This window comes from Hyalangium sp., assembly GCF_045802625.1.
Taxonomy (GTDB): domain Bacteria; phylum Myxococcota; class Myxococcia; order Myxococcales; family Myxococcaceae; genus Hyalangium.
This window is the reverse complement of sequence record NZ_JBJMQP010000156.1, coordinates 1-57,671: the sequence shown is the minus strand read 5'-3', so window position 1 is coordinate 57,671 and position 57,671 is coordinate 1. Positions and strand designations below refer to the sequence as shown.

General features: G+C 69.2%; 40 protein-coding genes (1 of these 40 running past the window's edge). 27 read left to right on the top strand and 13 right to left on the bottom strand.

Features of this window, described 5'->3' with window-relative positions; translation table 11 throughout:
* A protein-coding gene (locus ACJ8AT_RS28320) for an amidohydrolase family protein (protein WP_407741008.1) crosses the window boundary here: on the bottom strand, positions 1–971 show its 5' portion. The gene continues 229 nt to the left of window position 1, outside the view; the window shows 971 of its 1,200 coding nt (coding positions 1–971); its start codon is at positions 969–971; its stop codon lies beyond the left edge, outside the window.
* 224 nt (positions 972–1,195) lie between these two features.
* On the opposite strand from ACJ8AT_RS28320, the gene ACJ8AT_RS28315 reads away from it, so the two are divergent.
* The 14 genes from ACJ8AT_RS28315 to ACJ8AT_RS28250 all read left to right on the top strand — a co-directional run bounded on the left by ACJ8AT_RS28315 (position 1,196) and on the right by ACJ8AT_RS28250 (position 19,807).
* Positions 1,196–2,137: an alpha/beta fold hydrolase gene (locus ACJ8AT_RS28315; protein WP_407741007.1), complete on the top strand. Its 942-nt coding sequence runs from the start codon at positions 1,196–1,198 to the stop codon at positions 2,135–2,137.
* Positions 2,134–3,321 carry a class I SAM-dependent methyltransferase gene (locus tag ACJ8AT_RS28310; RefSeq protein WP_407741006.1) on the top strand — a complete coding sequence of 396 codons (1,188 nt, stop codon included), beginning with the start codon at positions 2,134–2,136 and terminating at the stop codon, positions 3,319–3,321. Before ACJ8AT_RS28315 ends, ACJ8AT_RS28310 begins: the two co-directional genes overlap by 4 nt.
* A 43-nt stretch (positions 3,322–3,364) precedes the next feature.
* On the top strand, positions 3,365–4,492 hold the full coding sequence (locus ACJ8AT_RS28305) for a fatty acid desaturase family protein (RefSeq protein WP_407741005.1): 1,128 nt from the start codon (positions 3,365–3,367) through the stop codon (positions 4,490–4,492).
* A gap of 34 nt (positions 4,493–4,526) precedes the next feature.
* Positions 4,527–5,546 (top strand): alpha/beta fold hydrolase, encoded by a 1,020-nt coding sequence (locus tag ACJ8AT_RS28300; protein WP_407741004.1) that lies wholly within the window; start codon positions 4,527–4,529, stop codon positions 5,544–5,546.
* 8 nt (positions 5,547–5,554) lie between these two features.
* The gene (locus tag ACJ8AT_RS28295; protein ID WP_407741003.1) at positions 5,555–6,385 is read left to right on the top strand and encodes an alpha/beta fold hydrolase; all 831 of its coding nucleotides are present in this window, start codon (positions 5,555–5,557) and stop codon (positions 6,383–6,385) included.
* 46 nt (positions 6,386–6,431) lie between these two features.
* On the top strand, positions 6,432–6,938 hold the full coding sequence (locus ACJ8AT_RS28290) for a Tfp pilus assembly protein FimT/FimU (protein WP_407741002.1): 507 nt from the start codon (positions 6,432–6,434) through the stop codon (positions 6,936–6,938).
* A complete protein-coding gene (locus tag ACJ8AT_RS28285) occupies positions 6,935–7,333 on the top strand; it encodes a hypothetical protein (protein ID WP_407741001.1) in 399 nt (132 codons plus the stop codon). Before ACJ8AT_RS28290 ends, ACJ8AT_RS28285 begins: the two co-directional genes overlap by 4 nt.
* Positions 7,327–8,382: a PilW family protein gene (locus ACJ8AT_RS28280; RefSeq protein ID WP_407741000.1), complete on the top strand. Its 1,056-nt coding sequence runs from the start codon at positions 7,327–7,329 to the stop codon at positions 8,380–8,382. Before ACJ8AT_RS28285 ends, ACJ8AT_RS28280 begins: the two co-directional genes overlap by 7 nt.
* 7 nt (positions 8,383–8,389) lie before the next feature.
* Positions 8,390–10,207: a hypothetical protein gene (locus tag ACJ8AT_RS28275; RefSeq protein WP_407740999.1), complete on the top strand. Its 1,818-nt coding sequence runs from the start codon at positions 8,390–8,392 to the stop codon at positions 10,205–10,207.
* A gap of 216 nt (positions 10,208–10,423) precedes the next feature.
* Positions 10,424–15,838, top strand: coding sequence for a hypothetical protein (locus ACJ8AT_RS28270; protein ID WP_407740998.1), 5,415 nt, complete (start codon positions 10,424–10,426; stop codon positions 15,836–15,838).
* Positions 15,839–15,907: 69 nt separating this feature from the next.
* Complete coding sequence (locus tag ACJ8AT_RS28265) at positions 15,908–16,294, top strand: hypothetical protein (protein WP_407740997.1); 387 nt, start codon at positions 15,908–15,910, stop codon at positions 16,292–16,294.
* A gap of 177 nt (positions 16,295–16,471) precedes the next feature.
* Positions 16,472–17,911, top strand: a complete 1,440-nt coding sequence (locus tag ACJ8AT_RS28260) for a serine/threonine-protein kinase (protein ID WP_407740996.1) — start codon at positions 16,472–16,474, stop codon at positions 17,909–17,911.
* Positions 17,912–18,038: 127 nt separating this feature from the next.
* Positions 18,039–19,238 (top strand): glycosyltransferase, encoded by a 1,200-nt coding sequence (locus ACJ8AT_RS28255; RefSeq protein WP_407740995.1) that lies wholly within the window; start codon positions 18,039–18,041, stop codon positions 19,236–19,238.
* A 68-nt stretch (positions 19,239–19,306) separates the two neighbouring features.
* Positions 19,307–19,807: a Mov34/MPN/PAD-1 family protein gene (locus ACJ8AT_RS28250; protein WP_407740994.1), complete on the top strand. Its 501-nt coding sequence runs from the start codon at positions 19,307–19,309 to the stop codon at positions 19,805–19,807.
* Positions 19,808–19,817: 10 nt separating this feature from the next.
* Here ACJ8AT_RS28250 and ACJ8AT_RS28245 read toward each other — a convergent pair whose 3' ends face one another.
* The 3 genes from ACJ8AT_RS28245 to ACJ8AT_RS28235 form a co-directional block, all read right to left on the bottom strand.
* Positions 19,818–21,353 (bottom strand): E2 ligase fold family C protein, encoded by a 1,536-nt coding sequence (locus ACJ8AT_RS28245; protein ID WP_407740993.1) that lies wholly within the window; start codon positions 21,351–21,353, stop codon positions 19,818–19,820.
* Between the two features lie 3 nt (positions 21,354–21,356).
* Positions 21,357–21,788 (bottom strand): putative metal-binding protein, encoded by a 432-nt coding sequence (locus tag ACJ8AT_RS28240; protein ID WP_407740992.1) that lies wholly within the window; start codon positions 21,786–21,788, stop codon positions 21,357–21,359.
* Positions 21,789–22,119: 331 nt separating this feature from the next.
* Complete coding sequence (locus ACJ8AT_RS28235) at positions 22,120–22,395, bottom strand: DUF2604 domain-containing protein (protein ID WP_407740991.1); 276 nt, start codon at positions 22,393–22,395, stop codon at positions 22,120–22,122.
* A gap of 133 nt (positions 22,396–22,528) precedes the next feature.
* On the opposite strand from ACJ8AT_RS28235, the gene ACJ8AT_RS28230 reads away from it, so the two are divergent.
* Complete coding sequence (locus tag ACJ8AT_RS28230) at positions 22,529–23,599, top strand: helix-turn-helix transcriptional regulator (protein ID WP_407740990.1); 1,071 nt, start codon at positions 22,529–22,531, stop codon at positions 23,597–23,599.
* 102 nt (positions 23,600–23,701) lie between these two features.
* Here ACJ8AT_RS28230 and ACJ8AT_RS28225 read toward each other — a convergent pair whose 3' ends face one another.
* Complete coding sequence (locus ACJ8AT_RS28225) at positions 23,702–26,323, bottom strand: protein kinase domain-containing protein (protein WP_407740989.1); 2,622 nt, start codon at positions 26,321–26,323, stop codon at positions 23,702–23,704.
* Positions 26,324–26,454: 131 nt separating this feature from the next.
* Here ACJ8AT_RS28225 and ACJ8AT_RS28220 point away from each other — a divergent pair, with 131 nt between their 5' ends.
* The 7 genes from ACJ8AT_RS28220 to ACJ8AT_RS28190 all read left to right on the top strand — a co-directional run bounded on the left by ACJ8AT_RS28220 (position 26,455) and on the right by ACJ8AT_RS28190 (position 39,873).
* Positions 26,455–35,988, top strand: a complete 9,534-nt coding sequence (locus ACJ8AT_RS28220) for a flagellar hook-length control protein FliK (protein ID WP_407740988.1) — start codon at positions 26,455–26,457, stop codon at positions 35,986–35,988.
* A 13-nt stretch (positions 35,989–36,001) separates the two neighbouring features.
* A complete protein-coding gene (locus ACJ8AT_RS28215) occupies positions 36,002–36,619 on the top strand; it encodes a hypothetical protein (protein ID WP_407740987.1) in 618 nt (205 codons plus the stop codon).
* Positions 36,616–37,308, top strand: coding sequence for a 7-cyano-7-deazaguanine synthase QueC (queC, locus tag ACJ8AT_RS28210; protein ID WP_407741056.1), 693 nt, complete (start codon positions 36,616–36,618; stop codon positions 37,306–37,308). The genes ACJ8AT_RS28215 and queC overlap by 4 nt, the downstream gene beginning before the upstream one ends.
* A 1-nt stretch (position 37,309) precedes the next feature.
* Positions 37,310–37,918, top strand: a complete 609-nt coding sequence (gene ddpX, locus ACJ8AT_RS28205; protein WP_407740986.1) for a D-alanyl-D-alanine dipeptidase — start codon at positions 37,310–37,312, stop codon at positions 37,916–37,918.
* A 39-nt stretch (positions 37,919–37,957) separates the two neighbouring features.
* Complete coding sequence (locus tag ACJ8AT_RS28200; RefSeq protein ID WP_407741055.1) at positions 37,958–38,956, top strand: trypsin-like peptidase domain-containing protein; 999 nt, start codon at positions 37,958–37,960, stop codon at positions 38,954–38,956.
* A complete protein-coding gene (locus tag ACJ8AT_RS28195) occupies positions 38,907–39,341 on the top strand; it encodes a trypsin-like serine protease (RefSeq protein ID WP_407740985.1) in 435 nt (144 codons plus the stop codon). The genes ACJ8AT_RS28200 and ACJ8AT_RS28195 overlap by 50 nt, the downstream gene beginning before the upstream one ends.
* A gap of 292 nt (positions 39,342–39,633) precedes the next feature.
* The gene (locus tag ACJ8AT_RS28190; RefSeq protein WP_407740984.1) at positions 39,634–39,873 is read left to right on the top strand and encodes a YdeI/OmpD-associated family protein; all 240 of its coding nucleotides are present in this window, start codon (positions 39,634–39,636) and stop codon (positions 39,871–39,873) included.
* A 70-nt stretch (positions 39,874–39,943) separates the two neighbouring features.
* Here the strand turns inward: ACJ8AT_RS28190 and ACJ8AT_RS28185 are convergent, their stop codons facing one another.
* Positions 39,944–41,218: a S8 family peptidase gene (locus ACJ8AT_RS28185; protein WP_407740983.1), complete on the bottom strand. Its 1,275-nt coding sequence runs from the start codon at positions 41,216–41,218 to the stop codon at positions 39,944–39,946.
* 178 nt (positions 41,219–41,396) lie between these two features.
* On the opposite strand from ACJ8AT_RS28185, the gene ACJ8AT_RS28180 reads away from it, so the two are divergent.
* The gene (locus ACJ8AT_RS28180) at positions 41,397–43,910 is read left to right on the top strand and encodes a hypothetical protein (RefSeq protein ID WP_407740982.1); all 2,514 of its coding nucleotides are present in this window, start codon (positions 41,397–41,399) and stop codon (positions 43,908–43,910) included.
* 11 nt (positions 43,911–43,921) lie between these two features.
* On the opposite strand, the gene ACJ8AT_RS28175 is transcribed toward ACJ8AT_RS28180, so the two are convergent.
* Positions 43,922–46,531, bottom strand: a complete 2,610-nt coding sequence (locus tag ACJ8AT_RS28175; protein WP_407740981.1) for a carboxypeptidase regulatory-like domain-containing protein — start codon at positions 46,529–46,531, stop codon at positions 43,922–43,924.
* An 89-nt stretch (positions 46,532–46,620) separates the two neighbouring features.
* Between ACJ8AT_RS28175 and ACJ8AT_RS28170 the strand changes: the two genes are divergently transcribed.
* Entirely contained in the window at positions 46,621–47,199 is a 579-nt protein-coding gene (locus ACJ8AT_RS28170; protein WP_407740980.1) for a hypothetical protein, read from the top strand.
* Positions 47,200–47,286: 87 nt separating this feature from the next.
* The gene (locus ACJ8AT_RS28165) at positions 47,287–48,126 is read left to right on the top strand and encodes an endonuclease I family protein (RefSeq protein ID WP_407740979.1); all 840 of its coding nucleotides are present in this window, start codon (positions 47,287–47,289) and stop codon (positions 48,124–48,126) included.
* Positions 48,127–48,186: 60 nt separating this feature from the next.
* Here the strand turns inward: ACJ8AT_RS28165 and ACJ8AT_RS28160 are convergent, their stop codons facing one another.
* On the bottom strand, positions 48,187–50,223 hold the full coding sequence (locus ACJ8AT_RS28160; RefSeq protein WP_407740978.1) for a M13 family metallopeptidase: 2,037 nt from the start codon (positions 50,221–50,223) through the stop codon (positions 48,187–48,189).
* 90 nt (positions 50,224–50,313) lie between these two features.
* Here ACJ8AT_RS28160 and ACJ8AT_RS28155 point away from each other — a divergent pair, with 90 nt between their 5' ends.
* Together ACJ8AT_RS28155 and ACJ8AT_RS28150 are read left to right on the top strand one after the other, a co-directional pair.
* Positions 50,314–50,631 carry a putative quinol monooxygenase gene (locus tag ACJ8AT_RS28155; RefSeq protein ID WP_407740977.1) on the top strand — a complete coding sequence of 106 codons (318 nt, stop codon included), beginning with the start codon at positions 50,314–50,316 and terminating at the stop codon, positions 50,629–50,631.
* 1 nt (position 50,632) lies between these two features.
* Positions 50,633–51,802: an iron-containing alcohol dehydrogenase gene (locus ACJ8AT_RS28150; RefSeq protein ID WP_407740976.1), complete on the top strand. Its 1,170-nt coding sequence runs from the start codon at positions 50,633–50,635 to the stop codon at positions 51,800–51,802.
* A gap of 12 nt (positions 51,803–51,814) precedes the next feature.
* On the opposite strand, the gene ACJ8AT_RS28145 is transcribed toward ACJ8AT_RS28150, so the two are convergent.
* From ACJ8AT_RS28145 to ACJ8AT_RS28125, 5 genes are all read right to left on the bottom strand, one after another.
* Positions 51,815–53,314 carry a M20/M25/M40 family metallo-hydrolase gene (locus ACJ8AT_RS28145; protein WP_407740975.1) on the bottom strand — a complete coding sequence of 500 codons (1,500 nt, stop codon included), beginning with the start codon at positions 53,312–53,314 and terminating at the stop codon, positions 51,815–51,817.
* Positions 53,315–53,379: 65 nt separating this feature from the next.
* On the bottom strand, positions 53,380–54,996 hold the full coding sequence (locus ACJ8AT_RS28140) for an aromatic amino acid hydroxylase (protein ID WP_407740974.1): 1,617 nt from the start codon (positions 54,994–54,996) through the stop codon (positions 53,380–53,382).
* 71 nt (positions 54,997–55,067) lie between these two features.
* Positions 55,068–56,003 carry a LysR substrate-binding domain-containing protein gene (locus ACJ8AT_RS28135; protein ID WP_407740973.1) on the bottom strand — a complete coding sequence of 312 codons (936 nt, stop codon included), beginning with the start codon at positions 56,001–56,003 and terminating at the stop codon, positions 55,068–55,070.
* A gap of 16 nt (positions 56,004–56,019) precedes the next feature.
* On the bottom strand, positions 56,020–56,478 hold the full coding sequence (locus tag ACJ8AT_RS28130) for a toll/interleukin-1 receptor domain-containing protein (RefSeq protein ID WP_407740972.1): 459 nt from the start codon (positions 56,476–56,478) through the stop codon (positions 56,020–56,022).
* A gap of 113 nt (positions 56,479–56,591) precedes the next feature.
* On the bottom strand, positions 56,592–57,542 hold the full coding sequence (locus ACJ8AT_RS28125) for a hypothetical protein (RefSeq protein ID WP_407740971.1): 951 nt from the start codon (positions 57,540–57,542) through the stop codon (positions 56,592–56,594).
* Positions 57,543–57,671: the final 129 nt, after the last annotated feature.

The window sequence follows — 57,671 nt, the reverse complement described above, 5'->3', positions numbered from 1 at the left end:
TGGCTCGGCGGTTCGGGCAGTTGCTGGTGAGAGACTCCGAGCTCGATCTCCCAGTGCTCGTCCATCCGGTGCAGCAGCCACGGGACCCAGCTGCAGTTGCCCTCGAAGAAGCCCACCCGGAGCGCCGGGTGCTTTGCGAGCACGCCTCCGCCGCAGAAGGCCATGGCCGCGTACATCATCTCCATGGAGTGGCAGGCCACGTGGCGCAGGAAGATGTTGTTGCCGAACCGGCTCCCCGCCTGTGGCAGGTGCGAGCCCACGCCCTCATGGAACACCACGGGGATGTTCAGCTCCGTGCACGCCTTCCAGAGCGCGTCATAGGCAGGGTCGTACCACTGCCGGCCGTGCACGGGGTTCGGGCGGAGGAAGATGGCTTTGAAGCCGAGCTCCTTCACGGCCCGGTGGGTCTCCCGCACGGCGTCCTCCACCGAGTGGGGAGACACCATGGCCGCGCCGAACATCCGCCCGGGAGCGCCCTTCATGTAGTCGTAGAGCCAGTTGTTGTAGGCCCGCGCCACCGCGTTGGCGAAGCCCGGCTCCAGATCATCCACGGCGAGCGCGAGCAACCCCGAGGTCGGGAAGACCACCGTGACGTCGACACCCTCGGTCTCCATCGCCTCGAGCTGCGTGTCCACCGACCAGCCGCGCCGGGAGAAGTCAGCGAAGCGAGACTGCTGGAATCGCTCCAGCGAGCGGGACTCGGGCCGCTGTTCCATGGCCTGCCGTACAGCCGTGCGCACCTGCGCCGAGGGCAGCACCGAGGGCAGCGGGCGGCCGTCCGGCCCCACGGGATCGAACCAGGGCATGAGCCGCTGCTCGAGCTCCATGTAGACGACCGCATTGCGGAAGGCGAACTCGGAGCTGCGTGGCGCTCGCTCCCGGTACCGGGGATCGATGTAGCGCTCCCATAGATCCGGTGGCTCCACACAGTGCATGTCGCTGTCGAACACTTTGTAGCCTGCTCTGGCCATCTTCCATCTCCCCGTCATCACTGACCGTTCGAGACCGAGACCCCTCGCTCCAAACGTGACGCGCGGGGCTGCTCGCTCGCTCGGGAGTCCGGCCGGAGGAAGCCGCCAATCACATCAGCGCCAAGCGAACTCGACCCCCCAGGGTGACGGCAGCGGAGCCGTCACGCGCCCAACTTCAGGACAGGGCCTCAGCACCGAGGCCCGTTGCGCGAGGGCAGCGAGACATGGACATCCACTTCGAGAAGCTGACGATTCCCGCCACCGACGGTTTCCGGCTGGCCGCCACGCTCTACTCCTCCGAGGGGGAGCACGACCGGCCCCTGGTGCTGATCAACCCGGCCACGGGCGTGAAGCGGACGATCTACGACAAGTTCGCCCGGTTCCTCGCGGGACAGGGGATGCATGTCCTCACGTATGACTACCGGGGCATCGGAGGCTCCCGCACGGAGCCGCTGAGCGCGTTGAGCGCGCGCATGGTGGATTGGGGGACTCGGGATCTCGCGGGCGCCGTGGACTGGGTGGTGGAGCAGTATCCCCACAGCCCGCTGCTCGCGGTGGGGCACAGCTCGGGCGGGCAGTTGCTGGGGATGACGGATCGCATCCAGCACGTCTCCGCCATGCTCGCGGTGGGAGCGCAGAGCGGCTACTGGCGCCACTGGGAAGGGCCGCGGCGCTACCAGCTCGCGTTCCTCTGGTACGTGGGGCTCCCCACGGCGGTGCGCCTGCTCGGCTACTTCCCCGCGAAGAAGCTCGGCCTGGGAGAGGACCTGCCGGGTGGTGTGGCTCGCGAGTGGGCCCGTTGGTGCCGCAACCCAAACTACATCTCCGACGAGCACGGGGTGCCGCTGCGCCCGTACTTCGATGACTTCTCCGGCCCGTTGCTCGGGTACAGCTTCTCCGATGATCGCTTCGCGCCTCGCGCCGCCGTGGCGGCCCTGCTCGGCTTCTACCCTCGCGCGCACAAGGAGCATCGCCACCTCACCCCGGCTGATCTGAAGGTCGACTCCATCGATCACTTCGGGTGGCTGCGGGAGAGCTTCCGTTCACCCCTGTGGGAGGAGATGGCCTCCTGGCTGCGGCAGCAGGCTTCTGAGGCTCGCCCCGCGGCCGGCGGGGTGCAGCCCGGAGCGTCACATTCTCCTGCTCAGCCCCCTGTCGTGTCATGAACCTGGCCCAAGACACTTTCATCCAGATCCTGAATCGTCATGTCTCCGATGGCAGCCTCCGCTTGGTCCTGGAGGGCAAGTCCCTCACGGCCGGTGCCAAGGAGAGAGCACCCGCGGTCACGCTCCGCATCCACGATGACCGCTTCTTCTCGCGCGTGCTGAGCCAGGGCAACCTGGGCATGGGCGAGGCCTACGTGGACGGCGACTTCTCCGTCGAGGAGGGCGAGCTCCACGAGTTCCTCACCCTGCTGCTGCGCAACCGCATTGACCGGAAGGTGAGGGGAGACCCGCGCACGGCGCTCAAGGTGCTGCGCGTGCAGCTCGGCAACAAGCTGTCGGGCGCCCAGTGGCGCTACGTCCAGCGCCACTATGATCTCGGCGACGAGCTCTTCGAGTCCTTCCTCGACGAGTCGATGACGTACTCGTGCGGCTACGCGCTCTCGCCCGAGGACTCGCTGGAGGAGCTCCAGCGCAACAAGCTGGACCGCATCTGCCGGAAGCTGGAGCTGAAGCCCGGCGAGCAGCTGCTGGACATCGGGTGCGGCTTTGGCGGCCTGCTCATCCACGCGGCCCGGCACTACGGCGTGACGGGAGTGGGCATCACCAACAGCCAGCGCCACGCCGAGCGCGGCAACGAGAACATCGCCCGCGCCGGGCTGGCCGGCCGCATCCGCGTGGAGCTGAGAGACCACTCCACCATCGACGGCCGCTTCGACAAGATCGTCAGCGTCGGAATGCTGGAGCACCTGCCGCGCAAGGAGTACCGGCGCTACTTCTCGCGGATCGCCCGGGCGCTCGCGCCGCAGGGGCTGGGGTTGGTGCACGCCATCGGCACCAGCGCGCCCACCAACACGCATGATCCCTTCATCCAGCGCTACATCTTCCCCGGCTCGGGGCAGGTGAAGCTCTCGGAGGTGGCCACGCACCTGGAGCGCCAGGGGCTCGCCATCCGCGACGTGGAGAACATCGTCCGCCACTACCACTACACGGCGAAGCACTGGCTCACGCGCTTCCAGCAGAACCAGCACCGCCTGGATCCGAAGCGCTACGACGCCGCGTTCCGCCGGCTCTGGGAGTACTACCTGCACTGCTGCGTCGCGGCGCCGCTCGCGTCGGACGGCACGGTCTACCAGGTGCTGTTCACCAAGGACTACGCGGCCCCCATGCCGCTCCACCGCGTCTGAGTCACCCGCTCCATCGCCTTCAAGCCACACAAGGAGATCACCCGTGCATCTACTGTCCGCCCTGAACCAGGAGTTCCTCGCGCGTGGTTGGAACCGCAAGCCCACGGCGCGGCTCCTCACCGAGCTGGCCTTCCACGTGACGCTCGCGCTGGGAGGCCTCGCCCTCGTGGTGGTGTCCCGGAACGTGCTGCTCGAGGCGCTCGGCGTGCTCCTCTCGACGATGGGCTCGCTGGGCGTCGCGACCAACACCCATACGTCCTCGCACTACGCCACCGCCAACCGGCGGTGGTTGAACCGGGCGCTGACCTACTTCGGCTATCCGCTCTTCCTGGGGATGTCCGCCACGTACTGGTGGCAGAAGCATGTGGCCGTCCACCACCCCACGCCCAACGTGATCGGGCTCGATGACGACGCGGACCTACTCCCCGTGTTCACGATCACCGAGAGGGATGTGGCGGAGGCTCGAGGCCTGCGCCGCTGGTGGTTCGAGCACCAGGCGCTGGCCATCTTCTTCGCCATCGCCTTCAACGCGGCCAACGTCCAGCAGACCGGAGTGCGCTACGTCATCGGCTGCTTGCGGGATCCTGCTCGCCGCAAGGCCGCCCACGTCTACGATGCGCTCATGCTCGTGGGGCACGTGGCCTTGTGGCTGGTGATCCCCGCGATCTTCTTCGGGCCGCTCGCCGTGCTGGCGCTGTACGCGGTGCGCGTGGTGCTGCTGGGCTATGCCATCTTCATCGCATTTGCTCCCGCGCACTTCCCGGAGGAGGCCGCCTTCCTGGACCGCGAGGGCAAGGGCCGAGCCGAGTACTTCCGGAAGGCCGACTACATCCTCTTGCAGACGTCCACGACGTTGAACTTCCGCACGGGCTTCTTCGGCCGGCTCTTCTGCGCGGGCGTGGACTACCAGATCGAGCACCACCTCTTCCCCGGCTACAGCCACGTGTACTACCCGGAGATGAGCCGCATCCTGAAGCGCTTCTGCGAGGAGAATGGCTATCCCTACCGCACGCTCGGTTGGAGGGAGGCGATCTGGAAGTCGCTGGTTGTCTTCAGCCGACCCAAGCCTGTCTATCCGAAGCTCGAAGCGCTGCGCGGAGCCGTGCCCGTCGCGGAGGCCCGGCGGAGCGATGCCTGGGAGTTGACCTTCGAGCAGGAAGAGGTGGCTTGAGTTCTTCGCTCTCGGGCGCGTGAGGAAACACTCCATGGTCCAGTGCCAGCACCACACTGTCGTCACCCGAGATGGCCTCCCCCTGGCGGTGACCACCTATCAGGCGGAAGCCCAGGCGCCGCGCGAGGTGGCTCTGCTGCTGTGCGCGGTAGGGGCCCGGCAGGAGAAATATGAATCCTTCGCGCGGTGGCTGGCCCGTGATGGCTGGCGGGTGGTCACCTTCGATTACCGAGGCATCGGCCACTCGGTGTTGCCGGAAGAGGCCCGGCACACCGCCTCCATGCGCGCCTGGGGTGAGCTGGATGTGACGGCCATCATCCAGTGGGCCTCCGAGCTGTTCGCTCCCGAGCGGCTCGTCGCCGTGGCCCACAGCATTGGTGGGCAGATCCTCCCGTTCTCCGAGAACCACTCGAAGCTGGGTGCGGTGGCGCTCGTCGCGTCGCAGCGGGGCTGCTGGCGGCATTGGAGTGGCTGGAAGCGCTACGGCGTGCTGCTCTTCTTCCGGCTCTACATCCCGCTGTGCTTGAGGCTCTTCGGCCGCCTGCCGCTCTCCTTCGTGGGGTTGGATGATCTGGAGCGAGGCGTCGCCGAGGACTACGCGCGCTGGGGGCTCGCGGAGCACTACCTGTGGCCCTCGGGCGAGTCGCGGTCAGCGCGCTTCTCGGGCTGCTCGTTCCCGCTGCTCGCACTCAGCTTCGAGGACGATACTTTCTACGCGCCGAGGCAAGCCGTGCAGGTGTTGCTGCACGACTACTACGTCTCCGCGCCGGCCCTCTGGTGCCATGTGGAGCACTCCCGGCTGAAGCTGCGCGGGCTGGGGCACTCGGGCTTCTTCGATTCGCAGCAGTGCCCGGAGGGTTGGTGGGAAGAAGTGTCCGGCTGGTTGCGTACGGCCTCTACGAGTTCGTTCCAGTTGCGTCGGCGCGAAGAGGGGAGTGCGCCATCTCTCGCCTCGATTGCCGTGCCCGTGTTGCGGCGGAGCCTCCCCACGCGAGAGGTGGAGGACGAGGCTCCTCAGGCTTTGGCTCCCCGGGCTGAGAGAGTGGGGGCGTGATGACAGCCATGCCGACGGAGGAACGCTCCTTCTTCGTGGAGCTGCCGAGGGCGCGCGTCCACACGCGGGTGACAGGGCAGGCGGGGAGGACGCTCGTCATCGTCCCCGACCCACCGAACTTGATCGAGCACCACCGTGAAGTCATCGAACGGCTGGCGCGGGACTTCCGTGTCATCTGCTTCGAGCTCCCTGGCTTCGGGCGCTCGGCGCTACGGGATGGGGCACGCTTCAGCCTCGAACTCCAGGTGGAGGTCATGGCCGGGCTGCTGGAGCGGCTGGCGGTGCGCCACGCCATCCTGGAGATGTCCTGCCTGGGCGCGCTGGCGGGGATGCGCCTGGCGCGCCAGCGGCCGGAGCTCGTGGAGCGGCTGGTGCTCGCTCAGGTGTCCACGCAGAGCCAGATGCAGACCTGGGCGAAGGGCACCGACGTCTGCGGGCTCATCCACACGCCCCGCGTGGGACAGGCCCTCGTGTCGCTCGGCAAGCGCTTCATCGCGCGGCACTGGTACAAGGTGGCGCTGCCCGAAGGGACCGAGGCACGGATCCGCAAGCGGTACCTCCAGCCCACGCTCCAATCCCTCCGTGAGGGCGGCTCCTTCGAGCTGGCTTCGGCGTACCAGTCTCTGCAGCGCTCCGCGGAGCTGGAGTACGGCGCCATCCGTCAACCCACGCTGCTGCTGTGGGGCCGGGCGGACCGGACGCATGAGGGCACTTCTCCCTCAGCCTTGCTCCACGCACTGCCCGACGCAAAGCTTGTCGAGCTGGACGGCTGCGGCCACTTCCCTACCCTGGAAGAAGCGGGGAAGTACGAGGAGCGATTGAGGGCCTGGGTGCGGTAGCCAGGGAGGTGCCCTCCTGGGCACGTTCATGGTCTGCTAGGGGAGGATGGGCGGCTATACCCTCATGGAGTTGATGGTCACGGTGGCGCTGCTCGCGCTGATGAGCGCTATGACCGCTGTCGGCCTGCAGCCGCTTCAGGCGCGCTTCCGCCTCCATCAGGCCACGGACGCCACCGCCCAGCTCCTGGTGCGCGCCCGTCAGCGCGCCGTTGATACCGGGCGCTGCCATCAGGTCGAGGTGCTCGCGGATGGTATCCCCGTGCGGCCGGGCGTTCCGGGCGACATGCTGAAGGTCAGCCGCCGCCGGGATGCCGACTGCGAGTCCCCCGTGGATCCGCTCGCTCTTGTCGAGGTGGAGCGCATCAGGCTCCCCGAGCGCATGCAGGTGCACCAGGAGCAGCCGAGCACGCTCGTGTTCCGCCCCACCGGGCGGATTCGGGGCGATGCCGCCTGGAGCTTCCAGGTTGGCGGCACGGACGCCTCGCGCGTCGTGGTGGCGGCGCCCAGCGGCCCCGTGTGCGTCCTCGAGGATGCAGGAGGAAGCTGCCCGTGAGGCGCTGGCGCTCGAAGCGGAGCAGGGCAGGGCACCTGCTCATGGAGGCGCTCGCGGGCGGAGTCATTCTGTCGCTGACCCTCGCGGCGCTGGCGTCTGGTGAGGTGGAATCCCGGCGAAGCCTCGCACGCGGCATCGATGATCTGGAGATGGAGCGCGCCGCGACCGAGCGGCTCGAGTTCCTGCGCGCCCAGCCCCCGAACTCTCCCGTATGGGCAAGGCCGTCCAGCGGCACCGTGCAGGGGCACCCGGAGTGGGCTTGGAGCATCGTTCCCGAGTTCGTGGAGGATCCCAATGTCCGAATGGGGTTCTCCTCGATCCATTACATGCGCGCGAAGGTCACCATCACCGCGGGGGATGGCCACTCCGTGGTGAGGGAGGTGCTGCGATGGTAGCGCGCACGTCCGCTCGCTCGCGGCGAGGCTTCACGCTCATCGAGGTGATCGTCGCCAGCGGCGTGGCGGTGATCATCCTGACGGCGATGATGGGCTACCTGGTGCACCGCTCGCGGATGGATCAGCAGGACGGGCAGCTTGCTCGGCTCAAGCAGGACGCCAGCCTGGTGCTGGGGCAGCTCGCCCGGGAGCTGCGACAGGCCGGGCTGGGGCGGCCCACGCGGGCTCGCCGGGAAGGCGATGGGGAGACCTATCCCGGACCGTTGATCGCCGCGAGCGAGACGTCGCTGGCCTTCGTCGCGGATCTCCCCCGGCCAGACGCGAGCCTCAACGGCCTGTCCGCCTTCGCCGCCAACCCGCTCAATCCGCCGCTGCCTGATCGCGGGGTGGCGCTGCTCAATGAGCTGAATGGCGGCTGTGACGTGGACGGCTCTTCACCCGCGGCCTGCCACACCGATGAGGCGTCGCTGCTGCTCACCGCCTCCGGAGTGGACTGCCGCACCTCACCTGCCTCCGCGCCGACCTGTCCCTGGGGTTTGAAGAAGTACCGGCCCGGCGAGTGGCTGGTGCTGGTGGATGGCGTGGGCCGCTGGGTGGAGCGTCAGGTGAGCTCGGGCCTCTTCGCCACGACGGGTGGCCGCACCGCCCTTCAGCTCAACGAGCGCCTACCCGCGGACTTCTTCGATGTGCCCAACCGCGGCTGGGTGGCTTCCCTGGACCGCGTGTTCTATCGACTCCAGGAAGGGGCCGTGGAGCGCAAGCAGTGCTGGAGCTCGGCGGGCAGCCCCGCCTCCGTGAACGTCCTCTCTTGTCCCTGCGGCTCCTCGACGGATGGAACATCCTGGGAGCCGCTGCTGCGTTCCGCCAGCTCCAAGGGGCTGGCCTTCCGGTACTTCGATGCACAGGGCGTCGAACTCACGACGCTGCCCTTGTCCGCCGAGGACCTCCGGCGGGTACGACGCGTGGAGGTACAACTGCACCTGAGTGGATCCGTCTCGGGAACGCCGGTGAGCTATGACACCTTCACCTCTGTCGCGCTGAGGCATTAGGAACCCCGTGTCGCCCTCCTCCTCGCGCCACCCTCGTGGCTACGTCCTGCTCGCAGTGATGCTGCTGCTCGCGGCCCTGGTGCTGCTCGTGGCGATCGCCCAGCAGCGCGCGGGAGACGAAGGTGCCACCGCGAGCTTCGAGCGCAGCGACGCCCAGGCGCGGGCGCTCGCCGAGGAGGGGCTGGAGCGCACCCGCGCGTACCTCGGAGGGTTGCTGGAGCGCGATGTGGATCTCGACCGGGCCCTGGACCCGGGCCTGGACACCGATTGCTCCATGCTGCCGTCTGTGGGGGGCGGCACCTTGGATGATCACCTGCCGCCCTTCGCGGACGGCAAGCGCGTCGTTGCCTCGTCCAGCGGCAAGGCCTACCTGCGCGTGCCTGCCAATGATGACGCGGACGGGGCGTACTTCGTGCGCATCGACGACAACGATGACGATGCGCAGGCCCCGCCCACGCTCGCCCCCGCTACGGGCAACAATCCTTCGGGCAACTGCCTGGAAGGACCTGCCCTCGGTGTCCTGCGGGACAACCCCGTGCGGGATCGGGATGGAATGGTGTGGGTCACCGTCATCGGTGTCCATCCCGGGACGAGCCTGGAAGGCAACGCCGCGCACAGCACGCTGCGGGTGCTCGTGGGGCCGGGGGATCCGGCGGGGATCGTCGCGGGCGGTACCGTGAGGATGCTGGGCTCCGCGCATACGTGCGGCCCGTTCGGCGACGTGGTGGCGACGGGCTCCATCGAGGGCGGGTGCCTCTGCGGAGCGGCATGCTCGGTGGGGCCTTTGTGGAACTCGTGCGGCTCGGGAGATGCCTGCATTGCCGAGAGTGGGGGAGCCCAGTGCACCGCTCGCTCGGGGCGGATGAGTGCGGGAGACACATGCGTCTCCGGAGTGCCGGTACCTCCGCCTCCCCGAGTGTCCGCGTGGGACGTCACCAACGCTCCCCAGGACTGCGTCGGAGCTCCCTGCCAGCCCTTCTTCTATCTGCGGTGGGACGACAAGTCGGCTCAGGCCAGGCTGTACGGGTGGAACTACGCCACCTGCCATTCGCCGCGCTCCGCGCCTCGCATCTGCAGCCCTTCGGAGTGTGCCACGTGCTGGGTGATGTTCGACGCCACCCCGAAGAAGGCTCCGATGGAGATCCACCTGTCGGACGCGGATCCAGGCCTCCAAGGCCGCACTCCCTCGCTGACCTTCTCCAGTGACAAGACGCCGCTCGTCTGGCGCGCGGATGGCGCTGGGGGGTTCACCTCGGGTGGTGCTGGCTGTGATGCGCAGGACACGGCCCTCTACCCCGATACGCTGGGGCTGGGACGGAGGGATGTGCCCAACGTCACCTTCGAGTACCTGTTGGCAGGCATGTCCGGGCGGCTCCCGCGAGGCGTCTGGTTCGTGGAGGGCAATCTTCGCTTCCGCGGTGATACGCCGGACTGCACGGCGCTCAGCGCTGTGCCCGGCTACGGCGCGAGCCTCATCGCCACCGGGAGCATTCTCCACGAGGCGGGAGCGCTCTCGTTCCCTCCGGCGAGCCCCAAGGGCTTCGTGCTGCTGGCGGGCAGGGATCTGGCGCTGCGCGGGAGCAGCTCGCGCATCCACACCTGTGGCGCCAGCGCGGTGGTGATGGTGCACGAGCAGGCCGAGCTGAACGGCGACTCGCACGTGGAGGGCCAGCTCGTGGCGGAGAACGCGTCCACCTGCTCCAGCGCGGTGTATGGCGATGCCGTCCAGATGAATGGCTCCTCGACGGTGTCCGTCCCTCGGTTGCCGCCACTGCCCGTGGGACCTCCGGTGCGTGTGCGGCTCTTCTCCGAGTCCGCGTACTGAGCGCGGGCCGGCGCCGGGTTGTGCATCGACGTGCACGCGGGCGCTGCGCACTGCGTCGCGCCGGTTCCACATGCGGGGCCGCGAGCCTGCCAAGCGCCCGAGATTGCTGGGGACTCGCCGATGGCACACCTGTTGTTAGAGGATGGGCTCATGTATTGCCCTCAATGCCAGCAGGAGCGTGTCGGCGGCCGCCAGTGCATCCTCTGCGGGAGCGTGATGACGACGCGGCCCCGCGAGGCGCTGGAGGCGGAGCTCGCTCACGTCCACTTTCTGCTCCAGGAGCTGACGCACTGGGACTCCAATGAAGTGCCCGGTGGTGCGCGGCGGTACATCTCCGAGCGTTATGAGCGGCTGGCTCGGATCCTGCTCTCCGTGTTGGCGGATGCGTCCGTGCAGGCTCCCGCAGCCGAGGCCGCCGGCTCCGAGCAGCTCGCGGCTCCGGTGGTGGTGCAGGCCGCCGCGGAAGAGGTGCCCGCGGTGCAGCCCGCGCCCGTGCCGGAGGTAGCGCAAGGGCCAATCCAAGCCTTCTTCATGGCGCCCGTGGAGGAGGTTCCCCCGGCTGCGGAGAGCCAGCGCACCGAGGAGGCCGCGGGCGCGCAGGCGCGGCAGGAGGGTGAGGCTCCGCAGGCGCAGCCCGAGCCGCTCCCCGAGGCAGAGCAGATGCTGCCTCCGGTGACCACCGAGCCGATCTTCGATGTGCCGCCGGTGCGGAGCATCGCCGCTCGCGTCGTCGAGGAGAGCTCCACTTGGAATCGCCTCTGGCGGCCCTTCCTCTACGAGAGCATCGCCTGGTTCCTGGGCGGCTTCCTCATCCTCGCGGGCACCCTGTACTTCGTCTTCGAGAGCTGGGAGGGCATGACGTCGCTCTCACGCTCGCTCGTCGTGTTCGGGATGACCGCGTTCTACTCCGGGGTCTTCTCCGCCTGGGGTGCCTTCCTGGGACGGCGGCAGGATCTGCGCAACGCGGGACGGATTCTCGGCATCATCGGCTCGGCGGTGGCGCCGCTCGCGGGCCTCGCGCTCGGGCCCACGGGCGGGATGTTCTCGCTCGAGGCGGACAGCCAGATCCATGGCGTTCAGCCCCTGCTGCTCGTTCCGCTGTTGCTGGGGTGGTCCGTCTTCTCGGCCTGGCTGGTGCGGCGGCCAGGTGACTCGCTGGATGGGGTCTCCCGGCCTCTCGTCCAGGTGGGCATGGTGGGCGCCACGATGATGATGGGGCTGGGGCCGATCGCCGCGAAGGCGGGTGCTCCGGCCCTGTGGCTGAACGCGCTGCCCTGCGTGCTCTTCTTCTTGATCTCTCGCCGGCCCACTCCGGAGCCTCGAGGGGCCGCCGCGTTTGCCTTCGCGCTGGGCGCTCCGCTCTACCTGATGGGGATCTTCGCGATCCGGCTGCACGTGGCGCTCGTGGCGGCGGGGACTCCTCCTTCGGTGGGCACCTACGCCCCGTTCATCGCCTTCCTCCTGGCGACGTGTCTGGCCTTCCGTGAGCTGCGCGAGGAGCAGGCGGCGGATCCGCTCGCCATCACCGTGGCGGCGCTCCAGGTGGGGTGCCTTGTCCTCGCCGGCTTGGGGGCTGCTCCGGCCTTCTTCGTCACCTCGGCCGTCTTCACTTGGACGATGTACCGGCTGTCGCTCGGGACGCTCCCGAGGCTGCGCTGGCTCTATCCCGCGTACTTCGGGGCGTACCTCGCCTATGGCTCCAGCAGTCAGCTCATTCCGGGCTTCATGAATGCGCTCTTGCTGAGCATCAAGGCGAAGCTCGGCTACACGTCGACCGAGTCCCTGCCGTTGCAGTTCGGAGCGCTGACCGCGCTGCCCTTCGTCCTCGTGGGCGTGGTGCTGGCGTCCCGGCTGATGGCGCGCTCGGAGCGCGGTGGGGACGGGCGCCAGTTGGGAATTGCGGAGGTGCTGCTGCGCTGCACGGCGGCGGCCAGCGTGCTCTTCGTCCTGCTGGCCCACATGGGCCCGGACCATCGCCCGGCGCTCTGGAGTGCCCTGGCGCTGGGCATCCTCTGCGTCTTCAGTGGCCTGTGGTTCGAGCGCGTCTATCTCTCCTTCGTGGGAGCGCTCGTGACGCTGGCCTTGCCCTTCGCGGCTTATTCGCTCGTGGGGCCGGCGCAGGCGTCCGTGGCGTGCGGTGTGGCGGCGTTGCCGTACGCGGTCCTGGCCAGCCTGTGCTCCCGCACCACCCGGAACATCTTCAGCGGGGCGGTGGGGGTGCTGGCGCTGGCGGGCTTCCTCATGGGCATCACCTCGGACGCTGGGGCGACGGGGGCGCTCGGGGTGGCGCTCTCGGGCGTGGCCGCGCTCCTGGCGAGCTGGGCGCTGGCGGATCCGTGGCTGCTGGCGCTGGCGGGCTTTGTCGTCGCCGCCGCCCTGCCCAAGCTGGTGGCCGCCTACGTGCCGATCCATGTAAGGACGCTGGAGGGTGCATCTCCCGCCATGGCCGCCGCGGCGCTGGCGCTTGCGGTGCTGGGCGAGCGCAAGGGGCTGCTGCGGCTGCTCGGCGTGTCTGGCATCGTGTACGCCTTCCTGGCCGTGGGCGTGGCGACGGCGATGCAGAACCCCGCGCTCGGCGTCATCCTCCTGGCCTCCGCGGCGGCGGTGGCGGTGGCCTCGCTCAGCTTCCCGGCGATGCGGCCCTTCGCGGTGATCATCGCGGGGTTGGCGCTCCTGCCTCCCTGGCATGGCCTCTTCACTCCGTGGCAGGGGATGTCGCCTGAGCTCTCCGTGGCGCTGATCATCTTCTGGGGGCTGGGCGCGTCGCTCGTCGCCGCTCGCTGGGGACGGAGCGCGAGCACCACCACCGCGGGCTTCGTGGCCCTGCTGACGGTTGCCGTCCCGGTCATCGTGGCGCATCGCTGGGATGATGACTCCGTGTTGCTGCTGGGCGCGGCGCTGGCCTCGCTGCTCACCGCTCGCGCCTTGCCCGCGTCCCTCAGCATCATCTTCGCCGCTGGGTATGCGGCGCTGGGGCTCGCTCCGTACCATGAGGGGTTGCTGGGGCTGGCGGCGGCCCTGAGCGCCATCGCGCTCTTGGAGGAACTGCCCGCGGTGGTCTCCGTGCTAGCGGGGGGGCGGCGCTTCGCGCTCGCGGCGACCTTGTGCTCGGCGTTCATTCTCGGGGTGGGCCTGGTTCCCTGGGGCCACAAGCCCGTGGCGCTCCTGATGACGGCGACCCTGGTGCTGCCGCTGCTGTGGACTCGCGCCAACCGTCAGCCGTTCTTCATGGCGCTCGGGGCCTTGTTCACCGCGGCGGCCATGCTCGTCGTGAAGCCCGTTCCCGACTTCGCGCCCGCGCTGCCGCTGCTCGCGCTCCTGATCGTCCGCGCCGTGGAGCATCTGCCGGGTGCGCGCTCCCTGCTGCTGGGCAGGGCGGCGGGGGAGGGGCAGGCGCTCGCGCTCACCGAGTGGATGCAGGGGACTCTCACCTTGGTGGGGGTCGGGATGCTGGTGGAGAACAGTGGCCCCGTGCCCGTGAGCGTGCTCGCGGTGGCGCTCGCGCTCATGCCAGGCCTCCTGCCTGCGCTGCGTGTGGGGCTGGCGACGCTGATGCTCGCCTTCGTCCCCGAGGCCCGGCCCGTGGCGGCGGTCGCGCTGCTGGCGCTGGGCGTGTTCGAGTACCACCGCCCGGCCATGCTCGCGGCGTTCTTCCGTGGCCCCGAGGACTCGACGCTGCGGCCCGTGGTCACCGGGGGCGCGCTCTGCCTCACCGTCGTGTCCGCGCTCATTGCCCCGACTCCGGGCGCTCTCGCCGGTGTGGCGGGAGTGCTCTTCCTGGCGGCGTTCCTGCTGTCCTCGCGCTGGCTGCTCACCGCGTCCGTGCTCGCGCTGGCCGTCACGTCGCTCGGTAAGACGGGGACGTACGCGTTCCTGGAAGCGCGGCCCCTGTCGGCGCTCGCCTTCGCGGGTGTGGCGCTCGCCGCCGCGATTCTGTCCGCCCTGTGCCAGTCGGGCCGGGTGCAGCGCACGCTCTCGGCCGCCGCAGCGAAGGTGCTCCCGAGCCTCGAGGACACCTGGAGCGAGCCGCTCTGGGTGGGTGGGGCGCTCACGCTCGGGGGCCTGGTGGCCTATCTCCTGATTGATCGCGGCGCTGGCTCGTTGCCGATGGCCGTGGCGGTCCCCGCGGGCCTCGCCGCGCTCGTGCTCATGGCGACGCGCCAGGGGTGGATGGCCTATGTCGCCATCGCGCTGCTGGGAGCGGTGCTCGTGGCCACGGTTCCGCCCGAGTGGCTCCCGGTGGTCGTCAGCGGAACGGGGCTCGCCCTGTGCCTGGCGGGTACGCAAGTGGAGGAGCGTGGCTTCAACGTGGGCCGCGCGCTGCACCACGGCGGGTGGATGCTCTCGCTGCTGGCGCTCGGGGGCCTGGACAGCATGAAGCATGTGAGCACTCCGCTGAGCTTCGCGCTGGCCACCGGGGCCGCGTGGGCCGTCGTCCACCGGCGCCGCGAGCGCGAGGTGGTGGGCTGGCTCGCCACGCTCGTCTTCTCTCACGTGCTGGTCATGTATCTGGGCGTGAAGTTCTCCCACGGCCAGGGCAAGGAGCTCATCCTTCCGCACCTGGGCGCGCTCACCGCGGTGCTCGCGACGGTGGCGCTGGCTGTGGCCGGAGAGAAGGTGCGCCGGGCCGTGGGGCACCTGTTCGCTTCCGTGGCGCTGCTCGAGGTGCTCGTGGGCCTGGTGCTCGTGGACGGCACGCAAGGGGCGGTGCGGGAGGGGCTCGTGATGGGGGCGGGGCTCACCGTGCTGCTGGTGGCGCTGGTGCGCCGCGCGGCCCGCGAGGAGGACGAGCTCTCCGCGTCCTTCGCCCAGGCCACCGTCGCGCTGGGCTACCTCGGCGCCCGGCTGCTGGGCATGGGCGTCTCGGGGCTGAATGGGACGGACAGCCTGGTGGCGCTCGTGGGCGGCGCGTTCTTCTCCGGGCTCTATGTCTTCGTGCAGCGCGAGGGCTCGGGGCTGCCCGCCTTCCGCCGGCCCGCGCTGCTGGGCGCCTTCCTCTTCCCGCTGGCGGGCCTGCTCACCGCGCCCTGGAGCGAGCCGCTCTACGCCGCCGCCCTGCTCGTGGGCCACGCCGCGCACTTCGCCGCGCTCGCCACGCACCCGTCGCGCCGGGGCATCGCCTCCCTGGCCTCCGTGGTGGCCTTCAACGCGGCCCTGCTCGTCGTCTGGGCGGGCACCGGCGCGGGCCAGCCGCAGTACTACGTCATCCCCGCCGGCCTCTCGCTGCTGGTGCTGCTGAGGGTGTTCCGGGAGTCGCTCGAGCCCGAGACGGCGGCGAAGCTGCGCACTGGCGCGGTGACGATCATCTACGTGGCCGGAGCCTGGCAGCCGCTGATGTTCAGCGACTCCGGAGGGATGATGCTCTGCGTGCTCGTGTGTTTGCTCGGAGTGGCAGCGGGCATCGCGCTGCGCATCCGCTCCTACGTGTACCTGGGCAGCGCGTTCCTGGTGACGTGCATCGTCGCCAACCTGGCGCGCTTTGGCATGAGGGACCACCGGGTGGGCGCGGCGTTCCTCACGCTGCTGGGGCTGCTGGTGGTGGGCTTCATGGTGGTGCTGAGCGCCTACCGCGAGCGGCTGCTCCTGAGGTACGCGCGGGTGCGCTCGCTGCTGTCCACGTGGGAGGGGTGACGCTGCCGCGCCTGTCCCGGAGGCGGGATGGATTTGATGAACCGGCCTCTCTGGTCGTATGGAGGCGGTATGCGAATCCTCATGCTCGTGGGTGTCCTGCTGTTGATCCCTGGCTGCGTGGTCGTTCCGGCTCGGCGGGGCCTGCCGCCACCGCCGCCTCGCCAGATGACGTACAACGAGGCCGTGAACCTGGGTTACGGGTACTGCCGCTCGCATGGCTACGAGTGCCGACTCCAGGATGCCCACATGACGGGCAACAACGTCTGGAAGGTGAAGTTCGACGCGTTCGCGCCCGGTGCCAAGGGCCATGTGCACCTGGACTACGACGCCTACTCGCGCTCGCTGCTCCGGGTGGACGAAAAGGTGAAGGCGAAGGGGAACCGGGACGACGACGATGATGACCGGGGTGAGCACGGCCGGGGCCACGGCTGGGGGCACGGCAAGCACGGCGATTGAGGCGAGAGGGGAGGCGGGCTGAGCACGGCACGCTCTTCGCGTGCCTCTTCTGAGGCACGCGGGAGTGCCGGAGTCTGTCACGCGGCATGTCTGGCACAGCGGCACGACGCATGTCTACTCATTGAGTAGGCTGCGAGGCGGGCGGAACGGGCCGTCCTCTGCAGGCCGAGGCATACGATGCCGGACGCACTCACTCCTGACTCGCTCAGACCTGGGGACATGGTGGGGCCCTGGCGGATCGAGGGCTATGCCGGGCGTGGCACGTACGGCGTGGTGTATCGGGCTCGGCGCGCGAGCCGCCCGGGCTCTGTCCCCGTGGCGCTCAAGCTGGCACTGTTCGCGTATGACCCGCGATTCCTGAGAGAGGCGGAGCTGCTCTCGCGCACCCATCATCCCGCCATCCCGGAGTTGGTGGATCGGGGCTGGTGGCATACGGATGAAGGGCGAGGGCACCCTTATCTTGTCATGCAGTGGATCGAGGGGAGGCCGCTGTACGAGTGGGCGCGGGTGCACGAGCCCACCTCACGTCAGGTGCTCCAGGTGGTGGCGCAGGTGGCTGGGGGCCTTGCTGTGTTGCACATGTCGGGGGGGCTGCATCGGGACGTCAAGGGAGACAACATCCTGGTGGAGCCCGAAGGCCGAGCCTTCCTCATGGACTTCGGCTCTGGCACCTGGGCTGGAGCGCCTCCGCTTACCGAGAGCCTGATGCCGCCCGGCACTCGTGAGTACCGAGGTCCCGAGGCGCTGCGCTTCCAGTGGAAGCACCTGCGGGAGCGGGGCGTTCACTACGAGTCGCGCACCTATGACGATCTCTATGCGCTGGGAGTCAGTGCCTACCGGTTGGTGACGGGCTGCTACCCACCTCCGGGGACGGATCCGGAAGCGCGAGAAGATCCGATTCGCGAGCCCCCGCCGCCTCGGGAACCGCCTCAGGCGCTCAACGCGCGGGTGATACCGGAGCTGGCGGTCCTCATCGAGCGGATGTTGGCGGCAGGGCCCGAGGCGCGAGGCTCGGCGCGCGAGATCGCCGAGGCCGCGGAGCTTGCGGCGGAGCGTGCGGGACCCGAGGCGGATGTTCCGTTGGTGGGGCGTCGGCAGCCTCCGGTGGCTGGCGTGGAGCAAGCTTCTCCAGAGCGTGAGAACGCGCCCGTGCGCGTACTGACGGAGTCACCAGGTGAGCGCTGGAGAGTGCGGGCCCGACTCTTGGTGGCTGCCGTGGGGCTGGTGCTGCTGATGGTCGGAATCTGCTGGAGGGGCGACAGCCCACGTGTCCAGTCCTCCCAGTTCGTACAGGCTGAGGAACTGGACGAGGGGCTGGAGGAGGATGGCGGGATGGTGGGAGTAGGCGATGCCTCGGTGACCGTACGGGTGACCTCTGAAGATTCGTCTGCTGTGCCAGGGGCGCTCACCGTGCAAGTGCCTGACGAGCCGCTTCCGGGGCAGATGCGCGCTCCCTGCCGACGGCGCGGAACGGTCGCGATCAAGGGAGGGTGCTGGATACCGTGGCTCACGCTGACCCCGCCGTGTGGCGACGGCGCATACGAGTGGAAGGGCGCATGCTTCTGGCCCATCACCGAGCGGGCACAGCCACCACCTACCTCCAAGAAGCCACAGTAGTGCTGCGCTCCTGGCGTGATGGGAGACGTGGGTGACAAGGCCCACCGGAGGGGCTCTTGAGAGAAGAGCCAGCCCCGAGTAGCAGGCAGGGAAGCACCTCCACTGCTCTCGCTCTCACGGACTTCCCATGCGCGTCCTGTTCACGCTGTTTCCCGCCTACGGGCACTTCCACCCGCTGGTCCCGCTGGCCCGTGGGCTCCAGCAGGCGGGACACGAGGTCGCCTTCGCCACGGCGGCATCCTTCCGCAAGGCGGTGGAAGGCAACGGCTTCCGCCACTTCGCGGCGGGCAGCGATCAGGCCACGTTGCTGAGCGACGAAGACATGAAGTCGCGGACCGAGCGGATGATGCGCGCCACCCCCGAGTCCCAGCAGCGGCACGTCGCGGACATGTTCGTGGGCCAGTTCGCCTCGCGCATGGTGCCGGACTTGATCCGGGTGGCAGCCGAGTGGCGTCCGGAGCTCCTCGTGCGGGAGATGATGGAGTTCGGGGCCTGTGTTGTCGGCGCGCACCTGGGCATTCCCTGCGGCACCATCCAGGTGGGGGCTGGGCGGCCCCAGGGGTTTCGGAATGAAGTGATGACTCAGCGTCTGGATGAGTTGCGCGCCACGTTGGGACTGCCGCCGGACCCGAAGCAGGAGATGCTCTACCGCTACCTGCACCTGTGCTTCGCGCCCGGTTCCTACCTGGGCAACCCGCCGCTGACTCCGACGACGCACTACCTGAAGCCGGCGATCTTCGATCAATCCGGCGACGAGCGGTTGCCGGCCTGGGCCGAGCAGCTCGGCGCCAGCGGGAGGCCGGTCGTGTATGCGACGCTGGGCACGGTCTTCAACAAGGTGCACAAGCCGCTGCACACCATCCTCGCGGCCCTGCGCGACGAGCCGGTGGAGTTGGTGATGACCGTGGGGCGGGACCAGGATCCGGCGGTGTTCGGGGCGCAGCCGCCGCACATTCACGTGGAGCGCTACATTCCCCAGACGCTCCTGTTCCCCAAGTGCACGATGGCCATTCTCCACGGGGGTTACAACAGCGTGACGTCCGCGCTGAGCCATGGGCTGCCGCTGGTGATCGTGCCGATCGCCGCGGATCAGCCGATCAACGCCCAGAGCTGCCAGGAGCTGGGTGTGGCGCGCGTGGTGAACCCCCTGACGATGACTCCGGAGCAGCTCCGGGGCGCGGTGCGCGAGGTGCTCACCACGCCTTCGTACCGGGAGGGCGCGCTGCGCTTCCAGCGGGAGGCCGAGCAGCTGCCAGGTCTCGAACATGTGGTGAAGCTGCTCGAGAAGCTCGCGGCGGACAGGAAGCCTCTGTTGGCAGTGGCCTAGTTTCAGAGCTTCAAGGCCGCGTCAGCTGGACTTTTATCGGTAGCGGGCTGGAGTGGTACGATCTGCTGATGCAGAACGCCAAGCGGAATTCCCTTGCTACAGTGGAGATTGTCCGTCTCTCGCGGAGGGTGCTGGTCGAGACAGTTCGTGCCCTCCAGAACTTTGGTTCTGAGGGTAACGAGGGGCTCGTTCTCTGGGTAGGGCTCATCGAGGACGCGGTGGCCACAATCCAGGGCACTCTTATTCCCCCGCAGGAGTCGATCCGATCAGAAGAGGGTGTCGGGTACTTCGTCACGACAGAGACCCTGTTTTCTCTCAATCGCTTCCTCAGCGAGAAGCGCCTTCGGTTGATTGCTCAAATCCATAGCCATCCTACCGAGGCGTATCATTCGGAAACAGATGACCGGTATGCCATCGTTACGACCGAAGGCGGCTTCTCGCTCGTTGTTCCTTATTTCGCCCGAACGGCGCACACTCTGCCTGAATGGGCCATATATCGGCTTCGCAATGCGCAGTGGCTTGAGATTCCTGTCAAAGATACGCAGAGAATTTTTCAAGTGGTTGACTGACTTGGAAAAATTACAAAGCAGAGGTCATTCCATTTGGAGGTGGCTGCAACACCGATCGCCACTTCTTGTGAAAAACCTCTTGGTACGTCGAGTCTTCGCAGATACAGCCACTCACTCGATTGCGATGGTGAACCCACGTAGTGGGAGGCCAACTCAAAACATCTAACCACTGAATCAGAGGTTGCTGCTGGCTATGGGCGTTGAGGGACGGCGTCAAGCGCTTCACAAGCTCGGCAGCCATGAAAACACCAGCTAGCACGGACTGATGTGCCAATGGGAGCGCCTCCAAGCGTCCACGCCCCTGCAGATCCAACCGCACAGAGCCACAGATAACCCCGGTGTAGATCTCTCTGAGCCGCTTGCCCCGCCACTCTTCCATCTCGCTGGGGTTGAGCCCCAGATGCCGCGCTATCCGTGCCAAGTCCTCCGGTGCAGGGATCCCGTCACGAATCCACAACTCCTGCGTCCGATGGAGTTCCAGGCCGAGGGCCTCTGCCACCATGTCAGTCTGACTCGGCATCACGTTAGCAGGCTGGTACAAGCAAGCAAGGCATGCATTCTTGTTATCGAATACGTGCCAGGACGCTCCCAGCCCACTGTCACTCGTATAACCATTGAGGACCAACCGAGGTAGAAGTGCCTGCACGGCCCGCCTGCCGTCCTTCGTGTCCACCGCAACGCAGACCGTGGGTATGGAGAAGCCACCCTTGAAACGGTCGGCGAAGCCCTCCAGCGACTCCTTGCACAGATGGCGCTGTAGGTCGGTTTTACGAAGTGTCGCATCCGCAAGGTCCACCTTTGCCCTGCCTTCATCCGCATCCATCCCCAGCACGTATCGCTGGAGGTTGGAAACCTCCAAGGGCTGGGGATCTACGAGCCACATCTCGCCAGTGAGCGAGGCGTGGCGGCCCAGTGCCCACAGCGCCCCATTGCCAACAGCGCCAACGCCCACCAGAGCTACTTGTCCAAGGTTCACAGTCCCCAAGGGCTCGTTCTCGCCCGACAAAGTGCTGAAGTCAAGGAGCGACAGGTTTACCTCCCGGGGCTCTCGGTGTTTCGGAAAATGCTCGTGGAAGATGATGCGAAACACTTCCCCAGCGGCGAGTGAGGCTGTGGCGGCCGAGGAGTAAGGGTTGACCGGGCCTGCTTTATGCTGCGAAGGCTGCAATAAGACGCGAGCTACCCACCCATCCGCGCGAGCATAGAGCGTATGCGGCCGGGAGGATTCTCCCATACCCACGACTACTGTTACGGTGCTGTTCTGAGCCTCCTCAGTGGTGATGCGTGGGTTGATGGAACGAGCGATTCCCAGCAGGTGCTCCCGTATGGCTGGGTCTGCTTCAATGGCTAAGCGGGGATAGAGCCGAGCTAGGAGGTTGACGAGTAGTTCGGCAATCCAGCGGGAGTTGCCCTCCGCAGTACAGTCCACGCCACAGACGACGCCCACCACGTGGTTGGCCAACGCTGTCTCCAAGGTTTCGGGCGAGACGCTCAGCGCGCGGCCAGTTGCTGCCAGGGTGCGATTGAAGAAGCGTGCTAGCGCCATGGGTCACCTCTGCCCAAGGGGTTGTGGCTCCCACCTCAACTGGCAGGAAGCAGGGGGCATGAACAGGATGTGTGGGTAGGCTTGCTGAATACAGGTGAGCCATACCAACGAGAGCAGGTCGAAAAGGCACTTGTGGCCGCGGTACAACATCCACTCATCCCCGGTGTGCTGAGGGTGCTCATGATACTCGCGCGTCCCGCGCAAACACAGGAACGGGTGCTTCGTGTCCGGGTGTTCATCCAAGAGGACACGGAGCGCCTTGCCGTTCTCGTCAACAGTGTGCCCAACAGGTAGCTCGTTGTACGGCAAGAGGTTCCAGGTCCATGGATCCCGGAAGGTGATGGACGGGGCGCGTTGGTCGTAGTCGTCCATCAGAACCCTGACACCGAAGGCGCGCCCAGCGAGTGATCTACACTCGATGGATCCCATCTCCATGCTGGAACCTCTTGGTTGGACGATGAGTCCACCCACCCGTTGCATAGGGAGGGCTACCCGCAGAGGAGTTTGAGGCAGGAAGACAACATCCACATCCGGGTAGGACACCCGTTGTACCCAGCAACCACGCTTACGGAGCGTCTCCGCCTGCGAGTCGAGATGTCGGACTTCTTCTTCAAACTTCGCGCGACTGACGGCTGGTTCGATTCGCATGGCTTCCTACCGCTTGGGCGCAACCTCTTTGTGGGCCAAGCCCGAAGCTCCTAGGGTTTGGCCCCACGCTTGGCCTGAAGAATCTCTGCTTTCCACTGCGCGAGGGTGGAGAGAGGACTCACCCGCCCGCGCCCACCGCCAGCGACAGGAACAGTTTGGGCGGTTGGGTGCCGGGCATGAAGCCCAGGCTCTCGAGCGTTGCGGTAGGGGGGATCAATACGCCCTGCTCGCTCCGGATCTCCCAGTCCTTGGAGGGGCGGGAGGCGTTGCCACTCTCCTGCAGTGCCTTGTTGCGCACCGCGTCAAGGGTCTCGTGGGTGTTGACGTGGTGCAGCACTACGTCTTCGCCAGCGACGACGAGGACGAGGTTAATGAAGATGTTTTCCTGGGTCATCGGGTTTTCCTAGAAAATAGCCAGCGCCCGCTGGCATTGTTGTACGCTGAGGATGACTACTGCCGTAGGATTCCTCTGACAAGCTGCCCTACCTGTTGCATCTATCTGAGGATCACGAGATCGTGCGAGGAGGATGAAAAAGGGCACCTCGGAACAGGGGCGTTTGACCCGCCTCAATCGGACAGTTCAGTTGATCGAGGATCTCCTACTGGGGAAGGAGCACGACCGCAGGACTGTGGGGGCCAGGCTTGGGCTCAAACTCGCTGCGGCAGATCGGCAATTGGCTGCCGTGGCGGGCCTTCGGGGAGTTGTCAGCGAAAGAAAGGGGCGCAACCGCGTCTACCGTTTCGATCGTACGGCCTTGCTCGAAGGCCCTAAGCTTCCAACGGCCATTGCGGCGTGCTTCGGAGCCAGTTTGGCCCCCTTGTTCGCCGGGACTACCTACGAAACTGCCTTTCGTGAAGCGCGCGACCTCATCATCCGGCAGTTCCGCCGCGGCGGCATCTTCCGCCACATCGAGCGGAAGTTCGTCTTCCTCTCCCAGGGAGGTGAGGTGTCCTTGCCGGACGAGAGCGGGCAACTGGATGACCTCATTGACGCGGTACTGCACGAAAGGCGAGTGACGTTCGACTACCAGGACTTCGACAACGTGGTGAGCAGTCGCACCGTGAAGCCGTTGTCGCTCACCGTGTACAACCACCAATTGTACCTCATTGGCCGTCTGGAAGACGGGGCGCAGCGCGCCTTCCGGTTCTCCCGCATCAAGAACGCGGAAGTCACTGAAAGCACCTTCGAATACCCAAGCCGCGCCGAGTATGACCCCGAGCAGGTCTTCGCCAGCAGCTTCGGCGTCTTCATGAGCGACAGCGAATCGGTGCAAAGGGTGGAGGTAAGCCTTGCTCCGCGCTGGGCCACGTACGTGCGCACGCACAGGTGGCACCGCTCGCAGAATGCCACCTTCACGGATAAAGAAGTGCGCGTTACACTTGACGTGCACGTTTGCCCCGAAGTGGAGGCGTGGGTGCTGGGCTTCGGAGACGAGGCCGAGGTCATCGCGCCGCTTGAACTTCGGGCAAAGGTCGCAAAGAAGGCCCGCGCTATGGCCCAGCGCTACGAGGGTGTAACTGTCGAGTCCTCGCCCCGCCCCGCTTCGGAGCGCAGCGCAGCCCGCAGTACCTCGCCGAGGGCCGACAGGAAGTCCTGACTACGAGGAATGGGGGCCAAACTCCCCCAGCAAACCGCTGACGTGTAGCGACGCTCTCTGCTTCAGGTGCCCCGTGGCCTCGGTTCACTCCAGGGGGCTGCGTCAGTTGGACTTCTTGAGCGTCTGTAGCGCTGTGGCCGCCTCGTCCTGGCCGCAGTTCTTCTGTGTGCCGGACGCCTGTTTCTCCTTGGGCTGCTCGGCCAGCTTCGTGAGCGCGGGCACCGCGTCCGTGCTGCCCAGCGCCCCGAGCCGCCGCGCGGCCTTGGCTCTCACGCCGCAGTCCTCCGACTCCAGGCCCTTGGCGTACAGCCCCACCAGGTCCAGCCCCTCTGTGTCCTGCGAGGCCTCCAGGTAGCGCAGCGCACCCCACTGCTTCGGTGAGGCGTCGCCCTCAGCCAGCGACTCGAAGCGGCTGTGCAGCCGGTCCTTTGGCAACGAGGCCAGGAGCTTGCGCAGACCCTTGTCGCTCTCGTCCGCGCCGAAGTCCTCCGCGAGTGCGTCGAGCACCTCCGCGTCCACGCTCTTCCTTCGAGCCGCTTCCAGCGCCATGAGCACTTCGTGCTCGTCGTCATGCCGCTTCAAGGCGTGCAGCGCCAGCGCGCGGACCTCTCGGAGCGCCGGATCCTTTCGATCCTCCGGGGGGACTGCATCGAGCCGCTTGAGCGCCTCCGCCGGCTTGCCGTCATCCAGCAGCCGTCGGGCCTGCACCGCCGCGCTTCGGTTCCATTGCCACAGCCCCACTCCCGCGAGCAGCAGCAGGACTCCGGCCAGTCCCAGCCCCACGAGCTTGCCCGTGCGGGAAATGCCGAGCCCCGCGAGCTTCTGGCGCAGTGCCGCCAACGAGAGCTTTCCCGGAATCACCGAGCGCCTCTGCGTCGGGGCGTTGCCCATGTCCCGGCCGCCGAATGGCGGACCCTCGGTGGCGAGGTGCTTGCTGCGGTAGAGCTGGAGCGACTCTCCGCGGCCGGGCAGGGGAATGGTGCCGCAGGGCTCGGCCGCCACCTCGGCTCGGTTGCGCGCCAGGTTCACGGACTCGGTGAAGGTCACCTCGTCCGCCAGCGCCACCTGCTCCGTGGCTTTCACCACCTCCATCGGCTCGCCGAGCACCGTGTCTTTCGAGAGCAGCACCTCTCCCGTGTGGAGGCAGATGCGGACGTGGAGCTGGGACTCGGGCGGCTGCTCCTGGTTGTGCCGCCACAGCCGATCCTGCATCCCCATGCCGCAGAGCACCGCTCCCGTCGGCGAGCCGAACACCGCCAGCAGCGAGTCCCCCAGCTTCCGCACGAGCTTTCCGTCGTACTCGCGCAGCAGGGGCACCAGGAGCCGCTCGTACGTCTCCAGCATCCGTTGGTGCTCCTCGTGGGTCTGCCGGCTGGTCAGCTCGGCGAAGCCCTGGATGCTGGTGAGCAGGAGCGTGAGGTTCTGCGGCTTGCTGGCGAGCCCCCCGCCGGATGCGCCCGGAGGAAGGGAGATCGCTGGAGGCGCCACCCCGAACAGCGCCGTGCCGCTGCTGGCCGGAGGCGGCAGCGACGTGGCTGGAGAAGATGTCGCTCCGAAGGCGGCTGTGCCGCTGCCCGTCGGGGGTGGCAGGGACGTGGCTGGAGGCGCCGCTCCGAAGGCAGCCGTGCCGACGCTGGCCGGTGGCTGAGGGGACACCTCCGGAGGGGCCGCGCTGCTGCTCGCCGCTGATTCCCAGGGCATCGTCGCGGGGCTGCTCTCCAGGGCCGGATTCTCGGCAGCGGGCGCGGGAGGATCCGCGCCGAAGACTGCCGTGCCGCTGCTGACGGGGGGACCTCCGCTGGGCGTCAGGACTCCCGGGGGCAGGGTGGTCGCCGGCAGTGGACCCGCGCCTGCCGCGGCCAGCGCATCCGCCAGCACGTGCGCGTTCTGGAAGCGATTGGCGGGATCCTTCTCCAGCAGCCGCATCACCAGCGCCACCAGGGTGGGGTGCATGGCCAGCCCGGGAGCGGCTCGATCCAGCGGCAGCGGCGCCGCGTTGGCGTGCTGCGCGATGTACTTGCGCGGATCCGGGCCCTCGAACGGCAGCCGCCCAGAGAGCACCCGGTAGGCCACCACCCCGAGGCAGTACAAGTCGCTGCGCGCATCCACCCGAGCCCCGATCGCCTGCTCGGGAGACAGGTACTCGGGAGTGCCCAGCACCACGCCCACCTGGCTCACGTTGCTGTCGGCCTCGGGCTCCACGAGCCGCGCGATGCCGAAGTCCAACAGCCGTGCCTGTTCGCCTCGCGCCGTGCGCGTGAGGAAGACGTTCTCCGGCTTGATGTCCCGGTGGATGATCCCCTTGTCGTGGATGGCCGCCAGCCCCTCAGCCAGCTGGTGCAGCACCGTGAGTGCTCGTGTGAGCGGCAAGGGGCCGTTGCGGAGGAGCTCGAAGAGGCTCTCGCCCTCCACCAGCTCCATCACCAGGCAGGCCGCGTCTCCGGACTCGCCGAAGTCGATGATGCGCACCACCGCCGGGTGCTCCACCGCGGACAGCAGGCGGGCCTCGCGCTTGAAGCGCTCCGTCATCCCCGGCTGCAGATGCAGATCATGGTGGAGCACCTTGATGGCCACCTTGCGGCCCAGGGACACCTGCTCGCCCAGGTACACCTCGCCCATCCCGCCCGAGCCGAGCGGGCGGATCACCCGGAAACGACCATCGAGGACGAGGGAGTCGGGGGCCAGCACCTCGGCCATATTGGCCGAGAATGGCGCGCCGCGCATGGCCCATCTCCATGAAGGATTTCGAGGCGTTCCGCCGGAGGACACGCTGCTCCACTGCCTGCCCCTCGGCCGGGGGATCGGTAAAAATTTCGAGGGCTTAGCCACCGTGGTACCCTCTGTCCCTCTCCCCGATGGCCACCGAAAGCGACTCCCCGAAGCCCGCGCCCGAGTCGGGCGCTGCCTCCCCCGAGCTCCGGCTGCTGGACCGGCGCGCCTTCGTGGGTTTTCCGCCGTTGCCGCTCGCGCCCGGGCTGAGCATCGCCGACTTCGCGCTGCAGATCCCCGACGTCACCTTCCCCTTCAACGTCAGCGCAGGCCCTTCACGCTACCAGCGCAAGAAGCTCATGTTCGGCTTCCTGGAGCTGACGCTCGACGCGGACATGGTGACGCGCAAGGTGGCGGAGCTGACGGGCCGGCTGGCGGGCCTCGAGGAGCTGAAGCTTCACTTCCGCCTGAGCTACCTGGAGGGCCAGGCCCGGTTGCAGGGACCGGAGCGCACGCCCGTCACCTTCAAGATCGCCTTCGATGGCGATGGCGAGAGGCTGGCGCTCTACGTCTACGACGTGCGCCTGTATGGCTTCTCTCCCACGGCCTCGGTGCAGGTGCCCGGCATCCTCGCCTCGGCGGTGGGAGCGCTGGGGCTGCTGCCCGAGATTGAAGTGCAGGGCGCCACGGGCTTCACCACCCGCGTGCTGCCCGAGCTGTGCCGGCTGGCGGCGGTGACTCGCGGCTTCAAGATGCCGGAGCTGGATCAGGCGCGCCTGTCCGCCGCGGAGGTGTCCAGCAAGGGCCTGCGCCTGCGGTTCTCCTCGGGAGGGTTGCCGCCTCCCTCCGCGCCGGATGATGAGCTGTTGATGACGCTCGAGGGTGCGCGGGCCTTCGCCGAGCCCGAGGCGCTCATTGCCCAGGGCAAGCTGGCCGAGGCTCGCGAGGCGTACCTCCAGGCCGGAGACGCGCAGGAGGCGCACCCGTTCGCCGCCGAGCGGCTGCTGTCGCTGCTCGTCGCGGATCCCCAGGCGCACGATCTGGCGCTGGACGTCGCGGCCACCTTGCTGCGCCGGCGCGAGAAGAGCCCCGCCGCCCTCTGGGGCGAGGCCGTGGTGCGCGAGCGCCGAGGCGAGGAGGCCCGGGCCGCGGAGCGCTACCTGGCGCTGAGTGCGCTCTCTCGCCGCACCTCCGAGGAGGCCGCTGCGTTCTTCGCCGCCGAGGCCGCCGCTCGCTGCTCGCGCGATACCGCGCCCGCCGTGGCGGTCAAGGCGCTTCATGAGCTGCTCGGGCTGAGGCCGGACCACCTGCCTTCGCTCAAGGCCTTGGCTCGCGCGTCGGATCAGGCTCGGGATCGGGCTGGTGCGGTGCGGGCCTATCGCCGGCTCGCCGCGCTGACGAGGGATCCGGCCGAGGCCGCCGATGCCCACGTCCACCTCGCGCGCCTGTGCGCCCAGACCGAGGACGACATCGCTGGCGCCCGGCTGCACTGCGAGGCCGCGCTGAGGCTCTCGCCGGATCAGCCGGAGGCGCTGCTGCTGCTCGGCGAGCTGTGCCACCGTGATGGGGAGCACCTGCGCGCGCTCAAGGCGCTGGATCGGCTGCGTGAGGTAGCCCTGGCCCGGCATGAGCTCGATCGCGTGGGGCAGGCCAACCTGCTCGCGGGCCGGGTGTGGGAAGAGGGCCTCAAGCAGCTCGACAACGCGCTGCTGCGCTACCGCGAGGCCGTGACGCTGCTGCCCGGCGAGCCCGAGCCCCTCTTCTTCGCCGCCCGCGTGGCCGAGGGCCTGGGCAAGGTGCAGGAGGCGCTCGCGGATTATCAGCAGGCGCTGGAGCTGGCTGGCCCCGCGCCTCGCTCGGAGGCCGTGCGCAAGGCCGCTCATGCCAGCCACCACGCCATGGCTCGGCTGGCTCGCACGAAGCTGGGAGATCCGGCGCGTGCTCGCGAGCACCTGGAGGCCGCGCTCGCGCTGGAGCCGAGGGACCTGATCGCCCTCGAGGAGCTGATCCCGTACTTCCGTGCCACCGGCCGGGCGCAGGAGCTGGCCGAGGCGCTGGAGAAGGCCGCCGCTGTCTACGAGGAGCCTCGCAAGCGCGCCAACCTGTGGGCCGAGGCGGGGGAGCTGTATCGCGGCCGGCTCCAGCAGCCCGAGAAGGCCGAGCGGCTCCTTATCTCCGCCATCGAGGCGGATCCGGACAACAAGGCCGCGCTGGAGGCCATGCTCGCGCTGGCCGAGGCTCGGCGCGATGGGGGCTTGCTCACCCGCTGCCTCTCGTCGCTCGCGCGCCTGACGCCCGAGCCCAAGGAGCGCGCCCAGAAGTATCGCCGCCTCGCCGTGGCCGCGAGGGATCTCACCTTCGATCTGGATCTGGCCGTCCAGGCGCTGCAGGAGGTGCTCAAGGCCGAGCCCGGGGATCTGCCCTCCCTGGGAGAGCTGTGCACGCTGCAGCGCAAGCGCTCGGACATGGCGGGGCTGGCTTCCGCGCTGGAGGAGCGCGCGCGGGTGGCCGAGGCCCAGGGCGACAAGCGGCTCGCGTCCGCTGCGCTGCGCGAGCTGGCTGGAGTGCTGGAGGCGAAGCTCGGCCGCGTCGGCGAGGCGCTCGTGGCGCTGGAGAAGGCCGCGCGGCTGGCGCCGGATCCCGCCGTGCTGCTGGAGCTGGCCGATCTCTCTCTGCGCTGCGAGCGGCCGGAGCATGCCCGGAGCGCGCTGGAGTCGCTGCTGTCGTCCCTGCCGCGCACCGCCGCTCCGGAGCGGCTCGCTGATATTCGCGCCCGCCTGGGCCGCGCGTGCGAGCTGCTTGGAGATCGTGAGGGCGCCGTCGACGCCTACGCGCAGGCCTTCCCGCTGCGCCGGTTGGATGATGCGCTGGCCGCCCGGCTGGAGGCGCTCTACTCCGAGATGGGCGAGACGCGCGAGCTGGCCGAGCTGTGGGGCGCTCGCGCTCAGGCGCTCGTGGGCGCCGATCGCACCATGGAGGCCGCGCCGCTCTTCCTCAAGAGTGCTCGCCTCCTGCTGGACCGTGGCGAGAAGCCCGCTGCCTTGCTGCGCCTGTCCGCCGCGCTCGAGGCCGATCCTCAGGGGCCGATGGCCGCCGAGGTGCTGGATCTGCTCGCCGAGCTGGAGCTGGAGCGCGGGGAGAAGCTGGAGGCCGCGAAGCTGTACGCGCGCAAGGCCGCCCTCATCTCCGATGTTCGCGCTGGCGCCAGGCTGCTCTATCGCGCGTCGTTGCTGGCCGCTGGCAGCACCCGGGAGGAGACCTTCCTCGCCGAGTCCTTGGAGCGGGATGCTACCTTTGCTCCCGCGCGCATGCGCCGGGGCGAGCTGCGCATGCCCTCGGATCCTCGCGGCGCGCTCGAGGATCTCGAGGCGGTGTTGGCTCTGCCGCCCACCGATCCGGATGCTCCCCGCGAGCAGGAGCTGCTCGCGCTCACCCGGAAGGCCGCCACCGCCGCGGTGCGCGCGGGACGCACGGACTCCGCACGGCGCCTGCTGGCCCAGTACAGCGCCCAGGCCCCGGCCGACATCGACGCCCAGCTCGAGCTGGCCAGCCTGCATCGCAAGGCGGGCTCTCGCGAGGCGCTGGCGGATCTGCTGACCGGGCTGTGGCCTCGCCTCACGGGGGAGGCTCAGCGCAACGCTCGCCGCGAGCTGGCGGAGCTGGCCCTCACCCTGGGGCGCCCCCATGAGGCCGCTGTCGCCCTGCGCGCGCTCCTCGCTGAAGAGCCGAGAGACTTGTGGGCGGCGCAGGCCCTCCTGTCGTTGTTGCCGACGCCGGGCACGGGCACCGAGGAGCAGGAGGCCGAGCGGCTCACCCTGCTGAGCACTCAGATCTCCGCCGCCGAGGGAGAGGCTCGCGCCGAGCTGCTGGCCCGCCGCGCCGCGCTCCACCGTGCCGCGGGCCGTGCTGTCGCCGCTCGGGACGACTATGCCGAGGCCGCTCGGCTCTCCCCCCGGCCCGCGTCGCTGCTGCTCTCGCTGGCAGAGCTGGCTCGGGAGGCCGGGGACGAGGGGGCCGAGCTGTCCGCGTGGCGCCGCGCCGTGGCCGCGGACTCCAGCCTGGGAGAGCGCGCTCGGGAGCGCCTGCTCGTCATCGCTGGCTCCCTGATGGAGAAGGATTCGCGCGCCGAGGCGCGTGAGGCTCTGCGCGCTGCTGTCGCGTTGGAGCTCCCCGCTTTGGAGCGTTGCGAGGCCTTCTTCTCCCTGGCGATGCTGGCTCGCAGGGATGGGCAGCCGCAGGCCGAGGCCGAGGCGCTCGCGGAGGCCGCGCGTCAGGGGCCCCTGCCTCGCCGGGTGGAGGCCCTGTTGTCCCGAGCCGCCCTGCTGGAGCAGCAGGGGCAGCGAGAGGAGGCGGCGCGGAGCCTGGAAGAGGCGCTCTCGCTCTCGCCTCGGCATCCGGGCGCGACGGTTGCGCTCCAGCGCGTGTTCCGGGCCCTGGAGGATTGGGCGCGCCTGGCCGCGCTCCTCGCCGCCGAGGCTCCTCACGCGCCTCCCACTGGCGCCGCGGCGCTGTATTCGGAGCTGGCGGGTCTGTACCTCGATCGGCTGTACCAGCCGGTCCCCGCCGAGGCCGCGCTGCGAGAGGCCCTCCGCCTCGCGCCGGATGACGTCAAGGTGCGCCGCCGGCTCGTCACGCTCGTCGTGGCGCAGGGGCAGTTCCTGGAGGCCGCCTCGCTGCTCGAGGCCGCGGCCGAGAACGCCGAGCCCGAGGAGGCTGCCGCCTTCTTGCGAGAGGGCGCGGCCCATGCTCGCGCCGCCTCCGAGCCCGAGCGGGCGCTGCGGCTCGTCCGTCGCGCGCATGCGCTCGTGTCCGCGGACGGCAAGGATCTGGAGGTCCTCACCGAGCTGCTCTTCCTGCACGGCGACGTGAAGGAGGCCCTGCCGCTCCAGGAGCGGCTCGCCACCGACGTGGACTTCGCCAAGGCTCGCGAGCACGCGGAGGCCACGCTGCGACGGCTCGGTGAGCTGGCCGAGAAGGCCGGAGACACCCGGCGCGCGATCACCGCGTGGCGCCGGCTGGCCGCGCAGAATCCTCAGGACGAGCTGGCCTCCCAGCGGCTCGCCGCCCTGCTCGAGAAGCAGGATCCTCGCGGCGCCTTCGAGGTGCTCGTCACGCACGCCAGGTCGCTGCCTGCCTCGGAGGTGGCGGTCGATCGGCTGGTGGAGCTGTCGGAGCGCGCCCGCGCCTCGCTGGCGGATGTGGACGTGGCCGCCTCGTTGCTGGCTCGCGCGGCGGAGATGGCCTCGCAGCCGCTGCCGCTGCGCCAGAAGCTCGCCGCGCTCTATCGGGAGCACGGCAGGACCCTGGAGCTGCTCGCGGAGCTGCGCCGGGTGGCCACGCTCAGTGTTCAGCTGCAGGACTTGGACTCGGCGGTCGCCGCTTATGGCGAGGAGGCTCGGCTCGCGGAGGACTCGGGCCGGATGGACACGGCCCTCGAGGCCCTGGCCGCGCTGCGAGACTTGCTGCAATCCGAGGGCAAGCCTTCGGCCGCCGCCGCTCACGAGCGCCGCCGCGCGGAGCTGCTGCGGGACGTGAAGCTGGACCTCCCCGCGGCCGAGGACTCCCTGGAGCGCTCGTTCCGGCTCAAGGCGGACCTCGAGACGGTGCAGATGGGCGAGGCGCTCGCCGCGCGCCGTGAGGATGCGGCCTCGCAAGCTCGCTGGATGGAGCGCATGCTGCCGCTGCAGGCTGGGGCTCGCGAGCAGGGCGCGGTGCTGCTGCGGCTGGCTCGGCTGCACCTTGGTGCGTTGGCAGACCCCGCCAAGGCCGAGGGCTTCCTCCGGGAGGCGCTGCGCCGCGACCGCACCCTGGCCGAAGCGGAGAAGCTCCTGGCCGAGTTGCTGGAGCGCGATGAGCGCGTGGCCGAGCTGGCGGCCTGGTACGAGGACTCCGCCGCCGAGGAGCCGGAGCCTGCTCGGCGCTCGCTCCTGTTGCGTCGCGCGGCCACGCTCTACAAGGAGCGCGCTGGCCGTCCGGAGGCCGCGGCGGCCGCGCTGCTCGCCGCCCGCTCCGCCGCGCCGGATGACCTGGACCTCACCGCGGAGGCGGCGGACCTGCTCCACGAGGTGGGCCGTGAAGAGGATGCGGCCGAGTTCGACGCCATCCTCCTGGAAGGCGATCCGTTCCGCGAGCCTGTCTTCACACGCCACCGCGACTTCCTGCTCCAGACCGAGGACTCCCAGTCCTTCGCGGCGCTGATGCTGCGCCGGGCCCAGCGCCAGCAGCCGAGCGAGGCCGCCGAGAGCTATCTGAGCGCCGCCCAGGCCTTCCGGAAGGCGGGGGCTCGGGAGCGCGCGCTGGTGTGCGAGGACCAGGCCTTCGAGCTGGATCCCTCCAACGCCCAGGCCTTCGGGCTGTTGCGCGAGCGGATGGCGGGAGACGTGCGTCGGCTGGCGGATCTGCTGGCCCAGCGCGCCGCGGCCCTGCCGACGGACGAGGCGCTGCCGCTGCTTCGCGAGCGCGCCCAGCGCCTGCTGGAGGCGGGTGAGGCGCTGCTGGCGGCCGAGGCCTTCGATGTGTACCTCGCCAAGGCGGGCGAGGACGTGGAAGCCCTGGCCGCTCGGGCCGAGCTGGCCGCGCAGGGAGGCGGCCCGGTCGCCGCGCAGGCGTATGATCGGCGTCTGATGGCGGTGGGCGCGGGGCTGCCCGTGCCTGTCCGCGTGCGCACGTGGCTGCGCCTGGGGCATGCCTCGCTGGCCTCGGGCGCGTACCGGGATGCCGCGGATGCTTTCGAGGCGGTGGTCTCGCTGGATCCCGAGGGCGAGCGCGGCAAGGAAGCGCTGTCGCTGCTCACCGAGGCGTACTCGCGCACGGGCAATACCAAGGGGCTCTATCGCGCGTCGCTCCAGCTCGCTCGCAAGGAGGATGGCGCCACGGCGGAGGTGCTCTATCGCCGCGCCGCGGACCTCTTCGATGATCCACAGCAGTCCATCGACGCGCTGCTGCCGCTGACGCGCCTGCGTCCGGCGGATGCCACCCTGATCGACCGGGCGGTGGAAGGGCTGCGCGGTCTGGGCCGCCACGCGGAGTTGCTAGAAGTCTATGAGGCCGGAGCCACCGCTGCGGGAGGCCGCCGCGCCGCAGAGCTGCTCCTGGCCGCCGCGAACGTGGCCGATGCGGAGCTGGCGGAGCCGGAGCGCGCGTGGGCGCTGAGGCAGCGGGCCGCGGAGGCGGATCCCTCGAACGAGGCGGCGCTGCGCAAGCTGGTGGAGGGCCTGCGCCAGCGGGGCGACTCCGGGCGTCTGCTGGAGGCGCTGCTGCGGCTCGTGGAGCGGACCGAGGACGCGGACGAGGCCTCGCTGCTGCGGCTGGAGGTGGCTTCGCTGGCCCGCGCCGCGGGTCAGGCCGCGCTCGCTCGTGAGGCGCTGGAAGCGGTGGTGGCGCGCGGGGCCTCGGGCTCGGGTTACGGTGACGCGCTGGAGGCCCTGGAGCCGCTGCTGGCGGAGGAGCCCGCCCGCCGCGCCGAGGTTCGAGTGGCCCGCGCGGAGCTCGCCGAGGCCCACGCCCGCACGGAGTTGCTTGTCTCCGCGGCTCGGGATTTCGAGAGCGCGGGCCGCATCCCGGATGCGCTGAAAGCCGTGAAGGCCGCGGCCTCCGCCGAGCCTGAAGTGTCCACGCTGCGCTTCATGGCACAGCTGTACCGCACCTCGGGGGATGCTCCGCGTGCGGCCAAGGCGCTGCTGCTGGCGGTGCGCACGGCCACGGCCCAGGAGAAGCCCGCGCTGCTGCTGGAGGCTGCTGACCTGTGGGAGCAGGCCGGGGAGAAGTCCGAGGCCCTGGAGGTCATCGAGCGCATCGCGTCCGAGACGGCTGCGGCGCTGACTCCCGCTGAGCTGGCCGAGCGCTTCCTGCGGCTCGGGGCCTCCGCTCGCGCCGTGGATGTGGGCTTCGGCCCGGCGATGGCGGCGGGCAAGCCGACCGACGCGCTGGCTCTCGCCGAGAAGGCGGGCGATGCGGCGCGCGTGCGAGAGGCGCTCTGGGCGCTCGCGGCGACGCCGGACGCGGAGGCCGCGCACGTGGACGGGCTGGTGGAGAGCCTGCGCGCGGAAGAGGAGCTCGCGGGGCTGCTGCGGTTGGCGGACCTGCTGGCCGGGCGCGACTCGACGCTCTCCGTCACGCTGCGGAGCGAGGTGCTCGACGCGGCCGGGGCTCCGGTGGAGTTGCGCCTGCGCGCCTTCGAGGCGCTGGCCTCGGGGCCGGGCTTCGACACCCAGCTCACGGGACTGATCGCCGGTATCGGAACGCTGCCGGCAGAGCTGGCCGAGGCGGTGCTCGTCCACGTTCGGGCGCTGCCTGTCGAGAAGCGCATCGAGGCGCTCGGCGCGGTGGCGGAGGGCTGGCCCGAGCGGCGCGCGGCCTTCCTGCGCGAGCGGTTCGAGCTGGAGCGCGCCGAGAGCCGTGGCGAGGAGGCGGAGCACACCCTGGCCCGGCTCATCGAGAGCGAGCGCCAGGCTCCAGCGCGAGTGGCCCTGCGGCTGGAGCACGGCGAGCTGCTGCTCTCGCTCTCCCAGCGGGCGCGGGCGCGTGATGCCTTCGAGCGCGCGCTGGCGGAGGACGCCCGGTGCTTGCCCGCGGTGAAGCACCTGCTGGCGCTGTACGACGAGAAGCTCGACGGCGAGTCCTTCATCGCGATGGCCGGACGCCTGGAGTCTCTGGCGGGCGCCGAGGTGCTGGAGCCCTACCGCGAGCGCCTGGCGGATGCCTACGAGAGCCTCCAGCGTCTGGCAGAGGCCGCGGCCCAGCTCGCGGCGCTGTCCGAGACGCCGGAGCGGCTGACGAGGCGCATCCGGCTGGCCGAGGATCGGGGCTTCAGGGGCGAGGCGCTGCAGTTGCGCGAGCGGCTGACGGACGAGCCCCGGGAGCTGGAGTTCATCCTCGCCAGCTACCTGGACGCGCAGCTCATTCCCTTCGCGGTGACGCTGGCCGAGCGGCTCATGGCGCGCGAGGCCCTCTCGGCCAAGGGCACGCGCCTGGTGGCCGAGCGGCTCTCTCCTTCGATCGAGGGCTGCACGCTGGCCGCGCGCCTGTGGCCCGTGCTGCTGAAGGAGCAACCGTTCGACGTGGACGGGTGGACGCTGTACGCCGAGGCGCTGCGGCAGTTGGGCCGGAACGAGGCCGCCGAGCGGGTGGATGGCATCGCCGCGGCGCTGTCCGCCAGCGAGCTGCTTGCCCCCGCCGCGCAGGTCATGCCCCTGCCGCGTCCGAGCGGCTTCAGCCACCCCGCGCCTCCGGGCGCCGTGGCGGTAACGGAGGAGAGCCTGCCTCGGGTGCTCGCCGGGCTCCGGCCCACGCTCAAGAAGCTGGGTGCTGGGAACACGCGGGTGCTGCTGGATCCCGTCGGCGGAGTAGAGGCCTACCTCACCGGCCCGGACGAGCTGGTGCTGGGAGCGGGCGCGCTGGCCTGCTTTGGCCCGGTGGAGCTGGGCTACCTCTGCGCCCTGGCGCTGAGCCTCGGTGAGAAGGGGGCGGCCCTGGCGCGGCCCGGCCCGGTGGAGGGTTTGGTGCAGGCGGCGGTGGAGGCCTTCCGTGCGGTGCCAGCCTCGCTGGCGGCGGGGCGGGTGCTGGCACAGCTCGACCCGGACGTGCGAGGCGGGGACCCGGCCGGCGTGGACACGGGCGCGGTGTTGGGGGCCAGCCCGGTCTTCCGTGCAGTCGCGCTCACGGTGCTCGAGCTCGTGTAGGCTGCTCGGCGCCATGCGTCTCCAAAAACTCGTCCTTCTCTCCGTCCCCATCCTCGTGGTGGCGGCCGTCTCCTGCCTCTCCAACTCGAATGTCCCCGGCGATCAAGTCCTGGGGACCTTCCGCTTCGACGCCACCATCGACTGGGCGCGCACCAACTGCAGCGCCTCGGACGGAGGCATCGTCACGATTGGCGACGCGGGCACGCTCCGTTTCGAGGGCACCTACTCGCGTCAGCAGGCCGGGGACGCGGGCTGGCTCACGACCCAGGGCTTCTCGCGCAACGCGCAGTACGAAGGGCAGCGAGCGGTCTCCGTGCAGCACGTGGTGACGACCCTGGCTGGCTGCGGCGCCTCCTGCGAGGGCGCGGCCATTGACGAGACCCTGGACACCCTCCTGCTGAGCAGTAGCCAGGACGAGCTGATTGGCCGCAAGTGCTCGGGGCTGCTGAGCGACGGCGGCATCCCGGAGGGGGACGGAGGCGTCCAGCCCCCGGGCCCCACGCCGAACGGCTACGACGTGCAGCGCGCATGTGGAACGCTGACCGATGAGTTCATTCCGGGCACGAAGAACTGCACGTGCACCAAGGGGTGCACGGCCGTGTACACGGTGGAAGGGACGCGGGTGAACTGATGAAGAAGGCCGTGGTGCTGCTCTCGGGAGGGTTGGACTCCACCACCTGCCTGGCCATGGCGAAGGCCGCGGGCTTCGAGCCGGTGTGCCTGGCCGTCGCCTACGGCCAGCGCCACGCGGTGGAGCTGGAGCGGGCGCGCAAGGTGGCGGAGAAGATGGGCGTGAAGGACTTTCGCATCGTGCCGATTGATCTGCGCAGCGTGGGAGGCTCGGCGCTGACGGCGGACATCGCCGTGCCGAAGGACCGGCCCGAGACGGAGATGTCTCACGGCATCCCCGTGACGTACGTGCCGGCGCGCAACACGCTCTTCCTGGCGCTGGCGCTGGGGCTGGCCGAGGTGGTGGGGGCGCAGGACCTCTACATCGGCGTGAACGCGGTGGACTACAGCGGCTATCCGGATTGCCGGCCGGAGTTCATCCGCGCGTTCGAGTCGCTGGCGAACCTGGCGACCAAGGCGGGAGTGGAGGGCGCGCGCTTCAAGATCCACGCGCCGCTGTCGGGGATGACGAAGGCGGAGATCATCCGCGAGGGGACTCGGCTGGGCGTGGACTATGGGATGACGCACTCGTGCTACGACCCGGACGCGCAGGGCCGCGCGTGCGGGCGGTGCGACAGCTGCCTGCTGCGGAAGAAGGGGTTCCAGGAGGCGGGGGTCCCGGACCCGACCCTGTACACGGAGGGGACGTGAGATGCTGCTCGTGGCGAAGCTGGCGTTGACGGTGTGGCTCTCGGCGGGAGCGGGCGAGTCCCCGGTGGTGGACGCCACGGAGATCATCCCGGATCTCGTGGTGGACATGCGCTACGCGACGGATGACAACTTCCTCAAGCGCAAGGTGTACCCGGAGGGCGCGCGGTGCCTGCTGCTGCCGGACACGGCGAAGCGGCTGAAGCAGGCGGCGGACACGCTGCGGCCCCAGGGCTACCGGCTGAAGGTGTACGACTGCTACCGGCCGCGAGCGGTGCAGTACGAGATGTGGAAGATCATGCCGCAGCCGGGGTACGTGGCGGACCCGAAGTTTGGCTCCAACCACAACCGGGGCGCGGCGGTGGACCTGACGCTGGTGACGCGGGACGGGGCTCCGGTGGAGATGCCGACCCCGTTCGATGACTTCACCCCCGCGGCGCACCACGGGTACACGGGCGGCACGGAGGCCTCGCGCCAGCACCGGGAGCTCCTCCGCGAGGCCATGGAGGGAGCAGGCTTCAAGCGCAACAAGATGGAGTGGTGGCACTACGACTTGCCGGGAGCGAAGAAGCTCCCGGTGCTGGACGTGCCGTTCACGAAGCCGAAGGAGTGAGGGACTTCTTTGGCAGACTCCCGCTCCTCGTTCCTCTTCATGGCCAGTTTGAGCCTGCTGGGGCTCGTGCTGTCGTGGGGGTGCCGTGGATGCGGGGACCGCGCGGAGGCTCCCTCGGAAGGAGAAGGGGAGACAAGCGCGCGCGAAGCGGGGAGCAGTGCTCGGCTTGGGGACGGTGGAGCAGATGCAGGGTCTTCGCTCCCAGAGGGCTTCGAACTCGGCCCTGCGGACCAAAGTCTCCTCGAGTTTGCCGGGGAGATGGATGTGAGGAACCGCTATGCAGCCACTGTCATGATTGCGTCCAAGGATGCGATGGAAACGCCACGGTGCAGTGGCGTCCTGGTAGCGCCTCGTCTGGTTCTTACGGCGGGCAGTTGTGTGTGCTCCCCGAGGAAGGGCACCGCGGCAGGAGCCTCCGCCAACGCGTTTATCGACGCTTCCTCGTGCATGCCGCAGGTGTTCGTGACAACGGCCCTCACGGTGGCGGTGCTGGACATGAAACTCAAGGAGGACTCGGCGGAGACGGAGTTCCGCACCTATCGCGGAGTCGTCCATCCTCACCCTGGGCTTCAGGTCACTCTCGATGAGCGAGAGGCTGTCGTGTCTGCGTATGCAGACCTCGCGGTCATTCTTCTGGACGGGCCTGTCGATGATGACATCTCCATGCCACGGCTGGCACGCAGCGAAGCCCAGGTAGGCGAGTCCCTGGTCATGGTGGGCTATGCCTCGGAGGACAAGCGGGGCTTCGGCGGAGTCTATGGGGTTCGTTATTTCCGGAAGAATCCCGTGACCAGGGCCGTGACGGACGGAAAGGGAGGCTATCGGCAACAGGGGCCCTACCTTTGGGATGGCTATGCAGGGGGGCCATGCTTCCGAGAAGAGGCCAAGGGACAGTGGCTCGTAGGGATCGCGAGCAGGTCCTCGGGCGGGGACTTGGTCTTCACGAGCACCGCTTTCTTCCGAGACTGGCTGGAGTCAGAGCTTCGGAATGCTTCGAAGAGAGCTGCACCTCCCAAGGGGGCTGCCGGGAAGGAGTGAAGAGATGATGCGCGTGGGTGGCGACGTGCGAAGACGGATCCTGGTCGTGCTCCTCCTGTGCTGTGGGAGCGGAGGTGCCACGGAAAAGTCCGATGTTGGGCCCCCGGCAGAAGGGGAAGGTGGGGGCGCGGGTAAAGCAGTTCGCGATGAGTTTGGGATCTCCGATGGGACAGTGGACGTCGAGAACCGCTATCGCTCGGTTGTCTCCATCAGGAATGGGAAGAGCAGTTGTAGTGGGGTACTCGTGGCGTCTCGCCTCGTGTTGACTGCAGCCCATTGTTTTTGTCAGCCGCGAAGTGGGGATGAACCGATCATCGACGGATCAAATTGTGCTCAAGAGGTAGCAGGAGTTGAGCATGGTCGGCTACGGCGCCACTGCACCTGATGGGAACGACACGGGCGTGCGTCGCTTCGGAGGAAACATCGTCACGGAGCTTCGCTTGTCCGACAACAGGAAGGGCCGGGAGATCCGATTCCGTTTCCCTGGCGCGCACACGCATTCGAGAGACAGCGGAGGCCCGTGTTTTCGTGAGGAAGGGAACACGCGGTGGCTTGTGGGGATCAATGGCGGTTTTGTAAGTCAGGGGGCTCCCGAGTCCTGGTTCACGAGCACCTCCAGCTACCGCGACTGGATTGAAGGGCAGATCGAAGAAACTCGGAAACTGGAGTCTCGGTGAATGGCGCGCAAGACGTTCAAGGCTAAGCTTGAGCACAGTGGCGTCCCCGGCACCTCCGACGAGCTCCAGGCCGCCCTGAAGAAGAACGCTGCCGCTCGCCGGGCCTTCGCGGAGATGTCCTACTCCTGCCAGCGCGAGTACGCCGACTATGTCCGTGAGGCCAAGAAGCCCGAGACCCGCCAGGCCCGCGCCGCCAAGTCCGTGGGCATGATCGCCGAGAAGCAGCGCCTCCGGGGGTAGCCTCCCCCAAACGAAGAAGGCCCCGGGCTCGTGAGAACCCGGGGCCTTCAAGAAGCCGCCAGCGCTGGTGTTACCGCGACGCCGTCGAGGGCGCGATGAAGCCCGTGTAGCCCAGCTTGTTGGGCGAGCACTTGCCCACCGAGCCCACCTTGTCCGGCGTGGAGTTGTCCGTCAGCACCTTGGCCACGTCATTCGGCGTGGCGTCCGGGTGCATCGACAGGTACAGCGCCGCCATGCCCGTCACGTGCGGCGTCGCCATGGACGTGCCGCTGAGCACCTTGTTGGCCGCGTCATCCGTGAGCCACGACGAGGTGATGTTCTGCCCCGGCGCGAAGATGTCCACGCACCCGCCGTAGTTCGAGAACGAGGCCCGCGCATCCGTGTTCGTCGTCGCCCCCACGGTGATGGCCTCGGCCGTGCGCGCCGGCGAGGTGCTGCACGCGTCCGTGTTGTCGTTGCCCGCCGCCAGCGCGTACACCACCCCCGAGGCCACCGAGCGGCGGACCGCGTCATCCAGCGCCCGATCCGCGCCGCCGCCCAGGCTCATGTTCGCCACCGCCGGCAGCTGCCGGTTGTTCGTCACCCAGTCGATGCCCGCCACCACCCCGGACGTCGAGCCCGAGCCCTGGCAGCTCAGCACTCGCACCGCGTGCAGCAGCACGTTCTTCGCCACGCCGAAGGTGCTCCCGCCCACCGTGCCCGCCACGTGCGTGCCGTGGCCGTTGCAGTCGATGCCGTTCTTCCCGTCGTTCACGGCATCGAAGGCCACGTCCGCCCGCCCGCCGAACTCGCTGTGCGAGATGCGGATGCCCGTGTCGATGATGTACGCGTTCACGCCCTTGCCCTGCGCGCCGTAGGTGTACTTCGAGTCCAGCGGCAGGTTGCGCTGATCAATCCGGTCCAGGCCCCAGGTGGCGTTCTCCTCCGTGTCGAACGCCGTCAACACCTGGTTCTCCTGCACGTACGCGACCTCCGGATCGGCGGACATGGCCTTGGCCTGATCCGTGTTCAGCTTGCTGGCGAAGCCGCGCAGCGCGTGCTCGTAGACGGCGAACGCGGTGCCGCCGTACTTCGTGTTGAGCTGCTGCGAGAGCGCCTGCACCGGCTGCGGCTGAGCGCTCGGCGACGGCTCCTTCAGCACGACGATGTACTCACCCGGGATGGGCCGGGCCACGGTGACGTACTTCTCCTGCGCGGCCTGGGCCGCCGTCAGCGTCACCCCGCTGGAGCACGGGGCGTTCGGGTCTCCGCCACCACCTCCGTCCGGAGGCGCCTTCGGGCACGCCATCAGCAGGGAGACGGCCAGACCGGACAGGGTCAGCTTCGATACGGTCGACAGACGCATCTTTCACCTCGGCTTTTTGGGAATTCCGGTTTTCCATTTTAAAGACGCCACCGACATCTCCTCGCTGACCGGGGACGTTGGCGCAGTGCAATGGTTCACCTGTGAACGCATGACGCGGGTAGGAGTCCGGAGGCGGGCACGGAGTTGCCCTCCAGGGCATGCGCTAGAGAGGAGCGGCATGGCTGCTTTCGATGAGAGTGCCGCACGCCGCGGCGAAGAGGTGCGCTGTCCGGCCTGCGCTCGCTTCAAGGCGGCGCGAGGCGAGTGTCCCCGCTGCGGCTGTGGCGAGGTTCCCCCCGAGCGTCATGGGGCCGCGCGCATGTTGCTCCACGCGGGTGTGGATCGCTTCTCGCTGGCCGAGCGGGTGGCCCGGCTGGAGCCACGGCAGGCGGCGCTGCTGGAGCAGCAGTATGCCGAGCAGTGGGACCGGGTGCAGCCGCTGCTCGAGGATGTGCGCCGGTGCGCGGCCTTCCTGCTTCAGGAGGGCTTCGTCGAGGAGGCGGAGGATCTGCTCGCCGAGCGGCTCCCGGCAGACCTCTCCGGGTTGGCTCGGGAGGTCGGCCCTCCGGAGCGCCCCGAGACGCTGGAGGCGCTCTTCACGAAGAGCGCTTCCTGGCTGGTGCGGTCTCTGGCCGCGCTGGCGCTCATGCACCAGGGGAAGAGCTCCCGGGACATCCAGTCCGCGGTGCGCTCCTCGCTGTTCGAGGAGGGGCGGGCCGGCGTGGAGGCGATGCTCGCCCTGACGAGATGGCGGGTGTGGCGGTGGGCCAGGCTCGATAAGGACGGCCGGGAGCGGGTGCGGGAGCTCGCGCGCAAGGCCCTGGGCCAGCCGGAGGTGGCTCCTCGCGCCGCCGTCGCCTGGGTGCGTGCTTCTCGGGGAGAAGAGCCCGAGGTGGATGTGCTCTTCGCCCTGCGCCAGGGGCTGGCTCACGGCGATCCCGACGTGCGCTTCGAGTGTGCGCTGTGCCTCGAGGATGAGGCAGGGCTCGAGGCCGCGCTCGACTCGCCCGATGCGGAGCAGGTCTCCGAGGCTCGCCGCGCTCTGGCTTCCCGGGGCTCGAGCGTGCTCTTGGCACGGCTGGCCCGTGAGGGGGACGCGGCCTTTGCTCGGGATGTGGTCCAGACGCTGCCCAGGCCGGTTTCGCTCGTGGCCCTGGAGGCGTTGCTCTCCGCCTCGGAGCGCGGACCGGACCGGCTGACCCAGGCGCTGGTTGAGCTCACCGGGGGGCAACCCTTCTCCGAGTGGTCCGAGGAGGCTCGGGCGCGTTGGAGGACATGGGCTCGCTCCGTGTTGCGGGAGCTGCCGGGAGAGGAGGCCCTGCGCTTCCTCCGATGGGCGGGGGAGCCTCCGGTGACTCCAGACTCGGTGCGGGCCTTTGTAGAGGCCACGGCCGAGGCGCTCGCCCGAGAGCCCGCGCACCTGCGCGCGCACGACCTGGACGACGCGTATGTCTCGCGCTTCCTCGCGCTGGTGGGGCCGGAGGAATTGCCCCTGCTGAACCAGTGGGCACGTGAGCCGGAGTGTGGTGCTCCGCTCGCGCGAGCGCTGATGACGCTGACCTCTCGCGTCCAGGACTGGCAGGAGCCGCCGGGGCAAGCGGCGCGATTGCTGATGGCGGTGTGGGAAGGCCCTGGCCGCGAGTTGCTGCGCGAGCCGCTCCGGCAGGCCGTGCGCGAGTGGAGCGGCATCGTGGGCCGGGAGGAGCTCATCGATGCGGTGTGGCAGCGCTTCCAGCGGCACCCGGGCGAGCGCGCGGACCTGCTCTTCGTCTTTGCTCCCTGGCGGCAGGAGCTCTGGGAGCGGCAGCTCGCGTCGCCCGAGGACGCTGTCGCCCGCTTCGAGGCGTGGTGGCGGGTGGATCCCGAGGGCTTTGCTCGACAGGCGGATCTGCTCGTGAGGGAGGCTCCAGCGCAGGAGGTGCCTCGGCGCGTGCGGTGCGTGTTCGCCGCGGCGGAGGAGGTGGTGAGCGCCCAGCCTCGGACGGCCTCGCTGGCCGTGTTCTACGCGGCGGCGGCGCTGGCCAACGCCTTCCGGGCCGGCGAGGACTGGCTCGTCCCCGAGGTGGAGCGCTTCCTGCGGTGGTTCCCCGCGTTCGAGGATCGCCTCCTCAGCACGAAGGCCGAGGAGGACGCTCGGGCTCCCCAGCGGCTCTTCCTGGAGGAGCTCCACACCGAGGTCCGCCTGATGCGCGAGCGCCTCGACGCGATGCGGGAGGCGGAGGAGCGCCAGCGGCAGCAGAAGCTACAACAGCAGGCGGCCGAGGCCCTGCGCAGGGAACTCGAGCGCCAGGCACGGGAGACCGAGCGGCAGGCCGAGGAGGCCCGGCGCGCGGCGGAAGAGGCCCGGCGCGCGGCGGAGATTCAGCGCTTACATGCCGAGGATGCGCGGCTCACCCAGGAGGCCCGGCGTGGCGCGGAGGCGGAGGAGCGCCTGCGTTCGCTGCACCCGCGCATCGAGGGCAAGCCCATCGACCACGAGCCCATCTTCCCCGGCAGGCCCCTGCCCACGCTGCTGGACTACGTGCGGCTGCTGAAGGGGATGGGCCTGGGAGATCCGCTGAAGGCCATCGCCTCGGCGGGGCTGGATCTCACCACCTGGCCCGCTGTGGCGACGGCCTGGGGGCAGGCGATGGTGGGCCGGATGGAGCTGGGCCTGCGCTTCGGGGAGCTGATGGCCGCGCCCTGGGACTGAGCCCTCCTCTCTCAGGGGATGTGGACGGGGAGATCTCCCAGGTCGTTGATCTGCCCAGGAGACAGCTTCACGCGCAGAGGCGGCTGGCCGGCGATGTAGAGCATCAGCTCTCCCGCGGGGAGCGCGCGGAAGGAGAAGCGGCCATCCGGTCCGGTCCGCTGGCCGAGGAATGACCTCGGGTTGATCACCAGGGCGACAGGCTGCCGCGTCGCCGCGTCGACGAGCCGCCCCGTCAACGAGACGACCGGATACACGGGGATCTCCAGCACCTTGTGCTCCTCGGGTTGGAGCTCGACGAAGAGCGAGGCCCTCTGCCCATCCGCGTTGACCAGGATCTGAGTCGGCCCCAGGGGGAACCGCGGGAGCTCGAAGTGGTCTCCCATGAACTCGTAGATACGGGGAGAGTCGAGCTGGTTGGGCGGAATGATCTCCAGGATGACGTGCCTCACGGGGGCACCGTAGGGCTGGATCACACGGCCCTGGAAGGCGGGGAGGGGACGGAGGCGGACGGTGCGCTCCCGCGGCCCCTGGGTGACGTCGACCCGCGCCGCTCGGGCACTGTCGGAGGAGTTGATGACCAGGGCCGCGGTGGAGCCCTGCGGTCGTGCCACCTCGGCGGGAAGACAGACGTCGAGCCGTCCCTGCTCATCCGTTTGCGCGTACTCGGCGGACCGAGGGCTATCGTCCAGCATCCGGGCCAGGGCCTGCCTCGCGGGGGCACCGTCCGCATCCACCACCTGAAGCCGCAGATCGGGTGGATGCTCCTCCACGAGGAGCGGGGTCTCCGGGTTCGGGCCCGCCTTGAGCTGGACCTGGTGCGGCCTGGAGGCGGGGCACCCCAGGGAGCGCGGCCAGAACGCGCTCAGGGTGTAGGGGCCCGGAGACAGGAGGAGCCGGAATCGTCCCTGATCATCCGTCAGGATCCGCTTCCGAATGGGCCACAGACGGCCTTGGAAGAACGCCTCGACCGCCACGGGCTCGGAGGGTGGGGAGCCCGAGGGCTCCAGCACCCGTCCCTCCAGGGTGGCAAGCCCGGGCTGTGGATCCGTCGCGTCGTCGAGTTCGAGCTCGCAGGGTTCCCTTCGCTCGCGCCGGACGGTGACGAGCTTCTCGATGGCCTGGGCGTGAGGATCGCGCCGGGCCTCCACTCGGTAGGGGCCAGGCTCCAGCCTCTCGAAGAGGATGCAGCATCCTTTGCGCTCCACGGTCCTGGGCGCAGCGGGGCTCTGAGGCTGGAGGGACGTCACTCGGAGCAGGGCGTTCATCACCTCACGACGGGACCCGCGTTCATGGACCGCACAGAAGAGAGAGCCAGCACGGGAGGAATCGTCCGTGTCGGTGAGCGTGAGGGAGGTGTGCTCGCCCGCGGCCAGCGTGACGGGGCCATGAGTGAAGTGGCCGCCGTCGGGCAGGGAGACCTGGAGGGTGTAGGTGCCCGGGGCCAACGCTGGGAGCGAGAAGGCGCCGCTCTCGTCCGTCCCCGCCTGATGGCTGGCCGCCCACAGGGCTCGAGGCGAGACTTCCACCCGCGCCCCTCCCACGCCCGAGTCGTCCCCGCGAACCACCTTCCCGGAGAGCCAGGCGGCCGCACCGAGCTGGAGGCGCAGACCTTGAACTCGCTGCCCCGCTGTCACGCTCACCTCTCCCTCCAGCGCTCCTGCCTCCGGGCCCCTCTGGGCGGAGAGGGCGTAGGCGCCCGGTGGCACCTCGATCGAGAAGTGCCCCTCGCTGTCGGAGAGCGCTGATACGGCCTGGTCGCGGCTCACGGCGAGCACCTCCGCTTCGGCTGCGGGCTCACCGTTCGTGCCAAGCACCATCCCGTCGAGCGAACCCCCGGGGACCATCACCAGGGTGGCGAGACCTCTGAAGGGAATGGGAGCGGAGGGCAGCACCGTGCTGGCGTAGCCGGGCGCGTGCGCCTCGAGGCGATAGCGGCCCGGCACCAGCCCCGGGAAGCGGAACTCGCCGAGCTCGTTGCTGGTGGCCACCAGGCCCTCCTCCTCGGGAGCATCCACGCGGTCTCGTGCGCCAGACGTGAAGGCCGGAGGAGTGAGGATGACCTCCGCGAGTGACACGGGCTCGCCCGTCGCCTTGTCCAGGGTCGAGCCCACCAGCTCCATGCCCTCCTCCAGGAGCAGTCGCACGGCGGTCCTCGCCGAGCCCGGCGGGTGCACCACGGAGGCATAGGCCGGAGCCAGTCCCTCCGCGCGGGCCGCCACGTAGTAGCTGCCCGGCGCGATTGGGAGTTCCCACCGCCCGTCTGCTCCCGTCGGGCCCGCTTCTCTTCCGAACCACCGCGCGGGGAAGACAGAGAGGTCCGCCGGCTCGCGCTCGTAGACCTGGACCCGGGCGCCGGGCAGCGGCTGATTCTTGGAGAGGACCTCCACCGCCAGCACGCCCTCGGGAGGCTTCTGCTGCCGAGCCTGGGAAGAAGGCGCCTGCCGGGGCGGAGCGGCCCTCGTGGAGTGGGAGGCCGTGGACACCGAGCGGGCAGGAGCGCCTTGCTTCGAGCCCTGCTCCCGCGGACCCTCGTCCAGCAGGAACCAGAGCCCCGCGACCCCCAGGGCCACGATGACGGCGGCCACGGCGGCCACCCTCCGACTCGCTGTCTGCTGGCTCACGGCACTGACTCTAGCGAGAGCCCCGCGGCAGTGCGTGGAGGCCAGGGGGGGAGCAGCGGAGTTCCCAGCCAATGTGAGAAGATGCAGCCATGATGAACTCTCGCTCGATGAATCTCTGGGCGTTGTGCGGGCTGGGGCTGGCGTTGCTGGTGCTGTTTCCTGGGAGTGCCGTGGCTCAGCGCCGCGGGGGCTTCCGGGAGGAGTACGCCGATCCGATCTGCTACCAGTCCCAGGACGGGGTGTGCCAGAAGTTCCGCATCGCGCTGGTGGGCTCGGGCATCCTCACCCCCGATGGGGCCTCCAGCGGAGTGGGGGTGAAGGCGGGCTACTCCTTGGTCCTGGGTCCCCGGTTCGAGGTGGGAGGCGATCTCCTCTTCGTGGAGGATCTGCGGTTCCAGGACGGGCCCCAGCTCGGGACCGCCGAGGCGGTGGTCCGCCTGCCCACCCTCACGGGGCCCTACCACCGCTTCCTGTTGGAGTTCGGCGCGGGGGCCTCGCGGTACGAAAGCCCCACCCGCGCGTACTGGGCGTTCCCCTGTGCCAGTGGCGGCGCGACCCTCGAGCTGTCGGGCCCGGGCCTGGGCGTGTTCTTCACGGGAGGGCTGTCGCTCATGTGGGCCGAGGGCGTGGCCGCGCTGCCGCATGCCGGCGTGGGCCTGGTGTTCTGAGGCGCCTCCCCGTTACAGTGAAGGTGGAAATGCCGAAAAGTCGGATGATGGAAGCAACTGTAGGTATTCCACGCCGATAACAGGGATGTGAACTCCGTCAGCCTCCAGCGCCCCCTGTCCCGCCCCTCCGCGATGCCGCTGTCGCGCGGGGCCGCTCCCTCCACCGCTTCCACCGCTACGGCTCGCGCCGCGGACCGCTCGTCGTTCTCGGCGAGCCCGACGCGGGATCCGTCCATGCTGACGCGGCTCGGCTCGGTCTTCGCGCCGGCGGCTGCGAAGCCCACGCAGCCGACTCCGTCGACGGATGATCCGTTCCAGGGCCTGCGGGATGCGGCGCTGATCAAGGCCATCCACGACTCGTCGGCCGGCAAGCACGTGGTCAGCTACAACGAGGCCCGGAAGATCATCTTCACGAACCTGGACGTGCACAACGGCAAGGTGAAGGACGTGTACACGGGCCGGGAGATCGCGGGCGGCAAGGTGCCCAGCAGCTCGGACATGAACGTGGAGCACACGTGGCCGCAGTCCAAGGGCGCCGTGGGCGAGGCCAAGAGCGATCTGCACCACCTGTTCCCCGTGGACAGCAAGGCCAACGGCACGCGCGGCAACTTCCCGTTCGGCAAGGTGGCGAAGGTGCAGTGGAGCAGCCCGAGCGGCGCCAAGTTCGGCCTGGATGCGCAGGGCCGCAAGGTGTTCGAGCCGCCCGACGCGCACAAGGGCGACGTGGCGCGGGCGATGTTCTACTTCTCGTCGGAGTACAACAAGCACATCCCTCCCGAGGAGGAGTCGGTGCTGCGCGAGTGGAACAAGCTGGACGCGGTGGACGCGGCCGAGCTGGACCGGGATCAGCGCATCGCCGCCATCCAGGGCAACGTCAACCAGTTCGTCGAGCACTCGGACCTGGCCGACCGCATTCAGGACTTCTGAGCCCGGCGGCCCGGAGGTGAACCCCCGGGCTTCGAGCGGGCGGCCAGCGCGGCCGCCCGGCTACCACACCTTCACGCGCTTCTCGGGCGGCAGCCACGCGCCGTCGCCCTCCTTCACGCCGAAGGCCTGATCGAACTCCGGCATGTTCCGCACCACGCCGTTGACGCGGATGGGCCCCGGCGAGTGCGGATCCGTGAGCAGCATCTGCCGCAGGAAGTCATTGCGGAACAGCGTGCGCCAGATCTGCCCCCAGCCGAGGAAGAAGCGCTGGTCACCGGTGAAGCCTTCAATGACCGGAGCCTCCTTGCCGTCGAGCGCCAGCTTGTAGGCGCGGTAGGACACCGTCAGGCCGCTCAAGTCCCCAATGTTCTCGCCCAGCGTGAGCTTGCCGTTCACCGGCATCTCGTCGATGGGCTTGAAGGCGCTGTACTGCTCCGCCAGCCTGGCCGTGCGCTCGTCGAAGGCCTTCTTGTCCTCGGGCGTCCACCAGTCGCGCAGGTTGCCGTCTCCGTCCGAGCGAGCGCCCTGATCATCGAAGCCGTGGCTGATCTCATGGCCGATGACGGCGCCGATGGCCCCGTAGTTGGTCGCGTCATCCGCCTCGAGATCGAAGAAGGGCGGCTGGAGGATGGCGGCGGGGAAGACGATCTCGTTCATCGTCGAGTTGTAGTAGGCGTTCACCGTCTGCGGCGTCATCCCCCACTCGGTCCGGTCGATGGGCTTGCCCAGCTTGTCGAAGTTGCGCCGGGCCTCGAAGGCGCTGGCGCGCTTCACGTTGCCCACCAGGTCTCCCGCGGCGATCTGCAGCTTGGAGTAGTCCCGCCACTTGTCCGGGTAGCCGATCTTCACGGTGAACTTGGACAGCTTCTCCTGGGCCTTGGCCTTGGTGGCGGGGCTCATCCACTCGAGGTGATCAATGCCGTCCTTGAAGGCGGCCAGCAGGTTGTTCACCAGCTGGAGCATGCGCTTCTTGGACTCGGGGCTGAAGTTGCGCTCCACGTAGAGCTTGCCCACGGACTCCCCCAGCGCGGCCTCCACGACGGCCACTCCGCGCTTCCAGCGGGGGCGGTTCTCCTCCTGGCCCTGCAGCGTGCGGCCGTGGAACTCGAAGTGCAGGTCCTCGAAGGGCTTGCTGAGCAGCTCGGCGTTGTCGTCGAGCACCTTGTAGGTGAGGTACTGCTGGAGCACGGGCAGCGGCGTCTGCTTCAGCACGTCCGCCAGGGCCTGGAAGTAGTCCGGCTGGCGGACGATGACGCCCGGAGTGCTCTCCGCGCCCAGGGCCTTGAGGTAGCGCTGCCACGAGAAGCCCGGGGTGAGCTGCTCCAGCTCCGCCATCGTCTTGAGGTTGTAGGTGGCCTCGCGATCGCGGTTGTGCACGCGATCCCAGCTCTTCTCGGCGAGCTTCGTCTCCAGCTCGATGATGGACCTGGCCGCGGCGGCGGCATCCTTCTCTCCGGCCAGCGTGAGTAGCTTCTCGATGTAGGCCTGGTACGCCGCGCGCACCTCGACGAAGCGAGGCTCCGGCTTGAAGTAGTAGTCGCGGTCCGGCAGGCCCAGCCCGCTCTGGCTGGCGTAGACGATGTAGCGCGTGGCCTGCTTGGCGTCCTGGTTCACCAGCACCATGAGCGGGGTGTGCACGCCCGCGAGGTAGAGCTGAGCGAACAGCTCGGGAAGCTCATCGGTGCTCTTCACCGCGGCCACGCGCTGCAGGTCCGCGCGGATGGGCTCCAGGCCCTGCGACTCGATGCGCTGGGTGTCCATGAAGCTGAGGTACAGATCGCGCACCTTCTGGGTGTCGCTGCCGTCCTGAGCGCCCTTGTTCGCCGCGGCCTCCTCGATGATCGTCTTGAGGGCGGCCTCGCTCTTGTCCGCCAGCTCGATGAAGGTGCCGTAGCGGGGACGGTCCGAGGGAATGTGGGTGGTCTTCTCCCAGGAGCCGTTGACGTACTTGTAGAAGTCATCCTGGGGACGGACCTGGGTGTCGCAGTTCTTCACCTCGACGCCCAGCTTGCGAGGCGCCGTCGCGCAGCCGGTGAGCAGCAGGGCGCTGAGCGCGCCTGAGGCCCAGACAATGCGGGCAAGGGACTTGAGGCTCATGGGTCTCCGGGGAAAGAGGGCAGAGGGGTGTTAACGAACCGGGAGCTCAGCGTCTACCCCGGTAGGCAGGGCTCGCGCTACCCTGGGCGCATGCCCCACAGCTTGCTGATCGTCCACGTCCACGTTCACGTCAAACCCGAGCACGTCGACGCCTTCCGCGAGGCCACCCTGGCCAATGCCCGCGAGAGCGTGAAGGAGCCGGGGGTTGCCCGCTTCGACGTGATCCAGGACACCGAGGACAAGACGCGCTTCGTGCTCGTCGAGGCGTACCGCACGCCCGCGGCTCCGGCCGCGCACAAGGAGACGGCCCACTACCTGAAGTGGCGAGACACGGTGGCGCCGATGATGGCCGAGCCCCGCACGAGCCGGAAGTACGCCAACTGCTTCCCGGAAGATGCGGGGTGGTGACATGAGCGGCGCTCTGTCCTTCGAGTTCGCCACCGCCACGCGCGTGCTCTTCGGCGCGGGCCGTCTGGCCGAGGCACCCGAGGTGGTTCGCTCCCTGGGAGGGCGCCGGGTGATGATCGTCACGGGGAGCACGCCCGTGCGTGCCGCGCCTCTTCGTGAGGGCTTGGACAGGCTGGGGCTGTCCACGGTGCTCTTCCGGGTGGAGAGCGAGCCCACGGTGGAGCTGGCGCGAGAGGGCACGGCCACGGCCATCGCAGCGGGCTGTGATGTCGTGGTGGCGCTGGGCGGAGGCAGCGTGCTGGATGCGGGCAAGGCGATTGCCGCGCTGGCCGCCAACGGTGGGGATCCGCTGGATTACCTGGAGGTGATTGGGCGGGGGCGGCCGTTGACGCAGCCCTCGGTGCCGCTGGTGGCCATTCCCACCACGGCGGGCACGGGCTCGGAGGTGACGCGCAACGCGGTGCTGGGCTCCAAGGAAGAGAAGGTGAAGGCCAGCCTGCGCAGCCCGCTCATGCTGCCGCGCGTGGCGCTGGTGGACCCGGACCTGCTCGTGGGTGCTCCCGGGCCGGTGATTGCCTCCAGCGGCTTGGATGCGCTCTCGCAGCTCATTGAACCCTTCCTCTCCGGCCGGGCCAATCCGCTCACGGACGCGCTGGCTCGGGAGGGGATGCGCCGCTCGGCGCGCTCGCTGCGTCGCGCGGTGCTGGAGGACTTCGACGCGGCGGCGCGGGAGGACCTGGCGCTGGCCAGCCTCTTCGGAGGGCTCTGCCTGGCCAACTCGGGGCTGGGGGCCGTGCACGGCTTCGCGGCGCCGATGGGGGGCATGTTCCAGGCGCCGCACGGTGCCGTGTGCGCGGCGTTGCTGGCGGCGAGCCTCGAGGTGAACCTGCGGGCCTTGCGGGCTCGCGCGCCCGAGCACCCGTCGCTCCCTCGCTTCCAGGAGGCGGCGGTGCTGCTCACGGGGAGGGCGGAGGCTCGGGCAGAGGACGCCATCGCCTGGGTGAAGGAGCTGTGCCAGGCGCTGGCGGTGCCGGGCCTGCGCCGCTACGGGCTGACGGAGGCAGAGGTTCCGCGGCTGGTGGAGAAGGCCCGGGTGGCCAGCAGCATGAAGGCCAATCCCCTGGTGCTCACGGACGAGGAGCTCACGCAGATCGCCATCCGCTCGCTGTGAGCTGGCCCCAGGCTACTTGCGCCCACGCCTGCCGGCGACCCAGTCCTCGTAGACGTTGAAGGACTTCATCTGCTCGAGCAGCTCCGTGGTGCGGGCCAGCTCCTCCACCTGGGCGCGGGAGTGCCTCGGCAGCTTCGCGTCCATCTGCGAGAAGCCATAGGTGAGCGCGGCGACGATGGCCGCGTTGAGCCGGAGCTGGCGCACGTCACACTTGTCCACCTCGTCCGAGCGTGCGTGGTAGTTCGGCCCATAAAGCTCCGGCTCCTGGTTGGCCACCAGGTTGGGCACCCCGTGCAGCATGAAATCGAAGTTGTCCGTCCCGACGAGGGGCTCGTCCACCTGCGTGAAGGGCCCGAGCCCCTTCACCGGCGCGAGCGCCTGATCCACCAAGGGCGGCAGCTCGGGGCGGCGCCCGGTGTAGAAGCCGTTGATGCGCCCGCAGCCGACGTCGAGCGAGGCCACCATCACGTGCTGGTCCAGCTCCGCCTCGTGCGTGCGCGTGTAGCCCCACGAGCCGTACATGCCCTGCTCCTCGCCGTTCCATAGGGCGAAGCGCACGGTGCGGGCCGGCTTCACCCCGAGCCGCCGCATCTGCCGCGCCACGTCGATGAGCGCCGCCACGTTGGCGCCGTTGTCCAGCGCGCCCGTGCCCAGGTCCCACGAGTCCAGGTGCGCTCCCACCAGGACAATCTCCTCCGGGTGCGTGGTGCCGCGAAGCTCGCCGATGACGTTGTAGCTCGTGTAGGCGGGACCGGTCTGGAGGTCGAGCTCGGCGGTGAGGGTGAGCGCCTTGCCGGTCCGCAGCAGCCGCAGCGCCCGCAGCGCGCCATCCCGCTCCATGACGAACATGGGCAGGGTGTTGCGCAGGCCCGCGGCCACGTTGTGGCGGTAGAGCAGATCATGCGGCCGCGAGCCCATGTACGCCACGCCTGCCGCGCCCGAGGCATATACCCGCTGCTCGATGGCGGCGTCCTCTGTGTACTCGCGGAACAGGCCGTCGATGTCCTTCAGCTCCTCGGTCTCCACGAGCAGGAATGCCCCGCGGGCCCGGGCCCCGAGCGCCTGGAAGTCCTTCTCCGTCCCCCTGCCGACGGAGACCAGCGGCGCGGTGAGCCCACCTTTGGGCGTGGCGGTCGAGAAGGGCATGGCCGCCACGCGGGAGGTGTAGTTGACGCCCTCTCCCCGCAGGGTGGCGCGCGCCGAGCGCTCCAGCCACAGCGAGGGCATCTGGAAGGGCTCCTTGCGCGCGTCCACGCCCGCCTCGCGCAACCGGGCGAGCGCCCACTCCACCGCGCGCAGGTTGGCGGGGGCTCCCGTGGCCCTCCCGCCGATCTCGTCGGTGAGCGACTGGAAATCGCTCACCATCGGCGTGTCCTCGAGGAAGGCCGCGAGCAGCCGGGACAGCTCGGCGTTCCCAGCGGGCGCTGCCGCGGGAGGCGCCGCGAGGGCGGAGGAGCCAAGGAGCCAGAGACAGCAGAGCGCAGCGGGCAGGAAGCGACGGGCAGGGTGCAAGGGAGGATCTCCGGGGCGCGCATTGTGCCGCTCCCGGAAGCGCCGGACCACCTTGCTCGGGGCTGTTAGATGTAGGCGGCGTGTTCGGTGAAGGAGCCCTGCCCCGGAAGCGCCAAAGTGGGGTCGCGGAGCTCCGCCAGCTCTTCCTTGAGCAGCCACTCGTCCGGGAACGCGCTGGCGGCCTGGGCGAGCTGCTCCACGCGCTCGGGCCGGACCGCGCCCGACTCGCGCAGGGCTCGCACCTCGCGATAGAGCATCGCCACGGGCTTGGGCAGGGCCTCGGCCTTGCGCGCCCGGGCCCGGGCCTCGCCATCGCCCGCGGTGAAGGCGTTGAGTTCACCGAACCACTGATCCCACGTCCCCGGATCCGCGGGGCCACCCGCCACGGACGGCAGGCCCTCGCTGAGGAAGAGCCGCGACACCGAGGGCAGCGCCAGCTCCTGGCCGCCGATGCTCCCGCGCAGGTGGAGCACCTCGCCCCCTCCCACCGCGAAGCCCTGCAGGCGCAGCCCGCTGGCCAGCTCGAGCTGGAACTCGCCGCGCTCCGGCAGGGTGCCTGCGCCAAAGGCCACCAGCGCCTCGCCCGCCCACGGCTTGCCCAGGGCCTTGCCCTCGCGCGACAGCAGCACCGGCCCCTCCAGGCGCACCAGCGCCGTGCCGAGCCCCTCGGACACGGGGCGTGGGCCCTCCGTCAGCTCCAGCACCTTGCCCGTCAGCTCGCGCCCATCCGAGAGCACCAGGTGGTTCACCGAGCGCGCCCGCTGCGCCTCGCGCAGCCCGTAGTCTCCGCCGCGCCTCCACGCCAGCGTCGCCTCGAACTGCTCCAGCACCTGGAACAGGTGCTCGAAGTTCCGGGCGACGAAGAGCTGCGGCTGCATCCGGGTGATGTCGTACTCGGTGTCCGCGCACTCGAGGCTCAGCGGCACCTTCTTCACCGCCGGGGTGAGGCAGTGCTCCGCCTCGCCAATGCTCGACAGCAGGCCGGCGCCGTACAGGCGCGGGTGCTCCAGGCTGCCCACCAGGCCGTACTCGGCCGTCCACCAATAGAGGCGCGAGGCGCGGGTGCTCTCGCTCACGTAGCGGCGGCTGCGCGTGGCGGCATCCAGCCGGGCCTGGGCGTGCTCCACCTCCTCGGGCGTGGCGGCGGGATCCTCCTTCACCACGCTGAGGTTGCGGATGGCCTCGAAGATGGCCTGGTCCTCCACCGAGGCAATGGCCTTGAAGCCCACCATGCCGCAGCGCTTGAGGTACTCGGCATAGCGGGCGTTGGCGATGATGGGCGCGTGGCCGGCGCTCTCGTGGACGATGTCCGGCGCCGGCGTGTACTGGATGTGCTCGTGCGTGCGGATGTCCGCGGCGATGGCCAGCACTCCCAGCGCCTGCAGCTCGGTGAACACCGCCGGAGGAATGAAGCCGCGCACGCCCACCGCCCCCCAGCCCAGCTTCGCCAGCTTCTCGTTCATCTCGTCCAGGCTGGGGATGCGCTCCACGCCGATGCCCGTCGCCGTGAGCCCCTGGAGATAGTCCGGGTGGGCCTTGTCCGACAGGTGGCTGCGCAGCTTGTGGAGGATGTGGCGCCACACCGCCTGATCCCGAGGGGTATAGGACGCGTACTCCTGGCCCACCGCGTAGCGGCGCAGGTGGGCAGGCAGGCGGGCCAGGGTCCTCTCCGTCGGGGTCATGTGCGCTCCTCCATCTCCCCGTAAAGGTAAGGCCGAGGGTTTACGGCGGAAATCCGTAAAATTTCGACGTTCTAGTCGGTTTTCCGACGTCTCTGGCTCAGCCGGCGCCGCAGGCCCTGGAGGACATGGCGGGTCTCCGGGGTCTGCATCCCCGCGGGCCAGAGGGCGACCACTTCGATGAGCTGGGGCTGCTCTTCCTCCAGGGGCCAGACGTGGAGCTCGGGGGGAAAGGCGCGCAGGGGCCGCAGATCCGGCGCGAGGGCGCAGGCCTGGCCGAAGGCGCGGAGCACATCGAAGAGGTGGAGGAAGCTCTCCACGCGGGCCACCTCGTGCACGGAGACGCCGTGGGCCTCGAAGCGCGCGCTGTTGGCGCCTCCGTAGGGATCATCCCGGAGCCAGTCCACGAAGGATTGGCCCTCCAGGTCCTTCACGAGCAGCGTCTCGCGCGCTCCGGCCCGAGCCGCCAGGGGAGTGTCCGGGCCCGCCAGCACCGCGAAGGGCAGGCTGATGAGGGACTCGGTCTCCACGCCCCGGTGGGGAGGCAGCGGGGTGAAGTCCACGACCAGGTCGCGCTGTCCCGTCTGCACCTCGCGCACCAGCTCGAGGGGTCCGCCGAAGCCAATCTCCAGCTTGATGCCCGCCTGGGCCGCGTCCAGGGCGATGTCCGCCAGGAGCATGGTGGAGAGGGTGTGGTTGAGGCCCAGGCGCAGGCTGGGCTCGGAGCTGGCCAGATCTCTCAGGCGCTTGAGATCCAACTGGTGCAGCGGTGTCTGCGTGCCGGCGTAGAGCCGCTGGCCGCGAGGGGTGAGGTGGAGCCGGCGGCCGGGCCCGCGCTCGAGCAGGGGCTCGCCATCGCCGAGGGCCGTCTCCAGGGCGCGGATGTGCTCGCTCACCACGGAGCGGGCCACGCCCAGGTGCTCGGCGGCGGCCTCCAGGCTGCCGGCCTCGACGGCGGCCACGAAGGCCTCCAGCCAGTTGAGGTGCCGTGGGAGCTTGCGAGGGGGCATTAGCGCACGTCTTCGCTCATGTGGCGGAGAAGGCCTGGCTGATGGCGTTGCAGATCTTCTCCATCGCGTCACTGACGTGCGCGTGGTGGTGCTTGTCCAGGGGTTTGATCGGGTCGAGTACCGCCTGGTAGATGTCGATCTTCGCCTCTTTGAAAGCGGCAGTGCTGACAGGGACCCAGAGAATCTTCACGCCTCCCTGTTTCGCGGCTTCCAGGAGGGGCGGTAGCTCGTCGTTGGCGATGAAGTCCGAGGCGAGAAAGTGGGGAGAGACGAGCAGCACCGCCACCTTGGCTCGCGCCAGGGCTTCATCAATCTCCTTGCGCCACTCCTCGCCGGCCTTGAGGCGCTGGTCGTTCCAGACATTGACCTTGCCGTTGCGGATGCGCGGCTTCAGGTGCGTCTCGAGGCGGTCCAGCCACTTCTTGTCCTTGTGGCTGTAGCTGATGAAGACCTGATCACGGGCAGGTGCGGTCATGGGCGTCGGGTGGGGCAGAGAGGGTTGAGAGTGGTCCAGGAACCAATCCTTGAAGAGGGTTCCCGCAATGCGCTTCTGGCCGGCAGCGTCCTCATGGATCAAGCCATGATAGCTCAGGGTGAGGAGGCCGTCGGAGACAGACTGGCCCCGCGCCACGCGCTCGCGAAGCTGCTGCCGGGTGAGGCCCTCCGGGGCCGCGCCTGCCAGCGCCTCGTAGCAGGCGCGGCCAGCGTCGCCCACATCGGCGTGCCACACCTCGAAGTCATTGCCGTGATCGCGGGCGAACACCTCGGAGACGGCCTGGACTCTCTCCGGTGTGGGGGGCGCGGCGCTTCGTGGAGCTTCTCGAGCAGGCCTTGGAGGGCGTAGGCGTGTCTGCCGGTGTGGCGCAGGAGCTCTTCCTCCGTATCCTGGCGCAGGCCCTCCAGGAACCCCTTGCCCGCCAACTCACGAGACTCCTCCACGGTCAGCACGCGTGTGTAGAGCTTCGCCAGGTTGTTCAGGGGACTCCCTGTGCCGATCAGCTTCCCCATCTCGGAGCAGCCCGAGGCCACGACGCGGAAGTAGGGCTTGAAGCGTGACTCCATGAGCAGGTTCCGGAGGTTCTCGAAGCACTCGCTGTCCGGCAGATGCTTGGGGGCCGCGTCCAACTCGTCAATCAACAGAACGACCAGCCACCTCGCCCCATGAGCCCGCTCCATCAACGGGTGGAGTTCATCGAGCCGATTGAGGAACTCCTGGTAGGCCTGGCGAGGGGGAGGGCTCTCCCAGGCGGGCGTACCCAATCCCTCCGTGACGAGCGTGTGGATGCGGCTGAAGAAATCGAACGGAGAGCGGGGAACGAGCGACTGGATGTCGAGAAAGCGCGGGAGGGCTTGGAAGGGCTTGAGCCCGCGCTGCTGAAGATCCTCCCGGAGCCTCATGAGGAGAGAGGTCTTGCCGCACCGCCGACCCCCGAGCAGGGCGTAGGACTTCCCGTTCACGAAGCCGCGAAGAACCTCCTGCCGCTCGGCCTCATAGCCGACGAAGGATCTCCCAGGATCAGAGCAATTGTAGGGGTTCATGCGTACTCCCGCTCCGAGATCCATTGCCGCAGCAGCCTGGCGGTGATCCGCAGCTTTCCGTCCGCTCTATGGACGAGACCGTAGCGTTCAATCTGGGTGAGGGCTCCCTTGAGCGCTCGGGAAGGTGCG

Coding starts and splice junctions, on each gene's coding strand:
- ACJ8AT_RS28315 (WP_407741007.1), top strand. CDS start 1,196: ATGGACATCCACTTCGAGAAGCTGACGATTCCCGCCACCGACGGTTTC.
- ACJ8AT_RS28310 (WP_407741006.1), top strand. CDS start 2,134: ATGAACCTGGCCCAAGACACTTTCATCCAGATCCTGAATCGTCATGTC.
- ACJ8AT_RS28300 (WP_407741004.1), top strand. CDS start 4,527: ATGGTCCAGTGCCAGCACCACACTGTCGTCACCCGAGATGGCCTCCCC.
- ACJ8AT_RS28295 (WP_407741003.1), top strand. CDS start 5,555: ATGCCGACGGAGGAACGCTCCTTCTTCGTGGAGCTGCCGAGGGCGCGC.
- ACJ8AT_RS28290 (WP_407741002.1), top strand. CDS start 6,432: ATGGGCGGCTATACCCTCATGGAGTTGATGGTCACGGTGGCGCTGCTC.
- ACJ8AT_RS28280 (WP_407741000.1), top strand. CDS start 7,327: ATGGTAGCGCGCACGTCCGCTCGCTCGCGGCGAGGCTTCACGCTCATC.
- ACJ8AT_RS28270 (WP_407740998.1), top strand. CDS start 10,424: ATGACGACGCGGCCCCGCGAGGCGCTGGAGGCGGAGCTCGCTCACGTC.
- ACJ8AT_RS28265 (WP_407740997.1), top strand. CDS start 15,908: ATGCGAATCCTCATGCTCGTGGGTGTCCTGCTGTTGATCCCTGGCTGC.
- ACJ8AT_RS28260 (WP_407740996.1), top strand. CDS start 16,472: ATGCCGGACGCACTCACTCCTGACTCGCTCAGACCTGGGGACATGGTG.
- ACJ8AT_RS28255 (WP_407740995.1), top strand. CDS start 18,039: ATGCGCGTCCTGTTCACGCTGTTTCCCGCCTACGGGCACTTCCACCCG.
- ACJ8AT_RS28250 (WP_407740994.1), top strand. CDS start 19,307: ATGCAGAACGCCAAGCGGAATTCCCTTGCTACAGTGGAGATTGTCCGT.
- ACJ8AT_RS28245 (WP_407740993.1), bottom strand. CDS start 21,353: ATGGCGCTAGCACGCTTCTTCAATCGCACCCTGGCAGCAACTGGCCGC.
- ACJ8AT_RS28240 (WP_407740992.1), bottom strand. CDS start 21,788: ATGGAGATGGGATCCATCGAGTGTAGATCACTCGCTGGGCGCGCCTTC.
- ACJ8AT_RS28235 (WP_407740991.1), bottom strand. CDS start 22,395: ATGACCCAGGAAAACATCTTCATTAACCTCGTCCTCGTCGTCGCTGGC.
- ACJ8AT_RS28230 (WP_407740990.1), top strand. CDS start 22,529: ATGAAAAAGGGCACCTCGGAACAGGGGCGTTTGACCCGCCTCAATCGG.
- ACJ8AT_RS28225 (WP_407740989.1), bottom strand. CDS start 26,323: ATGCGCGGCGCGCCATTCTCGGCCAATATGGCCGAGGTGCTGGCCCCC.
- ACJ8AT_RS28220 (WP_407740988.1), top strand. CDS start 26,455: ATGGCCACCGAAAGCGACTCCCCGAAGCCCGCGCCCGAGTCGGGCGCT.
- ACJ8AT_RS28215 (WP_407740987.1), top strand. CDS start 36,002: ATGCGTCTCCAAAAACTCGTCCTTCTCTCCGTCCCCATCCTCGTGGTG.
- ddpX (WP_407740986.1), top strand. CDS start 37,310: ATGCTGCTCGTGGCGAAGCTGGCGTTGACGGTGTGGCTCTCGGCGGGA.
- ACJ8AT_RS28200 (WP_407741055.1), top strand. CDS start 37,958: ATGGCCAGTTTGAGCCTGCTGGGGCTCGTGCTGTCGTGGGGGTGCCGT.
- ACJ8AT_RS28195 (WP_407740985.1), top strand. CDS start 38,907: ATGCTTCGAAGAGAGCTGCACCTCCCAAGGGGGCTGCCGGGAAGGAGT.
- ACJ8AT_RS28190 (WP_407740984.1), top strand. CDS start 39,634: ATGGCGCGCAAGACGTTCAAGGCTAAGCTTGAGCACAGTGGCGTCCCC.
- ACJ8AT_RS28185 (WP_407740983.1), bottom strand. CDS start 41,218: ATGCGTCTGTCGACCGTATCGAAGCTGACCCTGTCCGGTCTGGCCGTC.
- ACJ8AT_RS28180 (WP_407740982.1), top strand. CDS start 41,397: ATGGCTGCTTTCGATGAGAGTGCCGCACGCCGCGGCGAAGAGGTGCGC.
- ACJ8AT_RS28170 (WP_407740980.1), top strand. CDS start 46,621: ATGATGAACTCTCGCTCGATGAATCTCTGGGCGTTGTGCGGGCTGGGG.
- ACJ8AT_RS28160 (WP_407740978.1), bottom strand. CDS start 50,223: ATGAGCCTCAAGTCCCTTGCCCGCATTGTCTGGGCCTCAGGCGCGCTC.
- ACJ8AT_RS28155 (WP_407740977.1), top strand. CDS start 50,314: ATGCCCCACAGCTTGCTGATCGTCCACGTCCACGTTCACGTCAAACCC.
- ACJ8AT_RS28150 (WP_407740976.1), top strand. CDS start 50,633: ATGAGCGGCGCTCTGTCCTTCGAGTTCGCCACCGCCACGCGCGTGCTC.
- ACJ8AT_RS28140 (WP_407740974.1), bottom strand. CDS start 54,996: ATGACCCCGACGGAGAGGACCCTGGCCCGCCTGCCTGCCCACCTGCGC.
- ACJ8AT_RS28135 (WP_407740973.1), bottom strand. CDS start 56,003: ATGCCCCCTCGCAAGCTCCCACGGCACCTCAACTGGCTGGAGGCCTTC.
- ACJ8AT_RS28130 (WP_407740972.1), bottom strand. CDS start 56,478: ATGACCGCACCTGCCCGTGATCAGGTCTTCATCAGCTACAGCCACAAG.
- ACJ8AT_RS28125 (WP_407740971.1), bottom strand. CDS start 57,542: ATGAACCCCTACAATTGCTCTGATCCTGGGAGATCCTTCGTCGGCTAT.